The sequence below is a fragment of the Stenotrophomonas sp. S41 genome (assembly GCF_016624625.1).
In the GTDB taxonomy this organism is placed as follows: domain Bacteria; phylum Pseudomonadota; class Gammaproteobacteria; order Xanthomonadales; family Xanthomonadaceae; genus Stenotrophomonas.
Genome location: NZ_JACVTV010000005.1, coordinates 1 through 57,671 on the forward strand (window position 1 = coordinate 1; position 57,671 = coordinate 57,671).

A 57,671-nucleotide genomic window follows, 5' to 3' on the forward strand; every position below is an offset into this window, starting at 1 on the left:
TTAATTTCCCCGGGGGTCTTTATTTGGGGGCGCCCCCCCGCGGGGGCCCCCCCCCCAACCCCAGGGACCGTATGCCAACCACCGTTGGCATCTACCAGAGCCAGAGCGCGGGCCTTACTTGCCGATGCAGAAGCTGGAGAAGATCCTGCCCAGCAGGTCATCCGCACTCATCTGCCCGGTGATCTCGCCCAGCGCGTCGTGCGCCAGCCGCAGTTCCTCGGCGGCCAGTTCCAGATGCTCGTGCACCAGCTCGCCATCGGCGCGCTGCGCATGCTCCTGCGCGCGTTCGATCGCATCCACGTGGCGGGTGCGGGCGGAGAACTCGCCCTCCACCTGCTCCCCTGCCCCGGCCGAGGCAATCGAACGCAGGCGCGTGTGCAGGTCTTCCAGGCCGGCACCGGTGGTGGCCGAGACGAACACGCGGTCCGGATCGTCCAGCGCCGGCAACGCGTCCAGCAGGTCCGACTTGTTGTGGATGTAGACCTTGTGCGGCACGGCGGCCACGGCTTCGCCCAGCGCGGCTTCGCCGGCGGCCGGGTCGCGCGCGTCCAGCACGATCAGCGCCAGGTCGGTGCGTTCGATTTCCACGTGGGCGCGGCGCATGCCTTCGCGTTCGATGGCATCGCCGCCGTCGCGCAGGCCGGCGGTGTCGACCAGGGTCAGCTCCAGCCCATCCAGGCGGATGGTTTCGCGCAGGGTGTCGCGGGTAGTGCCGGCGATGTCGGTGACGATGGCGCGCTCGCTGCCGGCCAGGGCGTTCAGCAGTGAGCTCTTGCCGGCATTCGGCGGGCCGATCAGCACTGCATGCAGGCCATCGCGAAGGCGTCGGCCGCGCTCGGCATCACGACGCAGCAGGGCAAGATCAGCGCGCGCCTGTTCCAGCCCGCGCCGCACCTGCGCACCGCCGAGGGTGTCCAGCGGTTCGTCGGCGAAGTCGATGGCCGCTTCCACGTGGATGCGCAGCAGCACCAGCTGTTCGACCACGGCCTCGATGCGGCGCGAGAACACGCCGTCCAGCGAGCGACGTGCCGCGCGCGCGGCGCGGTTGTCGCCGGCGGCGATCAGGTCGGCGATGGCCTCGGCCTGGGCCAGGTCGAGCTTGCCGTTGAGGAAGGCCCGTTCGCTGAACTCACCCGGCCGCGCCTGGCGCGCGCCGAGTGCGATGCAGCGCGCGACCAGCTGCTGCAGCAGCACGGGGCTGCCGTGGCCCTGCAGTTCCACCACTTCCTCGCCGGTGAAGCTGTTCGGTGCCGGGAACCACAGCACGATGCCGTCGTCGATCACTTCACCGTCGGCATCGCGCAGCCGCGCGTAGTGCGCATGGCGCGGGCGCAGCGTGGGCGCGCCCAGCGCGTTGGCAATCGCCGCCGCACGCGGGCCGGACAGGCGCAGCAGGCCGACACCGCCCGCGCCGGGGGCACTGGCGATGGCGACGATGGTGTCGGTGCGGGTCACATCGTTCATGGCTCAGAGCTTCTCCAGCTGCGCGCGCGCCTGCGCGGCACCGCTGCCCTGCGGCTGCAGGGCGAGGTAGGTGGTGTAGGCCTGCTTCGCCTTGGCCTTGTCGCCGGCGTTGAAGTAGGCATCGCCCAGGTTGAGGTGGGCCACCGCGCGCGACGGGTCGATCTTCAGGGTGTTTTCCAGCCAGCGTGCGGCTTCGGCGTAGCGCTGCTGGCGGTAGTAGACGAAGCCGAGGTTGTTGGCCGCCTGGGCAAAATCAGGCCGCAGCTTCAATGCTTCGGTGAACTGCGCAACGGCTTCGTCGTACTGCTTCTCGCGATACAGCTGCAGGCCACGATCGTTGGCCTGCTGCGCGCGCTGGCGGTCCGAGGCCGGGCCGGCAGTGGGCACCACCAGCTTGGCCTTGCCGCCCTGCAGGTCGGCCACGGTCACCGGCGCCTGCGCGCCCTTGGCATCCTGCGCGGCGTCGACCTTGTTGTTCAGCGCGATGGCATCCGGGGTCAGCTGGCGCGTATCGGCGTTGAGGTATTCCTGGCTGTCCGGCACCTGGAACACGAACTCGCCGCCCTGCGAACCGGGCAGGCTGCCGAACGCCGGGGTCTGGTGCGAGACGGCCGACACCGCCGGCGCCACGTAGGCGGCCAGTTCGGTGCCGGTGATGAGGCGATCACCATTGAGGTCGCCCTTGCCGGCCAGCGCCTGCAGCAGCACCCAGGTGAACACCGAATGGCCGTTCGGGCCGGCATCGGCCACCTGCTGGTCGGCACCGCCGGCAGTCAGCATCTGCCGCGCGCTGCGGCGTGCGTTCTCGCGCAGGAACGACGACGAGGACGGACCACCGCGGGTCAGGCCCAGGCCGCTGTAGCAGGCATCCATCACGAACATCACGTGCTTGGCCTGCATGCTTTCGGCGATGTTCTGGATGTCGGTCATCGCGATGGCGTCGGTGGCGAATTCCTTCGGGTCCGAATCCACCGGGATGATGTAGCCGAGGTCGCGGCCTGAAGCGAGCTGGCGGGTGGCGCCGTGGCCGGCGAAGAACACGAACACGCGGTCGTTCTTTCCGGTGCGGTCGTCGGCCAGGCGGTCGTGGAAGGCCGCCAGGATGTTGTTGCGGGTGGCCTGCTCGTTCTTCAGCACGATCACCTGCGAGGACGGGAAGCCGAACTGCCCGGTCAGGGTGTCGGCCACCGCCTGCGCGTCGTGGCTGGCGTATTCCAGCTTCGGCCACTTGGCGTAGTTGTCGATGCCGACCACGATCGCCCACGACTTCTCGTAGCCGGTGGTGACGGTGGCATCGCTGCTGGCGCCCTTGCGCGCGCGGGCGACGGTGAACTCGCGGCCGTTCCAGCCGGCGAACTGGTAACCGTCGGCGATCAGCCGGTCGAGGATCTGCGGCAGCGCCTTCACCGCACGGTCGTGGATGTCATGGAACAGGATGATGCCGCGCTGTTCCTTGTTCACCTGGCCGAGCACGCGCTGCACGATCGATTCCGGCACCGGGTCGGCCCAGTCCATCGAATCGATGTTCCACATGATCGACTTCAGGCCGGCCTCGTTGAGCAGCTGCAGGCCTTCGGCGTTGCGCGCGCCATACGGGAAGCGGAACAGCGGCGCACGCTTGCTGTCGACATCCTTCAGCAGGGTGTCGGTGTCCAGCACCTGCTGGCGCAGTGCATCGCCGGTGGTGCGCGACAGCTGCGTGTGGGTCAGGCTGTGGTTGCCCACCGCATAGCCCTCTTCCATCAGGTTGCGGCTGATCTTCGCCATCGGGCCCAGGCTGACCTTGCCGTCGGCCTCGACCTTGCCCAGGTTGCGGCCCACTTCGAAGAACACGCCCGGCACGTCGTAGCGCTTGAGGATGGCCACCACTTCATCGGTGTAGGCCTTGTGCGGGCCGTCGTCGAAGGTCAGCACCACGGTCTTGGCCGGCAGGTCGCGGCCGAAGATCTCGCGGTCGCTGTCCTTCATCGACATCGGGTACGGCTCGATCACCCCGTAGTCGCGCAGGATCGCCTCGCGGCTGTAGTCCTTGTGCAGGTGGGCGATGTAGTCCTCCCACTTCTCGCGCTTCAGGTCGATGGCACGGGTGCGCTCGAAGCGGCTGAAGATGCGGGTCAGTTCCTGGTTGTAGTTGCGCTCGATCTCGTCCAGCGCGTCCAGGTCCTCGCCGATGCGCTGGTGCAGCTTCACCGCCGGCAGCGAGGAATCGGCACCGATGCGATCGTGCAGGTCGCGCAGCACCTCGCGGAAGGCCAGGCGATCGGCATCGAACAGCTCCGGGGCCGATTCGATGTAGTCCAGCACGGTGCCCAGCGTGGCGAAGCGCTGCGGGCTGCCACCACGCAGCAGAGTGTCGAACTGCGCGGCGATGGCGGTGCGCTGTTCCAGCCCGTCGTGGAACAGCTGCTGGCCGATGCGGGTGGAGGTACCGCGGTCGGCCGCGCTCTGCTGCTCCTCGTCGGCCAGCAGCACGATGATGCGGCGGTAGCCATCGAGCTGCTTCTGCAGCGCGGCCAGCAGCGGCGCGGCGGCCGGATCGGCGGCGGCAGCGGCCTGTGCGCTGGGCTGGGTGACGGCGGCGGCGGCGGGCGCCTTGCCCTCCTTGTCGCCGCAGCCGGCAACGGCCAGGGTCAACAGCAGCGAGGGCAGGAACAGGCGGAACGACAACGCACGCGGCATGGCAGGCTCGATGGATGGGGACACGGTGTGCGGGCGATTCTAACCCCGCATGCGAAAAGCCCGCCTTGCGGCGGGCTTTTGCGGGGATCAGCGTCGGTAGAGTCGACCGTTGGTCGACTGTTCCAGCGCCAGTCGACCAACGGTCGACTCTACCCGGGTTATTTCTTCTTGACCGGGGCCGGTGCGGTGGTCGCCGGCAGCGGCTCGCCGCCGTGGCGCTTGGTCATCCACCACTGCTGCAGCAGGCCCAGGCCGCCGTTGACCACCCAGTACAGGACCAGGCCGGACGGCATGAAGGCCATCATGAAGCCGAAGACCAGCGGCATGAACTGCATCATCTTCTGCTGCATCGGGTCCATGCCCGGTGCCGGGGTCAGCTTCTGCGTGGCCCACATCACCGCCATGTTGATGACCGGCAGGATGAAGTACGGGTCGCGCGCGGTCAGATCCTGGATCCAGCCCAGCCACGGCGCCTGGCGCAGTTCGACCGACTCGACCAGCACCCAGTACAGGGCGAAGAAGATCGGCATCTGGATGAGGATCGGCAGGCAGCCGCCCATCGGATTGATCTTTTCCTTCTTGTACAGCTCCATCATCGCGGTCTGGAACTTCTGGCGGTCATCGCCATAGCGTTCCTTCAGCTGCGCGATGCGCGGCTGGAAGCGACGCATCTTCGCACCGCTCTTGTACTGCACGGCCGACAGCGGGTAGAGCACCAGCTTCAGCAGGACCACCAGGCCGACGATGGCCCAGCCCCAGTTGCCGACCAGCTTGTGCACCTGGTTCAGCACCCAGAACAGGCCCTGGCCGATCACCGCCATCATCGAGAAGCGGCTGTAGTCGACCACGCGGTCCAGGCCCGGCACGTCTTCCTTGGCGATCTGGTTGACCAGCTTCGGGCCGACCCACAGGCGGGCTTCGGTGCTGGTGGACTGGCCCGGGGCCACGGTGAAGGCCGGGCCGCGCGCTTCGATCAGGTCACGACCGGCCACCTGCGACAGCACGTAGTGGGCGGTCTGGTCCTTCTGCGGGATCCAGGCGGTGAAGAAGTGATGCTGCAGCATCGCCAGCCAGCCGCCGGTGATGTTCTGGTTCAGCGCGCCATCGTCCAGGTAATCCTTGAACGCACGACGCTGGTACTTCTTGTCGTTGTCGTACCAGGTAGCACCGTTGAAGCTGAACGAGTCCGGGTTGGTCATGTTCCGCGACAGGATGGTCGGGGTACGGTCCAGGGTGCGGTAGACGTAGCCGTTCCACGGGGCGGCGCCGGTGTTGCTGACCTCGTCCTTGAAGCGCACGGCGTACTCGTTGCGCGAGACGGTCAGGGTGCGCTTGATGGTCACGCCGTTGTCGGCGGTCCACACGAACGGGATCTGCAGTTCGTTCTGGCCGTCGGCCAGCACGAAGTCGCGGACGTCACCGACCAGCTTGAAGCCATCGGCGCCCGGTACCGGGGTGTTCTTGTCTTCGCTGGCCCAGCCGCTGATCGCGCTGTACGGATGCGCGGGGTCTTCGGTCAGCAGGCGCACCGGGGCGCTGCCTTCTTCCTTGGACTGCGGGAACTGCAGCAGCTCGGCGTCGAGCACGCGGCCGCCGTCCACCACCAGGCGCAGCACGTCGGTGGTGATGGTCACGCGCTGGGCGGCCGGGGTGGCGCTGGCCTGGGCCTGCTGCGCCGCGGCCTGGCCCGGGGCACCGGGGACCTGCGCGCTGGGGATGCTGCCCGGGGTCGCACCTGGAACGCTCTGTGCGGCGGCCTGGGCCGAGGTGGTGGTCGGGGCCGGGGTCGGCGCGGCCTTTTCACGGCCCCACTCCATCCACAGGAACACGGCCACCATCAGCCAGGCAAAAATAAGGAATACGCGGGTCTGGTTCATCAGCGGACAGGCTCGGCGGGGCCGGGACGCGATGCCGGCTCGATCAAAGAGGGAGGTGCGATGCCATCTGGCGGCGGCATTGTGCCGTCCACGCCCGGCGCGGGCAATGCACGCAGGCGCCGCAGCAGGCGCAGAAAGGCCTGGCGGATGTCGTCGTTGCTGGCAGAACGCGCAGCACTACGAGCCACGACGACGAAGTCGCCTGGCTGGATATCGGTTCGTGTCTGACGCAAGATGTCGCGCAGGACGCGCTTGATCCGGTTACGCCCAACGGCGTTCGGATCAACCTTGCGGGAAACCGCCAGACCCAGCCTGGCCGGCCGGTCAGCCGGCAGCCAGTGCAGGGTCATCAGCGGATCGGACACACGGCGGGCGCCGTTGAAGACCGTTGAATATTCGGCACGCGTGCGAACCCGCGCAGAGCGAGGGAATCGCTTGCGCGGGTCTGCAGTATTCACTGTCGAAGGGATTGCGTCTGCCGCGATGTGCGGCATGGCAATCAGGCGCTCAGGACTTTGCGGCCCTTGGCGCGGCGACGCGACAGGATCTTGCGGCCGTCAGCGGTCTTCATACGGGCACGGAAGCCGTGGTCGCGCTTACGCTTGAGGTTGCTGGGCTGGTAGGTGCGCTTGGTGGCCATGTGGGCCTCTCGTATGAATGGGACGGGAAAGAACCGGAAATTCTAGAGAGGTCTCCCCCCCTACGTCAACCCCTTGTGACTACGCCAATTCACCGGGCTGTGCAATAGCTGTGGATCTTTTTGTGAATAAGTGGGGGACAAGCATTCCGAAGCCGGGCGCTCGGTGGTAGTCTGAGCCATCCATTTCCCCCCTTTCAGGCCTGTGTTTGGGCGCGTTGTCGCGCCTGTGCACAGGTCACCGGACGATTATTGCCGATGGATGCCTGGTCCCGAAGTCTCGAACGCCTCGAAGCGGAGTTCCCGCCCGAAGACGTTCACACCTGGTTGAAGCCGCTGCAGGCCGATCTGCGCGCGGACAGCCTGGTGCTGTATGCCCCGAACGCCTTCATCGTCGACCAGGTGCGCGAGCTGTACCTGGCCCGGATCCGCGAGCTGCTGACGCACTTCGCGGGTTTCGGCGACGTTTTTCTTGAAATCGGCTCGCGCCCGCGGCCCTCGGAGGCGCAGAACGCGCCGGTTTCGAGCGCGGCGACGGCGGTGGCAGCCGAACCGCAGGTGCCGTTCGCAGGCAACCTGGACAACCACTACACCTTCGCCAACTTCGTCGAAGGCCGCAGCAACCAGCTGGGCCTGGCCGCTGCCTTCCAGGCGGCGCAGAAGCCGGGCGACCGCGCGCACAATCCGCTGCTGCTGTACGGAGGCACCGGCCTGGGCAAGACCCACCTGATGTTCGCCGCCGGCAACGCCATGCGCCAGGCCAACCCGGGTGCGAAGGTGCTGTACCTGCGTTCGGAACAGTTCTTCAGCGCGATGATCCGGGCCCTGCAGGAAAAGACCATGGATCAGTTCAAGCGCCAGTTCCAGCAGGTGGACGCGCTGCTGATCGATGACATCCAGTTCTTCGCCGGCAAGGACCGCACCCAGGAAGAGTTCTTCCACACCTTCAACGCGCTGTTCGACGGCAAGCAGCAGATCATCCTGACCTGCGACCGGTACCCGCGCGAAGTCGAGGGCCTGGAAGCGCGCCTGAAGTCGCGGCTTGCCTGGGGCCTGTCGGTCGCGATCGAACCGCCGGACTTCGAGACCCGCGCCGCGATCGTGCTGGCGAAGGCCCGCGAACGCGGTGCCGAGATTCCCGATGACGTTGCGTTCCTGATCGCCAAGAAGATGCGCTCCAACGTGCGCGACCTCGAAGGCGCGCTCAATACCCTGACCGCCCGCGCCAATTTCACCGGCCGCGCGATCACCACCGAATTCGCCCAGGAAACCCTGCGCGACCTGCTGCGCGCCCAGCAGCAGGCGATCAGCATTCCCAACATCCAGAAAACCGTTGCCGACTACTACGGCCTGCAGATCAAGGATCTGCTGTCCAAGCGCCGGACCCGTTCGCTGGCCCGCCCGCGCCAGGTCGCCATGGCCCTGACCAAGGAGCTGACCGAGCACAGCCTGCCCGAGATCGGCGATGCCTTCGCCGGTCGCGATCACACCACGGTGCTGCATGCCTGCCGCCAGATCCGGACCCTGATGGAAACCGACGGCAAGCTCCGCGAGGACTGGGACAAGCTGATCCGGAAGCTGAGCGAATGATGCACGGACGCTGATGAGGCGTCATCGCACAAAACGGTGCAGAATCCGGTAGCAAGCGCGGGATGAGTTGTGGATAAAAAAGACGTCGGAAAACGCGTCGAATTTATCCACAGCTTTCCCCACCCCCTGGGGGGCGGTAATGCAGAGGGTTTCGAGGTTAGAAACCCTTTTGATTACAAAGACTTAGCATTGTTTTCCAGCGATTCTGTCTCTACCAGCACCACCAAGCTTTTGATTTATTCCACATTTTTTAAAGCATAGGGGCACGGAACCACATGCGTTTCACACTGCAGCGCGAAGCCTTTCTCAAGCCGTTGGCACAGGTCGTCAACGTGGTCGAACGCCGCCAGACCCTTCCGGTTCTGGCCAATTTCCTGGTCCAGGTGCAGAACGGCCAGCTGTCGCTGACCGGTACCGACCTGGAAGTGGAGATGGTGTCGCGGATCGCGGTTGAAGATGCCCAGGACGGCGAAACCACCATCCCCGCCCGCAAGCTGTTCGAGATCATCCGCGCCCTGCCCGATGGCAGCCGGATCACCGTCTCGCAGACCGGTGACAAGATCACCGTGCAAGCCGGTCGCAGCCGCTTCACGCTGGCAACGCTGCCGTCCAACGACTTCCCGTCGGTGGACGAAGTGGAAGCCACCGAGCGCGTGGCCATCGGCGAAGCGACCCTGAAGGAGCTGATCGAGCGCACGGCGTTCGCGATGGCCCAACAGGACGTGCGCTACTACCTCAACGGTCTGCTGTTCGACCTGCGCGGTGATGCCCTGCGTACCGTCGCCACCGACGGCCACCGCCTGGCCCTGTGTGAAACCGACCTGGCCAAGCCCAGCGGTTCCAAGCGCCAGATCATCGTGCCGCGCAAGGGCGTGACCGAACTGCAGCGCCTGCTGGAAAGCGGCGATCGCGAGATCGAGCTTGAAGTCGGCCGCAGCCACGTCCGCGTCAAGCGCGACGATGTCACCTTCACCTCGAAGCTGATCGACGGTCGCTTCCCGGATTATGAGGCCGTGATCCCGATCGGCGCCGACCGCGAAGTGAAGGTGGATCGCGAAGCCCTGCGTGCTTCGTTGCAGCGTGCCGCGATTCTGTCCAACGAGAAGTACCGCGGCATCCGCGTGGAAGTCTCGCCGGGCAACCTGAAGATCAGCGCGCACAACCCCGAGCAGGAAGAAGCCCAGGAAGAGATCGAGGCCGATACCACGGTCAGCGATCTGGCCATCGGCTTCAACGTGAACTACCTGCTGGATGCCCTGTCCGCCCTGCGCGACGAGGAAGTCATCATCCAGCTGCGCGATTCCAATTCCTCGGCGTTGGTGCGTGAGTCCAGCAGCGAGAAGTCGCGCCATGTGGTGATGCCGCTGCGTCTCTGACGTCTGCGTTGTTCCACGTGAAACAGAAGACGCCCGGGAGATCCGGGCGTTTTTTTTTTGGTTCCACGTGGAGCATTGAGGAGGATCCCGGGAACGGGAGTCCGCGTTGCCGGTTTGATCTCTGCTTCCTGGATCCCGATCGGTTCCTCGCTCGATGGATGCACGACGGTTTAGCGATTCTTGGAAGTTCTCAGCAGGCCGATCTGGGCTCTGCTGACGCTACTGTCCACAGCCCGGTTTTCTGGCCGAAAGGCGCTGCCCTAGCTTTTAAATCTGGGTATAAATCTAAAGCTTGGTGGTGATGGTAGGGCCAGATTTCGTGGAAAACAGGGTTATCTAATTGATTTCAAAGGTTTTTGTGCACCTGAAACCCCCTGTATATGGGCCCTTGGGGCTGGGGGGGAAGCTGTGGATAGTTTTTCAGGCGGCTGAAAAGGGCTTTTTTATCCACAGATTGCCCATACCTTGTGTATAAGTCATACAGAGCCGCTGTGGACAGCGTGGAACGAGTGGTCTGAATTCTTTGAAATCTGTGGAACGCTTTGCAGCCCTGCCCTGCAGATTTCAAGCAATTCGCGGCGACCTCGGCTGCTGCCCCGGCTGCGACGCACGGATACGGTTCCACGCTGGGCTGAAATTCGCTGGATTCTGAGGGCGAGGACCCTGCCCGGTGCCGCAGATTTCAAGAAATCCAGGCCTCGCCAGCGCCCCTGTCGCATGGATTCGTCGCAGCGTTTTCCACGTGGAACCGTTTGGACTGACGGGACCTGCCAACTCCACCCGCAAGGGGCTGCCCGCAACGGCGGTCTTGACCGATGCAGTAAGCTGATGGATTCCCTGCCTTGCTACCGCCCCGAGCGGATGGTCTCCCGCGTCCCATGCTGATCCGCCGCCTCGCCTTGAACCAACTGCGCCGCTTCAGTGCCGTGGAACTGTCACCCCAGCCGGGCTTGAACCTGCTGACCGGCGACAACGGTGCGGGCAAGACCAGTGTGCTTGAGGCCCTGCACCTGATGGCCTATGGCCGCAGCTTCCGTGGCCGGGTGCGCGATGGCTTGGTTCGCGAGGGCCAGGAAGCGCTGGAAATCTTCGTGGAATGGGACGAACAGCGCGCCGATCACCCGCCGCACCGCCGCAAGGCCGGTCTTCGCCATAGCGGGCAGGACTGGAAGGGCCGCCTGGACGGCGAAGACGTTGCCCAGCTCGGCAATCTCTGCGCGGCGTTGGCTGTGGTGACCTTTGAACCGGGCAGCCACGCCCTGGTCAGCGGTGGTGGCGAACCGCGTCGTCGTTTCCTCGATTGGGGCCTGTTCCACGTGGAACCAGACTTCCTTTCGCTGTGGCGCCGGTACTCCCGGGCACTCAAGCAACGCAATGCCCTGTTGAAGCAGGGCGGGCCGTCGCGGATGCTGGATACCTGGGACCACGAGCTGGCTGAAGCGGGTGAGCCGCTGACCAGCCGCCGCCAGCACTACCTGGAACGGCTGCAGGAACGGGCGATTGCCTTGGCAACCGCACTGGCACCGCAGTTGGGCATCCAGGGCCTGGATCTCAGCCCGGGCTGGCGCCGGCACGAACTGCCGCTGGCCGATGCGCTGCTGCTGGCCCGCGATCGCGACCGCCAGGCCGGTTACACCTCGGTGGGTCCGCACCGGGCCGACTGGAGCGTGGATTTCCACAGCATTCCCGGCCGGGATGCGCTCTCACGTGGCCAGGCCAAGCTCACTGCCCTCGCCTGCCTGCTGGCCCAGGCCGAGGATTACGCCGAACAGCGCGGGCAATGGCCGGTCATCGCCCTGGACGACCTGGCATCGGAGCTGGACCGCACCCATCAGGCCCGGGTACTCGAGCGTCTGCTGGCCGGTCCGGCACAGATCTTCGTAACGGCCACCGAGACCCCGGCGGCCCTGGTGGATCTCACCGACATCACCCGGTTCCACGTGGAACATGCGCAGATCGTGGCTGTGCCATAGTGGCTACATCAGGGCCTGCGGGGCCCGGCTGGTATAATTCAGGTTGCACCCCTTCTTACCCGGCGCATCGCACCTGTGCGGTGACCGACCTGCGGAGCCTACGGCAAGCGCAATGACCGACGAACAGAACACCCCGGCAAACAACGGCAACTACGACGCCAACAGCATCACCGCCCTGGAAGGGCTCGAGGCTGTCCGCAAGCGTCCTGGCATGTACATCGGCGACGTCCACGACGGCACCGGTCTGCACCACATGGTGTTCGAGGTCGTCGACAACTCGATCGACGAAGCCCTCGCCGGCCACGCCGACCACGTCGCGGTGACGATCCACGCTGACGGCTCGGTGTCGGTGTCCGACAACGGCCGTGGCATCCCGACCGGCAAGCACGAACAGATGAGCGCCAAGCTGGGCCGCGAGGTTTCGGCGGCCGAAGTCGTGATGACCGTGCTGCATGCGGGCGGCAAGTTCGACGACAACAGCTACAAGGTTTCCGGCGGCCTGCACGGCGTGGGCGTCAGCGTGGTCAACGCGCTGTCGCAGAAGCTGCTGGTGGACGTGTTCCAGAACGGCTCCCACTACCAGCAGGAATTCAGCAACGGCGCCGCGGTCACCGCGCTGGCCAAGCTGGAAGACACCACCAAGCGCGGCACCACCGTGCGCTTCTGGCCGTCGACCGTGGCCTTCCACGACAACGTGGAATTCCACTACGACATCCTGGCCCGTCGCCTGCGCGAACTGTCGTTCCTGAACTCCGGCGTCAAGATCGTGCTGGCCGACGAGCGCGGCGACGGCCGCCGCGATGACTTCCACTACGAGGGCGGCATCCGCAGCTTCGTGGAGCATCTGGCCCAGCTGAAGACCCCGCTGCACCCGAACGTCATCTCGGTCACCGGCGAACACAACAACATCGTGGTGGACGTGGCGCTGCAGTGGACCGACTCCTACCAGGAGACGATGTACTGCTTCACCAACAACATCCCGCAGAAGGATGGCGGTACCCACCTGGCCGGTTTCCGCGGCGCCCTGACCCGCGTGCTCAACAACTACATCGAGCAGAACGGCATCGCCAAGCAGGCCAAGATCAACCTGACCGGCGACGACATGCGCGAAGGCATGATCGCGGTGCTGTCGGTGAAGGTGCCGGACCCGAGCTTCTCCAGCCAGACCAAGGAAAAGCTGGTCAGCTCCGACGTGCGTCCGGCGGTGGAAAACGCCTTCGGCGCGCGCCTGGAAGAGTTCCTGCAGGAGAATCCGAACGAAGCCAAGGCCATCGCCGGCAAGATCGTCGATGCGGCGCGTGCCCGTGAAGCGGCGCGCAAGGCCCGCGACCTGACCCGCCGCAAGGGCGCGCTGGACATCGCCGGCCTGCCGGGCAAGCTGGCCGACTGCCAGGAAAAGGATCCGGCGCTGTCCGAACTGTTCATCGTCGAGGGTGACTCCGCAGGTGGCTCGGCCAAGCAGGGCCGCAACCGCAAGAACCAGGCGGTGCTGCCGCTGCGCGGCAAGATCCTCAACGTGGAACGTGCCCGCTTCGACCGCATGCTGGCCTCGGACCAGGTCGGTACGCTCATCACCGCATTGGGTACCGGCATCGGCCGCGACGAGTACAACCCGGACAAGCTGCGTTACCACAAGATCATCATCATGACCGACGCCGACGTCGACGGCGCCCACATCCGCACCCTGCTGCTGACGTTCTTCTACCGTCAGATGCCGGAGCTGATCGAGCGCGGTTACGTCTACATCGGCCTGCCGCCGCTGTACAAGATCAAGCAGGGCAAGCAGGAGCTGTACCTGAAGGACGACCCGGCGCTGGACAGCTATCTGGCCAGCAACGCAGTGGAAAACGCCGTGCTGGTGCCGGCCGCGGGTGAGCCGGGCATCGAAGGTGCCGCGCTCGAAAAGCTGTTGCTGACCTTTGCCGGCGCGCGCGACGCGATCGAACGCAATGCGCACCGCTACGACCGCAACCTGCTCGAAGCGCTGGTCGACTTCGTGCCGATGGACCTGGCCAACCTGCGCAATGCCGCTGAAGGCCAGGGCCTGGATGCACTGGCCAAGCGCCTCAACCAGGGCAGCCTGGGCAGTGCGCGTTTCAGCCTGGAACTGCAGGAGCCGAACGACGAGCGTCCGGCCGCCGTGCTGGTGACCCGCCGCCACATGGGCGAGGAACACGTGCAGGTGCTGCCGCTGGCCGCCTTCGAAGGTGGCGAACTGCGTGCCATCTATCAGGCCGCCAGCCTGCTGCACGGCCTGGTGCGCGAAGGCGCCACCATCGGCCGCGGTGCCAAGTCGGTCGAAGTGGACAGCTTCGCCAAGGCACAGAGCTGGCTGCTGGAGGAAGCAAAGCGCGGCCGCCAGATCCAGCGCTTCAAGGGCCTGGGTGAAATGAACCCGGAACAGCTGTGGGATACCACCGTCAATCCCGATACCCGCCGCCTGCTGCAGGTGCGCATCGAGGATGCTGTCGCGGCTGACCAGATCTTCAGCACCTTGATGGGCGATGTCGTCGAACCGCGTCGTGACTTCATCGAAGACAACGCGCTTAAGGTCGCCAACCTGGATATCTGACACGCTTCGACCATGGCCGGTGCGCGGGGATGCGCGCCGGCCTTCGCCCTCTGATCGCAGGTAATCGATGTCCGCTTCCGTCCCGGTCTCCGCCCCGCCGCCCGTCCCGCCAGCCTCGGCTGCGCCGCGCCGCGGTTCGCCCGTGGCAGGCTTCTTCATCGATCTGGGCATTGGCGCCGCCACGCTGTTCATTCTCAGCCTGGTCGCCGGACTGGCGTGGGGCCTGTATCGCGGCATCCAGGTCGGCTACGCCAACGCGAAGAACAACGGCGCGGGTATCGACCCGTCCAGCGTGACCGAAGCGCTGGGCACGCCCGGTGCCCTGGCACAGGTGCTGATGGCCCTGGTGTCGACCGGTGGCGCGGCGCTGCTGCTGTATTTCCAGCGGCGGCCGGCCAATGCGGCCGAACGGCAGGCCTCGACGCAGGCGCTGCGGCGCCCGTCCACCTGGGGCTGGACCCTGCTGGTGGCCACGCTGATCGTGATCGGCAGCAATGGCATCGCCTTCCTCGCCAAGCAGCTCGGCGTCGAACCGGTGCCCACCAACCTGGCGCTGATGCAGCACGCCATCGAGCGGTTCCCGCTGTTCCTGGTGCTGTTTGCGGTGGTGCTGGCGCCGGCCTACGAGGAGCTGCTGTTCCGCCGCGTGCTGTTCGGGCGGCTGTGGCAGGCCGGCAGGCCCTGGCTGGGCGTGCTGCTGAGCAGCCTGGCCTTTGCCCTGATCCATGAGATTCCCGGCACCAGCGCCAATGGCCCGGCCGAGATCGCCCAGCTGTGGCTGGTCTACGGCGGCATGGGCGCCGCGTTCTGCTGGCTGTACCGGCGCACCGGGACGCTGTGGGCGGCGATCATCGCGCACGGCTTGAACAACGCCGTGGCCTTGGCCGCGCTGGTGTTCTTCGGGGCAATGTAAGGCCGTGGCCGCTTGACGAAAAATTAAGCGGGCTCAGTCCACACTGCCTGCATGAACACGGGGGATTCCATGAAATCACTGCTGCTCGCCCTGCTCATCACCGTGCTGGTGGGTGCCTGTGCGACCACCACCTCACCGACCGGCCGCCGGCAGGTGGTCGGTGGCGTGTCGCAGCCCCAGCTCGACCAGATGGGCGCGCAGGCGTTTGCGGAAACCAAGCAGAAGCAGAAGGTCGGCACCGACGGCCGCCAGAATGCGTACGTGCAGTGCGTGGTCAATGCGCTGGTCGCACAGCTGCCTTCTCAGTACCGGGGCGTACGGTGGGAGACGGCGGTGTTCGTCGACAAGGAACCCAACGCCTTCGCCCTGCCCGGCGGCAAGGTCGGCGTGAACACCGGCATCTTCACTGTCGCCAAGAACCAGGATCAGCTGGCGGCGGTCATCGGCCATGAAATCGGCCACGTCATCGCCCGCCACCACGAAGAACGCATTACCCGGCAGATGGGCGCGCAGACGGGCCTGGCCATCGCCGGCATGATCGCGGGGGCCTATGGCGGCGAGGGCGCAGCCAGCACCGTCAACCAGCTGGGCGGCACGGCCGCGCAGACGATGATCGTTCTGCCCAACTCACGCACCCAGGAAACCGAGGCCGATGACATCGGCCAGCGCCTGATGGCCGATGCCGGTTTCAACCCGGCGCAGGCGGTCGACCTGTGGCAGAACATGATGGCCGCCAGTGGCGGACGCAGCCCGCAATGGCTGTCCACGCACCCTGATCCGGCCAACCGCATCCGCCAACTGCAGCGCGCTGCACCGTCCCTTGCACCCGCTTATCAGCAGGCCCAGGCCGCTGGTCGCAGGCCAAAGTGTGGCTGAGTGCGCAGATTCATGCTGTATTGCAGCACATAAAACGATTTCTCACGCCATCTGTTTCTGATACGTTTGGCGGCTCAGATTTTTCTGACAGTCCGACTTTGCCGCTGACGGCGGTTCGATCGAGGTGAACGATGATTTTCCGCAACCACAAAGCTGTGCTTTCCGTCCTCATCGCGACCGCCCTGACCGGCGCCGTGGTCACCGATGCCTTCGCGCAGTCCTCGCGTTCGTCCGAGCGCGGCAACCGCGGTGGCAAGCAGCAGGCCAAGGCCGAAGTCCTGTACCCGAATGCCACCCGTGAGGAGCCGAAGGAAAAAGCGTCCGCGAAGATGGGCAAGCAGCTGCAGAAGCTGATTGACAGCTACAACGATCAGAAGTTCCCTGAGACCCTGCAGATTGCAGGCGAGATCCTGGGCAACAGCGCGTCGAACAACTACGACAAGTCGCTGGCCGCGCAGCTGGCTTCGCAGGCTGCCTACCAGAGCGACGACACCGCCGGTGCCATCGGCTACCTGAAGCAGGCGCTGCAGCTGAACGGCCTGGACAACAACGGCCACTACCAGTCGATGCTGATGCTGGGCCAGCTGCAGCTGCAGGAAGACCAGACCGCCGAAGGCCTGGCCACGCTGGACAAGTACTTCGCCGAGAGCAAGTCGAACAAGCCGGAAGAGCTGATCGCCAAGGGCCAGGCCCTGTACCAGCTGGAGCGCTACCAGGAAGCCATCCCGGTGCTGCAGCAGGCCATCGCCGGCGCGACCGAGCCGAAGGACAACTGGAACCAGCTGCTGATGGCTGCCCTGTCCGAAGCCGGCCAGACCGGTGAAGCGGTCAAGACTGCTGAAGCCCTGGCGGCCAAGAACCCGAACGACAAGAAAGCGCAGCTGAACCTGGCCAACATGTACATGCAGGCCGATCAGATGCCGAAGGCCGCCGCGGTAATGGACAAGCTGCGCAGCAGCGGCCAGCTCACCGAAGAGCGCGAGTACAAGCAGCTGTACTCGATCTACGCCAACACCGAGAACAAGGAAAAGGACGTCATCGCGGTCATCAACGAAGGGTTGCAGAAGGGCATCCTGAAGCCGGACTACCAGGTTTACCTGGCGCTGGCCCAGTCCTACTACTACTCCGACCAGGTGCCGCAGGCGATCGAGGCGTGGCAGAAGGCTGCCCCGCTGTCCAAGGACGGTGAGACCTACCTGAACCTGGCACGCGTCCTGCATGCCGAAGGTCGCGTTCCCGAGGCCAAGAAGGCCGCCCAGGAAGCTCTGGCGAAGGGCGTGAAGAACCAGGCTGATGCCAAAAAAATCATCAACCTGAAGTAAGTAGGAATAACGCCTGAACGCCTGCACGGTTGATGCGCAGGCGCTCAGGATTGGTATAAGCTTGGAGGTTCCTGCGGTGTCATGCACCGCTGATCAGGGATCCCGCCCCCGGGATTCCGGCCCCACTATTGAGCTCTTGGCGCATGACGGAACAACTAGTCGTTCACCGGTACGAACAAACTGATGACAAGGGGCTGAGCTGGCCTCGCATCGTCGGCATCGCGTTTGTAATCGCCCTGCATCTGGCCGCCTTCATGATGCTCCTGATCCCCGCCGTGGCCCCCAAGGCCGTGGCTGAGAAGGAGCGCAACGTCATGGTGACCATCGTCGACGCGCCGCCGCCGCCTCCGCCGCCGCCGCCGCCGCCGCCTCCGCAGGACACCCCGCCGCCGCCGGTGAAGAACCTGTCGCCGCCGAAGCCCTCGCCCGTCCCGCCGCCGCCGCAGGCGCCGGTCGTCGACGTGCCGGAGCCGCGCCCGAACGACATCGTCACCCCGCCGTCGCCGCCTGCGCCGCCTGCCCCGCCGACCACCATCGAGGCAAGCGTCGACATCTCGTCGAAGGCAATGAATCCGCCGCGCTACCCGCCGGCCGCTTTCCGCGCTGGTATCCAGGGCGAAGTGATCCTGATCATTGATGTCGATGCCCAGGGCAACGTCACCAATGTCACGGTGGAAAAGTCCAGCCGTAACCGCGACCTGGACCGTGCTGCGATGGAAGCTGCCCGCAAGTGGCGTTTCAACGCCGCTGAATCTGGCGGTAAGAAGGCTGCTGGCCGCGTCCGCGTCCCGGTCAACTTTGCACTGAACTGATGCGAGCGGGTGGCCGCCGGCCACCCCTCCTCCGGTTCGATTGTCTAGCTTAGCTACACCCTTTATCACCACACACAACAAAGGTAAGCGTCATGCTGCAGGAACTTTTCATCGCCGCTGCTGCCGGGGGCAATCCGTCCAACGCCCTGTCGCAGATGGGCTTCGAGCACCTGATCCACGAAATGACCACCCAGCCGGGTGACTTCGCTGTCTCCTGGGTGGTGCTGCTGACCCTGATCGTCATGTCGGCCATGTCCTGGTACTGGACCGTCATCAACATCTTCCGTTCGGTCCGCCTGAAGAGCGCTGCCGATCGCGTCGTCAGCCTGTTCTGGGACACCCCGAACGCACAGGACGCCATCCGTGCGATGGAAGAACAGCCGGCTTCCGAGCCGTTCTCGAAGATCGCACTGGACGCTGCCCAGGCGGCTGCCCACCACCAGCGCGCTGAAGGCGGCGCCACCGGCGGTCTGGGTGAGAACCTGAGCCGTTCGGAGTTCGTCGACCGCGCCCTGCGTCAGGCCGTGACCCGCGAAAGCAACAAGCTGCAGTCGGGCATGACCCTGCTGGCCACCGTCGGTGCAACCGCTCCGTTCGTCGGTCTGCTGGGTACCGTGTGGGGCATCTACGGCGCGCTGATCAAGATCGGTGCCACCGGCTCCGCTTCGATCGACGCAGTCGCAGGCCCGGTGGGTGAAGCGCTGATCATGACCGCCATCGGTCTGTTCGTCGCAATCCCGGCCGTGTTCGCCTTCAACTTCTTCAGCAAGATCAACAGCGCGACCATCAGCAAGTTCGATACCTTCGCGCACGACCTGCACGACTTCTTCGCTACCGGCTCGCGCGTCCGCTAATTGCGGCGCGTGACCCTGCGACGAACGAAGTAGTCACCAAGATCTAGACGGAGCCCGTTATGGCTTTCAGTAGTGGTAACAGCGGCGGCCCCATGGCCGACATCAACGTGACGCCCCTCGTGGACGTGATGCTGGTGCTGCTGATCATCTTCATCATCACGGCGCCCCTGATGTCCCACAAGGTCAAGGTGGATCTGCCGGAGGCCAACCTGGTCCAGAAGCCGGACGACACCAACGATCGCAAGGGTCCCATCACCCTGGCGGTCAAGGAAGACGGCTCGATCTATTGGAACGACGAAGAAATCAACAAGCAGACTCTCGAGTCGCGCTTGGCGACCGCCGCCCAGCAGACCCCGCAGCCGCCGCTGAACCTGCGTGGTGACCGCACCACCAAGATGCGCGTCATCAACGACCTGACCAAGGTCGCGCAGGAACAGGGCATGCTGGACGTCGGCTTCGTCGCGACCAAAGAGAAGGGGCAATAAGCCATGGCATTCAGTAGTGGTGGTGGCAAGGGCCCCATGGCCGACATCAACGTCACGCCCCTCGTGGACGTGATGCTGGTTCTGCTGATCATCTTCATCGTGACCGCGCCGATCATGACGTACCCGATCGCCGTGGACCTGCCGCAGCGCGTGCTCAACCCACCGCCGCAGCTGGTCGAACCGCCGCCGCCGATCGAACTCAAGATCGACGCCAGCAACCAGGTCTCGTGGAACAACAGCCCGATCGGTACGCACGAGCTGCAGCAGCGGATGGAGCAGGAGGTCCAGCGTGACCCGACCAACCAGCCCGAGCTGCGCATCGACGCGAGCCCGGATTCCGAGTACGACGTGATGGCCAAGGTCCTGGCCGCCGCGAAGAATGCTCAGATGAAGAAGATCGGCTTCGTGCAGCAGTAATACGTACTACCGCAGCACAACAGTCATGACGCGACTGCAGACGCCCCTGGAGACAGGGGCGTCTTTTTTTTTTGCGCGGGGTCAGAGCCCTTCCCTGCGGGAAGGGATCCGACCCCAATCACGTGCAGCCGGCGGGGTCGGATCCCTTTCCGCAGGAAAGGGCTCTGACCCCATCACCGCTGACCCCATCACCACCCCCGCGCCCGCTATGATCGGCGCATGCTCGCCCTCTTCGATTCGCTGCGCCTCTGGCTTGATGGCATTGCCCACCTGGGAACGATCCTGGCGGTGGCCTATCTGCTTTACCTGCTCGCCCTGACCGGCTGGATCATCCTGCAGAAGCGCGAGCCGGTCGCCACGCTCAGCTGGATCCTGTCGCTGGCGTTGCTGCCCTATCTCGGGCTTTTCATCTACTACCTGCTGGGCCCGCAGAAGGTGAAGCGGCAGCGCCTGCGCCGCGGCCGCGCGCGCTCGGGCATGGAGCACTACAGCGACGTCTGCCCGCCCGATGCCGGCTGCACCGAGCTGGCCAAGGTCGCCCAGGCCACCACCGGCCTGGCGCCCAGCAGCGCCACCGAAGTCACCTGGTTGGTGGACGGCGCGACCACCTATGCCGCGCTCATCGAGGCCATCGGCCAGGCGCGCGACCACGTGCACCTGGAGTACTACATCTTCAATCCAGACCACGCCGGCACCGCCCTGCGCGACGCCCTGGTCGAGCGCGCGCGTGCCGGCGTGCAGGTGCGCCTGCTGCTGGATGCGGTGGGCTCCTCGTCGTTGCCGGCGCGTTTCCTGCGGCCGCTGCTGGATGCCGGTGGCGAAGCCGTGTGGTTCCACCCGCGGCAGCTGCTGAAACCCTTCAAGCGCCCGTGGTTGAACCTGCGCACGCACCGCAAGCTGGTGATCATCGACGGCCAGCTGGCCTTCACCGGCGGGATCAACATCACCGACGAAGAAGACGAGAGCCGCAACCCCAACGCCTACCGCGACCTGCACATGCGCCTGCGCGGACACGTGGTGCGCAGCCTGCAGCTGGTGTTCGCCGAGGACTGGCTGTACGCCAGCGGGCAGGAGCCGTCGCGCTTCGACATCGCCCGCCTGTGGCCGGCCGACATGCCACTGCGTGGCGATGGCAGCATCGATGCGCAGGTGCTGGTGTCCGGCCCCGATTCGGGCTGGGAAACCATCCATCGCCTGCACGTGGCGGCCATCCAGGAAGCCAACGAGCGGGTCTGGCTGGTGACGCCCTACTTCGTGCCCGGCGAGGCCGCGCGCATGGCCCTGACCTCGGCGGCGCTGGGTGGCCTGGACGTGCGCCTGCTGGTGCCGAAGATGAGCGATTCCTGGTTCGTCACCCAGGCCGCGCGCTCCTACTTCGACGAACTGCTGCATGCCGGCGTGAAGATCTACGAGTACGGCCCGCGCATGCTGCACACCAAGGCATTCATTGCCGACGATGACGTCTGCATCGTCGGCAGCGCCAACTTCGACCACCGCAGCTTCCGGCTGAACTTCGAGCTGTCGATGATGATCAGCGACCGCGACCGCGTGGCGGAACTGGCCACGCTGCTGCAGGCCGAGTTCGACAGCGCGACCCGCGTGCATGACGAGGCCGGGCGCTCGCTGTGGCTGCACCGCCTGCCCGAAGCCTTCGCCCGCCTGGCCTCGCCGCTGCTCTGACGCAGCGCTACACTGCGGTCGATGCCCGGGGAGGACTGGAACATGTACTGGTTGTACCTGCTGCTGGCGCTGGGCTGCTTCGCCTTCGCGCTGAAGACTCCGAACATGGGCCTGATGTCGCTGGCCCTGCTGGCCGCCCTCGGCTTCCTGCTGGCGTGGGTGCGTGGCCGCTACGTGGCCCGCTTCGGCGACCTGCAGCGCGATCCGTCCACCCTGGTCGATGCCGAGGAGCTGCGCCGCCTGCGTGAGCAGGCCCGCGCCCATGACGGCACGCCCCCACCCTCTTCCGCACCGTAGTTCCGTTCCATGACCCAGCTCAGCGTCAACGTCAACAAGATCGCCGTCCTGCGCAACTCGCGCGGCGGTACCGAACCCGATGTCGTGCGTGCGGCCCAGGCCTGCCTGGACGCCGGCGCCCACGGCATCACCGTGCACCCGCGGCCGGACCGTCGCCATATCACCGCCGAGGACGTGCTGGCGCTGTCGACCCTGACCCGCGCCCGCGGCGTCGAGTTCAACATCGAAGGCAACCCGTTCGCACCGCCGCGCGAGGGCTATCCGGGCCTGCTGCCGCTGTGCGCGCAGACCCGCCCGGCGCAGGCCACCCTGGTGCCCGATGGCGATGGCCAGATCACCTCGGACCACGGCTTCGATTTCGAGCGCGACGGCGAGCGCCTGCGCCCGCTGGTGGCCGGACTGAAGGCGATGGGCTGCCGCGTCAGCCTGTTCGTGGATGCCGGCAACCCGCTGCTGGAACAGGCCGCCGCGGTCGGCGCCGACCGCATCGAGCTGTACACCGGCCCGTATGCCGAAGCCCACGCGGCCGGTGATGCCGCCGCGATGCTGGACCTGTTCGCCACCGCCGCGCGCCGCGCGCAGGCCGTCGGCCTTGGCGTGAATGCCGGCCACGACCTTTCGCAGGACAACCTGCGCGACTTCCTGGCCGCGGTGCCGGAGGTGCTGGAGGTGTCGATCGGCCACGCGCTGATCGGCGAGGCGCTGTACGACGGGCTCGACACCACCGTGCGGGGCTACCTGGCCCTGCTGTAACGGCTGACGTCGGGCGTTGCCCGGCAGCCACCGCTGCCCATCGCAGCTGCTGAGACGTCCGTGGCCCATGCTTCCGGCCTGCTGCGGCGATGGCGCCTGCGCGACCACGTGAAACCTGTGGATAACACTGGGGTCAACGTGGCGTCGGATCGGCCCCAACGCCTACAGCTACGTGAATCCTGGCCGCTTGCGCCGCCTGTGGTTAGCAATAATACTAACGTCTCTGAAACGGCCGGAGGGCGCCATGCAATCCCACCCTCGCAACGCCCAGGCCGCCATCAAGGGCCGGGGCTCCTCCTCCCACCTGGCTGGCCGCTTCGAAAGTACGGTGAGCGAAGCGGTCGATGACGGATGGGCCATCGACGAAAGCGAAGAATTCCTCGCCCCGCGCCTGCGCACCGAGGTGCGTGCCGAGACCGCGCGCAGCATCATCAGCCGCAACAACTCCCCGGACGTGGGTTTCAGCCAGTCGGTGAATCCGTATCGCGGCTGCGAGCATGGCTGCTCGTACTGCTTCGCCCGTCCCTCGCACGCCTATCTGAACCTGTCGCCGGGGCTGGACTTCGAAACCAAGCTGTTCGCCAAGACCAATGCACCGCAGCTGCTGCGCAAGGAACTGTCGAAACCCGGTTACGTGCCGCAGCCCATCGCGCTGGGCATCAACACCGATGCCTACCAGCCGATCGAGCGCAAACTGAAACTCACCCGCCAGCTGATCGAAGTGATGCTGGAGACGAAGCATCCGTTTTCGCTGATCACCAAGAACGCGCTGGTGGAGCGCGATATCGATCTGCTGGCGCCGCTGGCGGCAGAGAACCTGGTCAGCGTGCACTTCTCCGTGACCTCGCTGGACCCGCACCTGTCGGCGAAGCTGGAACCGCGCGCGTCCGCGCCGCATGCGCGTCTGCGCGCGATGAAGCGCCTGCACGACGCCGGCATTCCGGTGGGCGTGATGGTGGCGCCGGTGATTCCGTGGATCAACGACAGCGAGCTGGAAGCCGTGCTGGAGGCCGCGCATGACGCAGGTGCCGGCACCGCCGGTTACGTGCTGCTGCGCCTGCCGCTGGAGGTAGCGCCGCTGTTCCGCGACTGGTTGGACACCCACCATCCTGATCGCGCCGCGCACGTGATGAGCACCATCCAGCAGCTGCGCGGTGGCAAGGACTACGACAGCCAGTTCGGCACGCGCATGCGCGGCCAGGGCGTCTATGCGGAACTGTTGAACAACCGCTTCAAGCTGGCGCGAAAGCGGCTGGGCTTCAACGCGCAGAACAGCCATTGGCCGAAGCTGGATTGCAGCCGGTTCCTGAAGCCGCTGCCGCCGCGGAAGGAATCACCGCAGGGGTCGTTGTTCTGATTTCCGTAGAGTCGAGCTTGCTCGACTGAGAGCAGGAAAGCAGTCGAGCAAGCTCGACTCTACGAAGCACGACGTTACCCGCCAAACAGCTTCTGCGCGCTCTGGAAGAGGATCCAGCTGGTGGCGATGAACTTGTCGCCGCCCTGCGGCCGGTTGCCGCGATGGGTGTGGGTGAACGCCGTGGGCGCGATCAACAGGCTGCCGGTGCGCGGTGCGATCTTGCGTCCCTGGAACAGGAACTCGGTCTCGCCCTCCTCGAAATCGTCGTTGAGGTACAGCGTCCACAACACATGCCGATGCAGCGTTTCCGCCTGCGCATCCTTCGGATAGAGCTCGCAATGCCAGTACGGGTAACCACCCTCGCCCGCCGCATACCACTGCAGGTTGATCGCACCCGGGCGCAGGCAGGTGCGGGCCAGCTCGGCCAGCTGTTCGGGCGCCATGTCGGGGAAATCCTCGGCTGACAGTCGGCGCGGCTGACCGTTGCTGTCCTGGATCTGCAACATCAACGGTGCGATCAATGCCTGTGGATAACGGCGTAGATAAGTCTGCAGCCCGGCGAAAACCGCCTGTTGCAGCAGGGTGTCCACGTCGCGCCAGGCATCCAGGCCGCTGATGCGCAGATCCTTGCTGTGCTTGAGTTCGGGGAACACACCACTGCCTACCGCACCGGGTTTCAGGCCCTGGCTGCTGCGCATGCGGGCGACGATGGCGGCGCACACGTCACTGGGGACGGCGTTGTGGATGACTTCGATGAAATCGACCGGGCCCGGCTCGTGCATGCATGCAATCCTTCGGCGGCAAGGGCTTGATGGTGCCGTTTGCCGCCGCTGCTGTCACCCCGCGGTCATGTCATCGCACTGCCATGACCGCTGTAGGGATGGCCGCCATCAAGCGGTCTTCGCGTCATGCTCCTGGTGATAACGCACCGCTTCGGCCACTTCCTCGCGCGAGCCGAGGAACACCGGCACGCGTTGGTGCAGGTGGTTGGGCTGCATGTCGAGGATGCGCTCGCGACCCGTCGATGCGGCGCCGCCGGCCTGTTCAACCAGCAGGCCCATCGGGTTGGCTTCGTACATCAGGCGCAGCTTGCCGGCCTTGTCCGGTTCCTTCTTGTCCCACGGGTAGATGAAGATGCCGCCGCGGGTGAGGATGCGATGTACGTCGGCGACCATGCTGGCGATCCAGCGCATGTTGAAGTTCTTGCCGCGCGCGCCTTCCTTGCCGGCCAGCAGGTCCTGCACGTAGCCCTGCATCGGTGCTTCCCAGTGGCGCTGGTTGGACATGTTGATGGCGAACTCCTGGGTGGCCGCCGGAATCTGCATGTTCTCGGTGGTCAGCACGAACTCGCCGGTCTCGCGGTCCAGGGTGAAGGCATGCGTGCCGTGGCCGACGCTGAGCACCAGCTGGGTGCTGGGCCCGTAGATGCAGTAGCCGGCGGCAATCTGCTTGCTGCCCGGCTGCAGGAAGGCTTCATCGCCCGGGAGTTCGACGTTGGTCGGGCAGCGCAGCACCGAGAAGATGGTGCCGACGGAGACGTTGACGTCGATGTTGGAGCTGCCATCGAGGGGATCGAACAGCAGCAGGAAATCGCCGCGCGGGTAGATGTCCGGCACCGGCTGGCTGTGGTCCATCTCTTCCGATGCGCAGGCGGCGAGGTGGCCGCCCCAGGCGTTGGCTTCCAGCAGGATCTCGTTGCTGATGACGTCCAGCTTCTTCTGCGCTTCGCCCTGCACGTTGCCGGTACCGGCTTCGCCGAGCACGCCGCCAAGGGCGCCCTTGCTGACGGCGATGGAGATGCTGGTGCAGGCGCGGGCGACCACGGCGATCAGCTGGCGCAGGTCGGCGTTGATGCGGCCGGCGTGCTGTTCCTGGATCAGGAAGCGGGTCAACGAAGTACGGGACATGAGCGGGCAGGTCTCGGCAGCGGGAAAACGCCTATTGTCGCTGCTGTGAGCGGCGCGTGCGTGATTGGTTTGAGGCGAAATCGTTTACAGGGGCGTTGCGCTGGTGGCGCCTTCCTATTGTCGAGGCGCGCGGGAGGGTCAGGCTGCGCGGGACACGCCGTGAACCCCCCTTCGGGGTCCGGCCCAGCCGCTGGCGGCTGCGCGTTCGGGCGCTTGCGAGGCATGCCTCGCAGGCAAAGCGCCCTCACCCATGGGGGCTCGTAGGCGCCATCCATGGCGCCTGCGGTCCCGCGCAGCCTGACCCTCCCGCGCGCTTCAGGGTTCGCCGCGAGCGCGGGGCGGGTGTCAAAGGCAGAGCAAAAACAAAGGCGCCTTTCGGCGCCTTTGTTTTAGTACTTTGCGGTGTTGCTTCAGCCCTTGGCGACGGTGGCCACGGCCTTGGCGACGTATTCCAGGTTGTTCTGGTTCAGCGCGGCCACGCAGATGCGGCCGGTGCCGACGGCGTAGATGCCGAACTCGTCGCGCAGGCGTTCGACCTGCTCACGGCTCAGGCCGGAGTAGGAGAACATGCCGGCCTGTTCGTTGATGAAGGCGAACTGCGGGGCACCGGCGGCGGCGAGCTTTTCGACCAGGCCCTGGCGCAGGGCGTGGATGCGCTCGCGCATCTCGGTCAGTTCCTGCTCCCACATCGCGCGCAGGTCCGGGTTGGTCAGCACGCCGGCCACCAGCGCGGCACCGTGGGTGGACGGGCTGGAGTAGATCGTGCGGATCACGCGCTTGACCTGCGACTGCACGGCCTTCGCGTCAGCGGCGGTCGGAGCGACCATCGACAGCGCACCCACGCGTTCGCCATACAGGGAGAACGACTTGGAGTACGAGTTGGCAACGATGAAGCTGTCGATGCCGGCTTCGGCGATGATGCGCACGGCGGCGCCATCCTGCTCGATGCCCTTGTCGAAGCCCTGGTAGGCCATGTCGATGAAGGGGAACAGCTGCTTGTCCTTCAGGACTTCGGCCACCTGCTTCCACTGGCTGACGGTGAGGTCGGCGCCGGTGGGGTTGTGGCAGCAGGCGTGCAGCAGCACCACGGTGCCGGCCTGCAGCTTCTGCAGATCGGCCAGCATGCCGTCGAAATCCACGCCATGGGTGGCGGCGTCGAAGTAGGTGTACTCGACCACGTCGAAGCCAGCGGCACCGAACACCGCGCGGTGGTTTTCCCAGCTCGGGTTGCTGATGGCGATGGTGGCGTGCGGCAGCAGCTTCTTCAGCACGTCGGCGCCGACGCGCAGCGCACCGCTGCCACCGACGGTCTGTGCGGTGGTGACGCGGCCGGCGGCCAGCAGCGGCGAGTCCTTGCCGAACACCAGTTCACGGGTCGCCTGCGTGTAGGCAGGCAGGCCGTCGATCGGCAGGTAGCCACGCGGTTTGGCTTCGGTGGCGAGCTGCTGCTCGATCTGCTTGACGGCGCGAAGCAGCGGAATGCGGCCGCTCTCGTCGTAGTAGATGCCCACACCCAGGTTGACCTTGGTCGGGCGGCTGTCGGCGTTGTACGCCTCGGTCAGGCCCAGGATCGGGTCGCCCGGGACCAGTTCCACGTTTGCAAAGAAGGACACGGCAGTACTCGTTCTATTTGAGGGGGAGAAGAAGCGCGGGTCGTGAAGCAGCGGCCGTCGGCCACAGCCATGCCATCGTAACAAAGCGTGCCACCCGCGCGGCGGCCATCGTCACGCCACAGCCCGTACCATGGCGTGTTGTTTCCCCGCCGTGCGTGTAGCTGAACGATGAACGATTCCCTGGCGCCCCGCCGCCTGCCCCTGCTGATTGCCCTGTTGCCGTTGCCGGTGCTGGCCCAGAACGCCGCCGACCCTGCCCCGCAGCAGCTGCCGACCGTGGAGGTGCAGGCCGCGCGCGTGCAGGGCATCGATCCGTTCGCGTTGCCGGCCAGCCAGGACACGGTGTGGGTGGGCGACGACCGCAGCGGGCCCGGGGTGCAGGTGTCCGAGGCGCTGGCCGGGGTGCCTGGGGTGCTGGCCCGTGATCGCCAGAACTATGCGCAGGACACCCAGCTGTCGATCCGCGGCTTCGGTGCGCGCTCCACCTTCGGCGTGCGCGGCGTGCGGGTGCTGATCGATGGCGTGCCGGCCACCATGCCTGATGGCCAGGGCCAGCTGTCGCACGCCAGCCTGCTTGGTGCCGAGCGCATCGAGGTGCTGCGCGGCCCGTTCTCCGCCCTGTACGGCAACTCCTCCGGCGGCGTGCTGCAGGTGTGGAGCGCGCAGGGCCAGGCCGGCGATCCGTGGCGGCTGCGGGTGAACGCCGGTGCCGACAACACCGTCAGCGTCGGCGCGCAGCTGCGCGGTGCCGGCCCGGTGATCGACTACAACATCGCCGCCAACCACTTCCACACCGACGGCTGGCGCGACCACAGCGAGGCGCGGCGTGAGTCGCTCAACGCACGGCTGGGCGCTGAAGTCGGCGGCGGCCGCCTGGAGCTGCTGCTCAACGCGCTGGATGCCCCCGATGCGCAGGACCCGTTGGGCCTGACCCGTGCCCAGGTGGCAGCCAACCCGCGCCAGGCCACGGCCGTGGCCGAGCAGTACAACACCCGCAAATCGGTGCGGCAGCAGCAGGCCGGCCTGCGCTGGACCCGCGAAAGCGGCGCCCAGCGCTGGCAGCTGATGGGCTACGCCGGGCAGCGCGCGGTGACCCAGTTCCTGCCGATTCCGCCCACCGCGCAGGCCAACCCGCTGCACGCCGGCGGCGTGATCGACCTGGACGGCGGCTATGGAGGCATGGACGCGCGCTGGGGCTGGAACGGCGACCTGGCCGGGCGCCCGCTGGACGTGGTGGCGGGCATCAGTGCCGACCGCCAGCGCCAGCACCGCACCGGCTACGAGAACTTCGTCGGCAGCACCCTGGGCGTGCGCGGCCGCCTGCGCCGCGACCAGATCGACACCGTGCAGAACGTCGACCAGTTCGCCCAGGCGTGGTGGCAGTGGAGCCCGCGCTGGTCGCTGCTGGCCGGTGTGCGCCACAGTGCCGTGCGCTTCGAGTCCGATGACCGCTACATCACCGGCAGCAACCCCGACGACAGTGGCCGCCGCCGCTACCAGGCGACCACGCCGGTGGCCGGGGTCAGCTTCGAGGCGACCCCGCAGTGGCGCCTGCACGCGGCGGTCGGACGCGGCTTCGAGACCCCCACCTTCAACGAACTGGGCTACCGCAGCGACGGCCAGGCCGGCCTGGCGCTGGACCTGTCGGCCGCGCGCAGCCGCAACATCGAGGTCGGCAGCAAGTGGCATGCGCAGAACGGAACCCAGCTCGATATCAGCGTGTTCCGCGCCGTTACCGACGACGAGCTGGCCGTTGCCAGCAATACCAATGGCCGCAGCACCTACCGCAACATCGGCCGTACCCGCCGCAAGGGCGTGGAACTGCAGTACCAGCGGCCGCTCGCCGAGCAGTGGGAACTGCAGCTGGCCTGGACCTGGCTGCAGGCACAGGTGCGTTCGCCGTACCTGACCTGCGGTGGCAGCGGTTGCCGCGTGCCCGACACGGTGGTGGCGGCCGGCAGCCGCCTGCCCGGCGTGCCGCGGCAGCAGGCCTTCGCCCGCCTGCAGTGGTCGCCCGGCGACTGGCAGTGGGCGCTGGAAGCCAATGCCAGCAGCGACACGGTGGTGAACGACCTGGCCACCGAGCGCGCGCCCGGCTACACCGTGCTGAACCTGGAAGCCGGGCGCCGCTGGACCCTGCCCGGCGGTGACCTGCGTGCCTTCGCGCGGCTGGACAACCTGCTCGACCAGGCCTACATCGGCTCGGTGATCGTCAACGATGGCAACGGCCGTTTCTACGAGCCGGGCCCGGACCGGCGCGCCAGCGTGGGCCTGCAGTGGTCGTGGCGCTGATGCGCCTGCTCGGCGGCGCCAGTGGAGCCAGCGCTACGCTGGCTCCACTGGCGCCAGCGGCCTCAATCCGGCGCCTTGGCCGGTACGAAGGGTGAGGTCGGGTCACTGGCCGGAAACGTCTCTTCCAGGGCCTGGTCCTGGTTGTCACTGGCATGCTGCTTGCGCTCGCGGCGCTTGAGCGGGCTCTCCTGGCCGCCGCGGTTCCGGTCGCCACAGTCCTTCCTGTCCAGTGCCGCCTGTTCAACCTCGCGTTTCACTGGCAGACGCGGGTCGTCCTGCTGCGCGGCCTGCGGACTACGCGGGTCGGGATGCACCGGGTGATTTCCGGCATCGACGAAGGGGGCGCCGGTGCCGCGGAAATCGGCTTCATCATTGTCGTGCTTGGCGCGCTGCTCGCCAGCCACGGGCGGTGTCGTTTCGCGCAGCGGGTCACGGGAGGTATCTCGGTTCATGGCGGTCATTTCTCGCTGGGCGGGACGTCCACTTAACTCTTGTGGAGGTAAAGCCACCGCGAACCCCGCGTCATGAACACCTCTGTCACCGGTGCATAACAGCGTGGCGCGTATCCCTGCCAGCCCAGACACTGATGCAGGACCCCGCCATGGCCCGCCTGGAACGACCCGCACCGACCGTCTTCAACGCGCTGCTGGACCCGTTGTTAGCGCGCAGCCCCAAACGGGGATCCCGCCGCCACCCGGATCCGCAAGCGGTGGCGCAGGACTATCTGCAATACATGCTGACTGACTATGAGGCGCGTCGCGGCCACGGCCAGCGCAACTGGCGTGACCTGTGCCCGGTCTACGCCTTCGCCCTGACTACCCATGCGGCCGACTGGCCCCGCGGAGGTGATGTGGATACGTGCGAGGAGCTGGCCGCGCACTGGGATCAGATGCGAGGGCAGTCACGCCTGGATTGGGCGCAGGCGTGGCCCGTGGTGGAGGATGCCTGGCGCGCCCTGGACCACATTCCAGCCACCGCCGTGAGGCCGTTGCTGCAGTAGTGGCGGCCATTCCGCCTCCACGCGCCCGACACGGTCGTTTCACGGCGGGCCACCGAAGCTGGGTGCCCATGCTGACTGCTCAGGTACGCCCATGGCCCGCCCGATCTGGACTGGTACCCTCTCCTTCGGCCTGCTGAACGTGCCGGTCTCGCTGATGTCCGGCGAACGCAAGGTCGACCTGCAGTTCCGCATGCTCGATTCGCGCGACCGCAAGCCGATCCGCTTCGAACGTGTCAACGCCGATACCGGCGAGGAAGTGCCGTGGAAGGACATTGTCAAAGCCTTCGAGTACGACAAGGGCAGCTACGTCGTGCTGGAAGAAGGCGACATCCGCTCGGCCGCGCCGGAGAGCCATGAGACGGTGGAGGTGGAATCGTTTGTCGACGCCGCGCAGATCGATCCCCGCTACTTCGAAAAGCCCTACCTGCTGGTGCCGGGCAAAAAGGCCGAGAAAGGTTACGTGCTGTTGCGCGAGACGCTGCGCAGCACAGGCAAAGTGGGTATCGCCCGGGTAGTCGTGCGCACGCGCGAATATCTCTGTGCAGTAATGCCCAATGAAGACGCACTGGTGTTGATGATCCTGCGCTACCCGCAGGAACTGGTCGATCCGGAGGACTACAAACTGCCTACCGGCAGTCTTTCCGATTACAGGATCACCAGCAAGGAAACCGCGATGGCCGAACAGTTGATCGAATCGATGGCCGGTGACTGGGATCCCACGCAATACCACGATGAATTCCGCGAGCGCCTGCAGCAGGTGTTGAACAAGCGCATCAAGACCAAGGGTGGCACCACCCAGGTGGAAGAGGAGCCGGTGGCGCGCGAGGATGCCAGCACCAACGTGGTGGACTTCATGGCGCTGCTGCAGAAGAGCCTGGATGCCAACAAGCGCACGCCGGCGAAGAAGACCGCGACGCGCAAGGCACCGGCGAAGAAGGCTGCGAAGAAAGCCACGAAGAAGACCGCCGGCAAGGCCGCCAAGGCGACGAAGAAGGCCGCACCGCGCCGCAAGGCAGGCTGAGCCATGTCGCTGCATCAGTACCGCCGCAAGCGCCGTCTTGGCGGTGGCAGCGGGCAGACGCCGGAGCCGGATGATGGCCCGGCCGCGGGCAACCCGAAGCGGCGCCCGCAGTTCGTCATCCAGCTGCACCATGCCAGCTCGCGGCACTACGATTTCCGCCTGGAAATGGACGGCGTGCTGAAGAGCTGGGCGGTCCCGAAGGGCCCGTCGCTGCGGGTGGGCGAGAAGCGCCTGGCGGTGGAAGTGGAGGACCATCCGCTGTCCTACGCCGGCTTCGAAGGAGATATTCCCGAAGGCCACTACGGCGCCGGCCACGTGCAGGTGTTCGACCATGGCAGCTGGGCCTGCGAAGGCGACCCGTTGCAGGCGCTGGCCGATGGCAAGCTCGACTTCGTGCTGCATGGGCAGCGCTTGAGTGGCGGCTGGAAGCTGGTGCGCACGGCCATGAAAGGGCGGCAGGTGCAGTGGCTGCTGATCAAGCGTGACGATGCCGACGCGCGCGACGCCGAAGCGGATGATCTTGTGGGGAGAGCCATGCCTGCACCCAGGGCCGCAGCAAAGAAGGCGAAGAAGGCAACGCACGCGGCACCCCGCAAGGCAGACGCACGCTGGCACGCCCGCGCGTTGAAGCTGGCCGGCGCACGCGACCATCCGTATCCGCGCGGCTTCAAGCCGCAGCTGACCGATCACCGCGACACCGCACCCGATGGCGAACGCTGGCTGCATGAGATCAAGTGGGATGGCTATCGCCTGCTGGCCGACCTGCACGACGGTGAGCTGAAACTGCGCTCGCGCAATGGCCTGGACTGGACCGACGACTTCCCCGAAGTCGCCCAGGCCGTGCGCGCGCTGCCGGTGCGTGATGCGCGCCTGGACGGCGAGCTGGTCGTGCTCGACAAGCAGGGTCGCAGCGACTTCGCGGCCCTGCAGCGTGTCATCGATGGCAGCTCGAAACAGCCGCTGCGCTACATCGTGTTCGATCTGCCCGGCGTTGCCGGCGTTGACATCAGCCGCGCGCCGCTGCTGGAACGCAAGGCCCTGCTCAAGGACCTGATCGGACCGGAGCCGGGCACGCTGGCCTACAGCGAACATGTGCTCGACCATGGCCCTGCGGTATTCGCCGCCAGCGGCGAGGCCGGCTTCGAAGGCATCGTCAGCAAGCAGGTCGATGCGCCCTACGTGAACGCCCGCGCGCGCAGCTGGGTGAAGGTGAAGCACGAGGACACCGACGAATTCGTCATCGTCGGCCACACCGCGCCCAAGGGCAGCCGGGTCGGCTTCGGTTCGCTGCTGCTGGCCACGCCCGACGCCGGCGGCCTGCGCTATGTGGGTCGGGTTGGCACCGGCTTCGACGATGCGGCGTTGAAGGCACTGAGCAGCGCGCTGGCACCGCTGGCGGTGAAGAAAGCGGTGCTGGAGCTGCCGGCGCATGTTCCCTTCCGCGCGGCCAGCGTGCGCTGGGTGAAACCGGTGGTGGTGGCCGAAGTGGCATTCCGTGGCTGGGGCAAGGAAGGGCTGCTGCGCCAGGCCAGCTTCAAGCGCCTGCGCAGCGATAAACAGACGCAGGATCTGGGCGCGGCGCAGGCCACGGGTGGCGACGATGCAGCGGTGGCCATCAGCCATCCGCAACGGGTGGTGTACCCGCAGCGCAGGCTCAGCAAGGGCGACGTGGCCGACTACTACCGGCAGATGGCGCGCTGGATCCTGCGGGAGATCGCCGGCCGCCCGCTGTCGCTGCTGCGCTGCCCGGATGGCGTCGGCAAGGCCTGCTTCTTCCAGAAGCATCATGGCGCCGGTCTGGGCGACGCCGTGCATGCGGTGCCGCTGAAACAGAAGAGCGGCCGCGAGGACTACGTCTACATCGATGACGCGCGCGGCCTGCTGCAGCTGGTGCAGATGAACACTCTGGAGCTTCACCCGTGGGGCGCGACGATCGAGGATCCCGAGCATCCGGACCGCCTGGTGTTCGATCTGGACCCCGGCGACGGCGTGAGCTGGGCGCAGGTGAAATCGGGCGCGCGCGATGTGCGCGACCGCCTGCTGCAGGTCGGCCTGCAGAGCTTCGTGCGGCTGTCCGGCGGCAAGGGCGTGCACGTGGTGGTGCCGCTGCAGCCGAAGGCCGGCTGGGAGCAGGTCAAGGCGTTCTGCGAAGCCTTCGCCCAGGCGATGGCCCTGGAACAGCCCGACCGCTACGTGGCGACGATGAGCAAGGCCAGGCGCGGGGGCGTGATCTTCATCGACTGGCTGCGCAATACGCGCGGCGCCACCAGCGTGTGTTCGTGGTCGCTGCGTGCGCGGGAGAGCGCAGGCGTGGCGGTGCCGCTGCGCTGGGAAGAGCTGGCGAGAGTGGGCGCCGCCGATGCGTTCCCGATGGACAAGGCGTTGGCCCGCGCTAAGCGCCTGAAGGACGACCCGTGGCGCGGGATGGAGCGGTTGCAGCAGGTGTTGCCGACCGGTAATCGGTAGCGCCGGGCCACGCCCGGCGAGCGCGCAGCGCGGATACGTTGCCTTTCGCCGGGCACGGCCCGGCGCTACCAGATCAATGCGGCGTGGCTCAGAAGTCCGCGCGGATGCCGAAGGTGACGCGGCGGCCGGAGAACTCGTACTGGGTCGGGAACGCCTTGTCGATCGTGTAACCGCTGGTCTTCTCGTCCAGCAGGTTGATCGCTTCCAGGTTCAGCTTCCAGGTGTCATTGAGGCGGAAGCCGATCGAGGCATCCAGCTGGCCATAGGCATCGCGGTAGACCGGATACATGTTCAGGTGGATGTACTCGACGTACTTGTCCTTGTAGTTGTACGAGGCGCGTGCGCTGAAGCGGTCGTTCTCGTAGTACAGGGTGAAGTTGTACGCCTTCTCGGCCAGGCCTTCCGGCGGGGTCGGGATGTCCAGGTCCGACGCACCGGTCAGCGAGTTGTCCAGCTGGGTGTAGTTGGCGTTGATGCCCCAGCCTTCCAGTGCCGGATGCAGCATCGACAGCGGCAGCTGCGCGACCAGCTCGACGCCGGTGACCTTGTAGGAACCGTCGGCGTTGACCGGCTGGTAGACCTCGAAGTCGTAGTAGCCGTCCAGCGAACCGTTGGCGTTGAGCTTCTCGACGTTCGGCACGATGCCGGTCAGCGACTGCCGCACCACGCCGTCGATCTTCTTGGAGAAGTACGACGCGGCCAGCAGGCCACCGTTCTGCAGGTACTTCTCCAGGCCCACTTCCCACTGCTTGGTGGTGGTCGGCTTCAGCGCCGGGTTGCCGTCCATGAAGCGGAAGCTGCTCCAGCTGACGGTGCGGCGGTAGGCGATGTCGGTCAGCGACGGACGCATCAGCGTTTCCGAGGCGGCACCGCGCAGCACCAGGCCGTCGGCGATCTCGGCGGTCATGTTGAAGCTGGGCAGGATCTTGCTGTAGTCGCCGCTGCTGGAAATCGGCGTCGGCGTGTAGCCGTTGCTGCCATCGGCGTTCTGCACCGGGTGGAAGCCGGCCGAGTCGACATCGGTGTCGATCGAGCGCACGCCCAGGTTGGCGTACACCGGTACGGTGCCGATGTCGAAGTAGAAGTCGGCCATGGCATACAGCGCCAGGGTCTTCTCCTTCACCTCGTAGTACTGGCCCGGATCGATCGGGGTTTCATAGCCCGGGTAGCGGAACGTGGCGCGCGCATAGGCGTTGGACACCTGCTGCCAGTCCAGGTCGCTGGGGCGATACGCACCACCCGGTGCCAGCTGGCTGATCCACACCGGGTTGCTGTCGGCTAGCGTGCGCGTGTTGACCCACGCGGCGCTGCCGGCGGTCGGGCCCTGGATCTTGCCGCTGCCGAACTCGCGTTCCTTGGTCTTGTCGGTGTAGCGCGCGCCGAACTGCACGCCGCTCAGTGCCGGGAAGAAGGCCAGGTTCATCTGCCGGCGCAGGTCGAGCTGCGCGGCGTACTTGTCATCCTTCACCTTCTCCAGCTCGGTTTCGTACGCTTCGAACAGGTACTTGTCCGCGGCGTTGTACATGTCGAAACCGCCGGTGGTGCTCGGCACGGTCGCGCCGCCGTCGCTGGTCCAGCGCGTGCGCGACGGCGCGTAGGCCACGTGCTTGAGGTTGGCGTAGTCCGAATCCTTGCGTGCGCCGGAATAGCCGATCAGCGCGTCGATGTCCCAGCCACCCACCTTCCAGTCCAGCTTGCTGCTGAACTGACGGTAGTCGGTGTTGGCGTTGCGTTCCTTGCTGAGGATCTCGTGCTGGGTGGCGGTGTAGGACACGTCCTTCAGCACGGTGATGCCGTAGGCCGACAGCGTGTCGCTGTCGTAGTCGTGGATGGTGTCCAGCGTGCTGCGGCTGGACGCCGAGTACGCCGCGGCATCGTACTCGTCCTCGTGCGTGTCATAGCCGCCGAGCATCGCATCGAAGCTGAGCGAGAACGTGTCGCTGGGCTTGAACTGCAGCGACGCGGTGGCGCCCCACTGGTCCTGCTCGTTGAGGTAGACGCGGTCGCCGACCTTGTCCTGGAAGATGATGCGGCTGGTCTCGTCCTTGTCCATGCGGTCCTGCACGACGATGCCGGCATCACGCGCCAGCACGGCGGCAGCCTGCGAACCACGCGTGCCCGACGCTTCCAGGAAGCGGCCCATGGGACGGAAGTTGATGCCCGAGTTGGAGTCGGTGCGGTTGGTGCGCTTGGCCTTGGAGAACGACACCAGGCCGCCCCAGTCACCCCAGGTGTCACTGGCGAGGAAGGAGATCTTCGGGTCGATCTTGCCGTTGATCGAGTTGTGCGAGGCTTCGGCCGAGGCACTGAACCTCGGCTCGGGGAAGTCGAACGGCTTGGCCGTTTCGATGTAGACCGAACCGGCGATGCCACCTTCCTCGTCGGCGGCGGTCGGCGACTTCTGCACGGTGACCGTCTGCACCACGTCGGCGGCGAAGATGTCGAACTGCACGTCGCGCCCGCCACTACCCGAAGCGGTGGCCAGGTTGTTGATCGAGACCAGGGTGAACTCGCTGGGCAGGCCGCGCACGCTGACCTTGCTGCCCAGGCCCTTGTTGCGCTCGATGGTCACGCCCGGCATGCGCTGCAGCGCTTCGGCGAGGTTCTGTTCCGGGAAATCGGCGACGTCGGTGGCGACGATCGAATCGGAGAAGCCAATGTTGGCGCGCTTGAGGTCGACCGCGCGTTCCAGGCTCTTGGCATAGCTGCCGGAGACAGTGACGGTGTCCAGCTGCTGCAGCTGTTCGCGGGTATCGCCATCGGCGGCTTCTTCAGCCATTGCATCGATGGGCAGTACGGCGAGGCCGCCGATCAGCACCGCATGCACGGCGCGGGACAAAAGCTTCGCATGGGGGGCCGCAGCGGCGGCCTCCCGGTTCTGGTAACGCATCGGATGATTTCCCGGTTCCCTGTGGTGACTTACGCCGCGCCTGCCCGTGTTCCGTGGGTGCAGGCCCCTGCGCCGCGTTGCCGACGTTCGGCGGGCACCGAGCCTAGGGGGGAATTGTTAAGCCTGTGTTGCGCTGCGGGACGGACGACGACCAAACCACCAGCCACCGAGCAGCTGCACCGGCAGCGACACCAGCAGCGCGATGGCGAACCAGCGCGGGAAATCGCCGCCCATCACCCACAGGCCGTAGCCGCTGCCGAGTACCAGCAGGGTCCAGATCGAGGTGCCGTGCGCACGCGGCCAGCACGGTGCGTAGTAGGTGGCAAAGGCGATGCCGGCGATGCCGCCGAGCACGGTGAAGGCCAGGTCCCAGCCCAGTTGCGCTTCGCTGCCGGGGTGCAGGCCGAACAACGACGGCAGCCAGCCGCCGGCGCTGCTGACCAGGGCCAGCGCGAGCAGCGCGCCGACCAGGGCGACGACGGACAGGAAAACGGTCTTGAGCATCCCGGGCATGCCGTCATTGTACGGCGCTCCGGGCTGCGCAGAGTCGAGCTTGCTCGACTGCTCTGTTCCGTGCGGCTGCAGTCGAGCAAGCTCGACTCTACAGGGGCTCAGGCCTTGCCGGCGGTCTGCAGCGCGGCGAATTCCTCGTCGCTGAACAGCCGCGAGCGCACCAGGAAGCGCACGCCTTCGCCGTTCTCCAGCGAGAACATGCCGCCGCGCCCGGGCACCACGTCGATGATCAGCTGGGTGTGCTTCCAGTATTCGAACTGCGAGGGACTGATATGGAACGGCGCGCCGCCGATCTCGCCCAGGCAGACATCGCGATCACCGACGATGAAGTCGTCCTGCGCGAAGCACATCGGCGAGGAGCCATCGCAGCAGCCGCCGGACTGGTGGAACATCAGCGGGCCATGGCGCGCGCGCAGCCTGTCGATCAGCTGCAGCGCCGCGAGGGTGGCGATGACCTGGTGCGGAAGTTCGTTCATGAGTGCCTCGTCCGGGGTCAGAGCCCTCCACTCCTGGCGGAGTGGGAGGGAACCGACCCCTTGCAGGGTACCGTTGCACGGCCGCCGCGTCCGCGGGAGAGGGGGACGGGCGCGGCAGCCATGCGCGGGATGATCAGGCGGCGAAGTCCAGCACCACGCGGCCCTCGATGGTGCCGGCGTGCATGCGCGCGAACACCTCGTTGATGTTTTCCAGGCGGTCCGTGCTGACCGTCGCCGCGACCTTGCCTTCGGCAGCGAACTGCAGCGATTCCTGCAGGTCCAGGCGGGTGCCGACGATCGAGCCGCGCACGGTCACGCCGTTCAGCACCATGCCGAAGATGTCCAGCGGGAAGTTGCCCGGCGGCAGGCCGTTCAACGACACCGTGCCGCCGCGGCGGACCATGCCAAGCGCCTGTTCAAAGGCCTTGGGCGATACCGCGGTGACCAGCGCACCATGCGCGCCGCCGATCTCCTTCTTCAGGAACGCGGCCGGATCGGTGGTGCGCGCGTTGACGGTGACCTGCGCGCCCAGCCGCCGGGCCAGGGCCAGCTTGCCGTCGTCGACATCGATGGCCGCCACGTTCAGGCCCATTGCACGTGCGTACTGCACCGCCATGTGGCCCAGGCCGCCGATGCCGGAGATCGCCACCCAGTCACCGGGCTTGGTATCGGTGACCTTCAGGCCCTTGTAGACGGTCACGCCGGCGCACAACACCGGCGCGATCTCCACGAAGCCCACTTCCTTCGGAAGCAGGCCGACATAGTTGGCATCGGCCAGTGCGTACTCGGCGAAGCCGCCGTTGACCGAGTAGCCGGTGTTGCGCTGCGTTTCGCACAGCGTTTCCCAGCCACCCAGGCAGTGTTCGCAATGGCCACACGCCGAGTACAACCAGGGGATGCCGACCCTGTCGCCTTCCTTGACGTGCCCTACCCCGCCTCCCACGGCCACGACGTGCCCCACGCCCTCGTGGCCGGGGATGAATGGCGGGTTCGGTTTCACCGGCCAGTCGCCCTCGGCGGCGTGCAGGTCGGTGTGGCAGACGCCACAGGCCTCGATTCTGACCAGGACCTCGCCCGCCCCCGGGCGCGGTACCACGACTTCCTCGATGACCAGCGGCTTGCCGAACTCACGGACGACGGCAGCCTTCATGGTTCTATTCATGCGGGTTACTCCGTAGTGCGCTTGCAGACAGGATGGCGCGGGCCCCATGCCCGCGCCTTGATCCCGATCAATCCATCAGAAGAAGCCCAGCTTCTTCGGCGAGTAGCTGACCAGCAGGTTCTTGGTCTGCTGGTAATGGTCGAGCATCATCTTGTGGTTCTCGCGGCCGATGCCCGACTGCTTGTAGCCACCGAACGCCGCGTGCGCCGGGTAGGCGTGGTAGCAGTTGGTCCACACGCGCCCGGCCTGGATGGCGCGGCCCATGCGGTACAGGCGCGAGGCATCGCGGCTCCACACGCCGGCACCGAGGCCGTACAACGTGTCGTTGGCAATCTGCAGCGCTTCTTCCTCGGTCTTGAAGGTGGTCACCGCCACCACCGGCCCGAAGATTTCCTCCTGGAAAATGCGCATGCGGTTGTGGCCCTTGAACACGGTGGGCTTCACGTAATAGCCGCCGGCCAGCTCGCCGCCGAGCGTGTTCTGCTCGCCCCCGATCAACACTTCGGCGCCTTCCTGCTTGCCGATGTCGATGTAGGAAAGAATCTTCTCCAGCTGCTCGGACGACGCCTGCGCGCCGATCATGGTGTCCGGATCGAGCGGGTCGCCCTGCCTGATCGCGGCCACGCGCTTGAGCACGCGTTCCATGAAGCGCTCGTAGATCGATTCCTGCACCAGCGCACGCGACGGGCAGGTACACACCTCGCCCTGGTTCAGCGCGAACAGCACGAAGCCTTCCACCGCCTTGTCGAGGAAATCATCGTCCTCGGCCATCACGTCGGCGAAGAAGATGTTGGGTGACTTGCCGCCCAGTTCCAGCGTCACCGGGATCAGGTTCTGGCTGGCGTACTGCATGATCAGGCGGCCGGTGGTGGTTTCACCGGTGAAGGCGATCTTGGCGATGCGCGGGTTGCTGGCCAGCGGCTTGCCCGCTTCCAGGCCGAAGCCGTTGACGATGTTGAGCACGCCCGGCGGCAGCAGGTCGCCGATGATCTCCATCAACACCAGGATCGAGGCCGGGGTCTGTTCGGCCGGCTTGAGCACCACGCAGTTGCCGGCGGCCAGTGCCGGGGCCAGCTTCCATGCGGCCATCAGCAGCGGGAAGTTCCACGGAATGATCTGCCCGACCACGCCCAGCGGCTCGTGGAAGTGGTAGGCCACGGTGTCCTTGTCGATCTCCGAGAGGCTGCCTTCCTGCGCGCGTACGGCGCCGGCGAAGTAGCGGAAGTGGTCGACCATCAGCGGGATGTCGGCGTTGAGCGTCTCGCGGATCGGCTTGCCGTTGTCCCAGGTCTCGGCGCGCGCGATCAGCTCCAGGTTCTGCTCGATGCGGTCTGCGATGCGGTTGAGGATGTTGGCGCGCTCGGTGGTGGAGCGCTTGCCCCAGTCATCCTTGGCGGCGTGCGCGGCATCCAGCGCGGCCTCGATGTCTTCGGCATTCGAGCGCGCCACCGAGGTGAGCACCTTGCCGGTGATGGGCGTGGTGTTGTCGAAGTACTGGCCGCTGCGCGGGGCCACCCACTGGCCGCCGATGTAGTTGTCGTAGCGGGGCTTGAACAGGGCGCTGGGGTCGGCCGGGTCGGTCGAGGGCGAGGCAACGGCATTCATCGTGGGCACTCCTTGGATGGCCCGGACAACCCGGGGCCTGCCTCCCCTACCGCAACGAGCGTGCCAACCGCGCGCGTGCTGCGGCGCGTCACGGGCTGCGGCAGCGCAGTTGCTGGCGGCCCCCGCGTGGAATGCGGCGGCGCACCAGCAGTCGTCATCGCAACTGAAGCGCGGATGTGCTTTTAATCGGAACAGTGCCCGCAACAACTGTCGCAGAATGCGACACAGGAGCGTCAGGGTGTCCCAGCCGATTCTTCCCGAGCGCGTAGGTGGCGCGCGTCGTGCCTTCTTCGAGCGCGGCGCATCGCCGGCCGGGGCGGTGCCCGATGCCATCCTGCAGTCATGGCGGCGCTGCCAGCGCCAGGGCCTGTCGGTGGACGCGCGTCCCGACGTGGCCCCGGTACCCGAGCTGTCGCTGCGTGAACTGCGCCAGCGCCGCGAGCGCCTGTGGCGGCTGGCCCGTCCCGAGCTGGAAGGGCTGGCAAGCTCGCTGGCCAGCAGCGATGGCATCGTGCTGCTCACCGACGAGGAAGGCTGGGTACTGGACGCCGAGGGCAGCAACAGCTTCCTCGACCGCGCCGGACAGGTCGCGCTGATGCCGGGGGTGCGCTGGGACGAAGGTACGGTCGGTACCAATGCCATCGGCACGGCCATCGTCGAAGGCCGTGCCCTGCAGGTGCGCGGCGGCGAACACTTCTTCGCCCCGCACGGCATCCTGACCTGCTCGGCCACGCCGATCTTCGATCCGTTCGGGCAGCGCGTCGGCGTGCTGGATATTTCCGGCGATGCGCGCCACGCCCACCTGCATGCGCTGGCGCTGGGCCGCCACGCGGTGGACCAGATCGAGCACCGCTATTTCGCCGACGGGCTGGATGACTGCGAGCTGCTGCACCTGCATGCGCAGCCGCTGTTGCTGGGCAGCCCGCGCGAAGCCCTGCTCGGCTTCCGCAACGGCCGGCTGGTGGCCGCCAACCGGGTCGGCCTGGGATTGTTCGGGCTGGACCGCCACGACATCGGCCACGCGTCCTACGAGGCCCTGTTCGACCAGCCGCTGTCGCGCCTGCATGACGACGGCATGCTGCTGGACCGGCAGGGGCGTGCGCTGTACGGCCACAGCGACGGCAGGCGGCACACGCGTGCCGCTGGCGCCGTGGTTGCGCGCACGCCCCGCGTGGCCCCTGCCGCCGCCGCGCCCGCGCTGCTGGCGGCACCCGGCACGGTGCTGGCGGCGCCGGTGCAGCAGCAGCTGCGCCAGGCGGTGCGGGTGCTGGATGCGGGGCTGCCGGTACTGGTGCAGGGCGAAACCGGCACCGGCAAGGAAGTCTTCGCGCGCGAGCTGCATCGCCGCTGCGCGCGTGCCGGCCAACCGCTGGTGGCGGTGAACTGCGCGGCACTGCCTGAAGGCCTGATCGAAGCCGAACTGTTCGGCTACGAGGAAGGCGCGTTCACCGGCGCGCGCCGGCAGGGCAGTACCGGCCTGCTGCGGCAGGCGCAGGGCGGCGTGCTGTTCCTGGATGAGATCGGCGACATGCCGTTGGCCCTGCAACCGCGCCTGCTGCGCGTGCTGCAGGAACGCGAGCTGTCACCGCTGGGCGGTGGCCGCCCGGTGAAACTGGACTTCGCCCTGGTCTGTGCCAGCCACTGCGACCTGCAGCAGGCCGTGGCCGAGGGGCGCTTCCGGGCTGATCTCTACTACCGCGTTGCCGATCATGTCGTGCATCTGCCGGCCCTGCGTGAGCTGGACGAACGCGGTGCCCTGCTGCAGGCGCTGTGGTCACCGATGGCGCAGGGTCGCGTGCTGCAGGCCGAGGTGCTGCAGGTGCTGCAGCGGCAGCGCTGGCCAGGCAACCTGCGCCAGCTGCAGGCCTGCCTGCGCACGCTGGTGGCGTTGAGCGACCCGGGTGAGCAGATCACGCCTGCGCACTTGCCTGCCGAACTGCTGAAGGTGCCGATGGTACAGGCGGCCAACGCCAGCACTGCATCGGGCGGGCTGCGTGACATCGCCGAGGACGCGATGCGGCAGGCCCTGCAGGACGCCGACGGCAATGTCACCGCCGCAGCCAGGCAGCTGGGCATCAGCCGCAGCACCCTGTACCGGCGCCTGGGCCAACCCGCCGCGCGCTGAGCACGCGCGGCGGGCCTGGTAGAGTGGGGGGGGGGGGGGGGGGGGGGGGGGGGGGGGGCCCCGCGGCGCGGGCCCCCCCCCCCCGCCCCCCGCGCGGGCCCCCCCCGCCCCGGGCCTGGTAGAGTCGAGCTTGCTCGACTGCTGTTCGCCAGAAGCCAGTCGAGCAAGCTCGACTCTACGACGCGACGGCCGTCGCGCAGGGGCGACGGCCACCCGCGCGCCGGTCAGCCGGCCAGCACCGCTGCTTCGCGGGCCAGGCGCTCGATGCTGTCCCAGTCGCGCGACTGCATCAGGGCCGCGGTGGTCAGCCACGAACCGCCCACGCACAGCACGTTGGGCAGGTGCAGGAACTGCGGCGCGGTCTGCGCGCTGATGCCACCGGTCGGGCAGAAGCGCACATCGGCGAACGGGCCGTGCCATGCCGACAGCAGCGGCGCGCCGCCGGACTGTACCGCCGGGAAGAACTTGAACGTATCCAGGCCGGCCTCGAGGCCGAGGATCAGTTCCGAACCGGTGGCCACGCCAGGCAGGTAAGGCAGGTCGGCATCGCGCGCGGCCGCGTACAGCGTCGGCGTCGCACCGGGCGACACCGCGAAGCGCGCGCCGGCGGCCTTGGCCGCGTCCATCTGCGCCGGGGTCAGCACCGTGCCGGCACCTACCACCGCATCGGGTACCGCTTCGACCATCGCCTTGATCGCGTCCAGCGCACGCGGCGTGCGCAGGGTCACTTCGATCACCGGCAGGCCACCGCGGAACAGCGCCTGTGCCACCTGCACCGCATCGTCCACGTCATCGGGGGTGAACACCGGGATCACAGGTGCAAGTTTCAGTACCGCACGTACGCGCGGATCAGCGCCGGACATCGAATCGCTCCTCGCCCACCAGGGCCAGTACGTCAGCTTCGCTGACGGGGTTGAAATCGCCGGGGATCGAGTGCTTCAGTCCACCGGCGGCCAGGCCGAAACGCACGGTGGCGTCGGCATCGAAGCCGGACAGGATGCCATGCAGGATGCCCGCGGCGAATGCATCGCCACCGCCGATGCGGTCGACGATGCCCTGCAGCTGGCGCACCGGTGCCTGGGCGCGGGTGCCATCGCGGCCCAGCAGCAGCGCGCCCAGCGCATGGTGGTCGACGCTGAGGGCCTGGCGCTGGGTGCACGCCATCCACTGCAGCTGCGGGAAAGCGGCAAACGCCGCAGCGGCCGCGGCCTCGACCTTGGCCACCACGTCGGCCTGCTCGAAGCGCTGGCCGAGGATGACTTCGATGTCGCGGTAGTCGGCGAAGACGATGTCGGCCTGGGCGAACAGCTCGTGCAGGATCGCCTGCGCATCGCCACCCCAGCGCTGCCACAGCTTGGGCCGGAAGTTGCCATCGAAGGACACGCGCACGCCCAGCGCACGCGCCGCGCGCGCCGCCGCCAGGGTGGCCTGGGCCACGTCGGGGCCGAGCGCCGGGCTGACCCCGGACAGGTGCAGCCACTGCGCGCCCTGCAGCAGCACCGGCCAGTCGTAGTCGGCCGCGGTGCTGCGCGCGAAGGCGGAGTCGGCGCGGTCATAGACCACTTCGCTGGCGCGCTGCACCGCGCCGGTGGTCAGGAAGTACAGGCCCATGCGCCCGTCCGGGTCCTGCCGCACGCTGCGCGTGTCGACTCCGTGCCGGCGCAGTTCACCCAGCACGTGGGCGCCCAGTGCGTTGCCGGCCACGGTGCTGACCATGGCGACCTCATGTCCAAAGCGGGACAGCGAGACACCCACGTTCGCTTCCGCCCCGCCCACGTGCACCTGCAGCTGCGGCGACTGCATCAGCAGTTCGTTACCCGGTGCGCCCAGGCGCAGCAGCAATTCCCCGAAACATACGACACGACCCATTTCCGCTCCCTTACGCTGGCCGCCAGCAGCAACTGCTGGGCGGCGTGGAATCGCGCCACGCACCCGCGTGGCGGTTGACCATCGGTGTCATCAAGAAACCGACCGGCCGTGGGCACAGCCTATCAAACTGTCGGAACCATTGTCCCGCAAGCGTCTTGGAGACATTACAGGTCTGTTGCGGTGCAAGATGCCGCCGAGGGAACGTGCTGTTACCGTCGGCTCTGACCAGCGGTGTCATTCCGCTGAAACACTCGCGAGACCAGACCTTTGGGAGAGGGGAAAGGCATGCATTCTCGGAACCACGCAAAAAAGACACCGGTTACCTTGCTCGCCATGGCGGTCAGCCTGGCCCTGTCGGCAGGCGCCGCTGCCCAGCAGCAGAGCGAGGCGCCCAGCGCCACCAACCTGGATACGGTGAACGTCACCGGCTACCGCGCCAGCGTGGAGAAGGCGCTGGACATCAAGCGCAGTGAATCCGGCGTGGTCGATGCCATCGTGGCCGAAGACATCGGCAAGTTCCCCGACCTCAACCTGGCCGAGTCGCTGCAGCGCATCCCGGGCGTGGTCATCACCCGCGAGGCCGGTGAAGGCCGCAACATCTCGGTACGTGGCCTTGGCCCCGATTTCACCCGCGTGCGCATCAACGGCATGGAAGCGCTGACCACGGTCGGCGCCGGTGACCAGAGCGGCGGCACCAACCGCGGCCGCGGCTTCGACTTCAATGTGTTCGCCTCGGACCTGTTCTCGCAGCTGATCGTGCGCAAGACCGCCTCGGCCGACATCGAGGAAGGCTCGCTGGGTGCCACGGTCGACCTGCGCACGGCGCGGCCGTTCGACTACGACGGCTTCACCTTCGCCGCCAGCGGCCAGGCCAGCTACAACGGCATGGCCGAAAAGGCCGACCCGCGGCTGTCCGCGCTGATCTCCAACACCTTCGCCGATGGCACCTTCGGCGCACTGCTGTCGGTGGCCTACTCCGAGCGCCAGGCGCTGGAAGAAGGCTCCAACACCGGGCGCTGGGCCAACGGCCCGAGCAACGGCAACTTCTCCGCCGCCTCGCCGTTCGCCGCTGCACGCGCGGCCGATGTCTTCCACCCGCGCTTCCCGCGCTACGTGCAGATGGAACACGAACAGAAGCGCCTGGGCGTGACCGGCTCGCTGCAGTGGAAGCCGAGCGATGCCACCGAGATCTCGCTGGACGCCCTGTACTCCAAGATCGACGCCACCCGTGACGAGCAGTACATCGAAGCGATCTCCTTCAGCCGCGGCACCAGCACCACGCCGCGCCTGGTGGGCAAGCCGAGCACCATCGTCAAGAACGGCGAGATTCGCGACAACGCGCTGCTGTACGGCGAATTCGACAACGTCGACATCCGTACCGAGAACCGCCACGACGAGTGGAGCACCGAGTTCAAGCAGCTCAGCCTGAACGGCCAGCACCGCTTCGGCGATGACTTCACCCTGTCCGGCAAGATCGGCATCTCGCGCTCCAAGCACGAGAACCCGGTGCAGACCACGGTCATCATGGACAAGTACGACGTCAAGGGTTACAGCTACGACTACCGTGGCAACAGCCGTTTCCCGGTCATCAACTACGGCATCAATCCGACCGATCCCAGTGGCTGGGAACTGGCCGAGATCCGCCTGCGTCCGCAGTACGTGGACAACGATTTCGACACCGGCCAGCTGGACTTCAACTGGAACATCAGCCCCGGTTTCCGCCTGAAGGGCGGCGTGCTGGCCAAGGACTACACCTTCAAGACCACCGAGCTGCGCCGCGCCAGCGAACTGGCCGTGCCCACCTTCGCCGATGGCACGAAGATCGTGCCGGTGGACCTGACCAGTCAGGCCGGCCTGAAGGGCATCCAGGGCAGCCCGTCGAACTGGGTGGTGCCGGACCTGGATGCGATCGCCGAGCAGTTCGACATCTACAGCAACAGCGGCACCTTCGCCGTCGCGCCGCGCGCCAACAACGTGCGCAGCGTGGAAGAGAAGGACCGCGGCGCGTGGTTGATGGGCGAGTTCTCCACCGAGCTGGGCTCGCTGCCGCTGTCGGGCAACTTCGGCGTGCGCTACGTGCGCACCAAGCAGTCGTCCACCGGCCTGTCCACGCTGTCCACCGGCACCGCGCAGACCACCGTCAGCCGCAGCTACGACGACACCCTGCCCTCGTTCAACCTGGTGGCCGAAGTCACCCCGGACTTCCTGATCCGCCTCGGCGCGGCCAAGGTGATGAGCCGCCCGGGCCTGGGCAGCCTGACCCCGGGCGCGACCGTGGCAGTGGCCGGCGGTGCGCGCACCATCTCCAGCGGCAACCCGACGCTGGACCCGATCCGCGCCACCAACGTCGACCTCGGCTTCGAGTGGTACTTCACCGAAGGCGCGATGGCCGGCATCGGCCTGTTCTACAAGGACATCGAGAGCTTCGTGCAGACCACCCGCGAAGTCCGTCCCTTCAGCGACAGCGGCCTGCCCGAATCGCTGCTGGCCGGCACCGGCGCGTCGGCCAGCGATGACTTCACCTATACCCGTCCGGTCAACACCCCCGGTGGCGAACTGCATGGCGTGGAAGCCAACTACACCCAGCCCTTCAGCTTCCTGCCGGGCAAGTGGTCGAACCTGGGCGTGCAGCTGAACTACACCTGGGTGGAATCGAAGATCCAGTACCTGAACTCCGCTGGCCAGCCGGTGATGAAGACCGACCTGACCGGTCTGTCCAAGTCGTCCTGGAACGCGACGCTGTTCTACGAAGGCGAAACCTTCGCCGGCCGCGTCTCGGCCACCAACCGCGATGACTACCTGACCCAGGCACCGGGCCAGGAAACCGGCTTCAACCTGGATGGCTACCACGGCATGACCGGCACCACGGTCATCGATGCGTCCATCCGCTACAAGATCAGCGAGCAGCTGGAACTGAGCCTGGAAGGCATCAACCTGACCAACGAAGCGTCGGACGAGTGGGTGTACTCGCCGCTCACCGGTCGCCTGCCGCTGCAGTACACCGAAACCGGCCGCCAGTTCCTGCTGGGCGTGCGCTACAAGTTCTGACCGCTGACGCGGGGGGGGGGGGGGCCCCCCCCCCCCCCCCACTTCGAGTGCAACGAAGAAACGCCGCTGCAGCTGCTGCGGCGCAAGATGCCGCGCGCCCTGTGCTTTGTTACGTTCACGCGTGACCAGCGGTGTCAGCAAGTCGTTGCACCTGCGTCGTACCGGAGGAGGCCGGTACGAACGCTAGAACGCCTTCGCAACGCTTGAGGACACCCTGGGAGGGGATTTCAGATGGATTCGTCGCTCGCGCTTCACCGCGGCCGCGCGCCGCTCACCGTGCTTGCCCTGTCGATCGGACTGGTGCTGAGCCACACCGCGCATGCACAGCAGACCCCGGAAGCGGCTGCTGCCGCCCCCGATGCGGTCGACCTGGACAAGGTGGAGGTCAAGGCTACCTACCGCGAAAGCCTGCAGCAGTCGCTGGATGAAAAGCGCTACAGCGTCGAGCAGGTCGATGCGATCTACGCCGAGGACATCGGCAAGTTTCCCGATCTGAACCTGGCCGAATCGATGCAACGCATCGCCGGTGTCTCCATCGACCGCGAAGGCGGCGAAGGCCAGCAGATCTCGGTGCGCGGCCTGGGTTCGGACTTCACCCGCGTGCGCATCAACGGCCTGGAAGCGCTGTCCACCGCCGGCAGCGGCACCACCGGCGTCAACCGCAGCCGCGGCTTCGACTTCAACACCTTCGCCTCCGAACTTTTCAGCCGGGTCAAGGTCAACAAGACCCAGTCGGCGCAGATGGACGAAGGCTCGCTCGGCGCCACCGTCGACCTGCGTGCATCGCGGCCGTTCGATTTCGAAGGCTTCCAGGCCTCGCTCAACGGCCAGTACGGCTACAACGAACTGTCGCGCTCGAAGGACCCGCGCGTGTCGGCGCTGCTGAGCAACACCTGGGCCGATGGACGCTTCGGTGCGCTGATGTCGGTGGCGTGGAGCAAGCGCACGATCTTCGAGGAAGGCTACAACCCGGTGCGCTGGGAGCACGGCAACTACCGCAACTCCAATCAGGCCACCGCGGCCAACAACGGCACCTACGGCTTCTGCAGCCCGGCCGGCTACGACCCGCAGACGCCGCGCAACCCGGCCGCGAATGAAACCGCGCAGGGCGTCGGCAGCGCCGCCAACCAGGCGCGCAGCAACGGCTGGGGCAGCTACGGCATCGATGCCACCCACTGCGGCACCGGCATCGACCGCCCGGAGGCGACCGCCGGGAACATCGCCGCCTACGAGACGGCCACCAATGCGTGGATCCCGCGCTACCCGCGCTACATCCGCACCGAGCATGAGATCGAACGGCTGGGTGTCACCGGCGCGCTGCAGTTCCGCTTCAGCCCGGACAGCCTGCTCAACCTCGACCTGATGTATTCGAAGCTGGACAAGGACCAGCGCGAGGATTCGATCGGCGCCAACCTGCACCGCACCGCGCAGTACGGCGGCAAGACCCAGATCGTGGTGCGCGAGGCGCAGGTGGATGCGCAGAACCGGCTGGTCTACGGCGTGTTCGACAACGTCGACTTCCGCACCGAGTCGACCGCCATCGAAGAGAGCACCGAGTTCAAGCAGGCCAGCCTGAACTTCGAGCACCGCTTCAACGATGCGCTGCGCCTGGATGCGCTGGTCGGCCATTCCTCGTCCAGCTTCGAGCGGCCGGTGTTCTCCATGGTCAGCTTCGACAACAGCAACCTGGATGGCTTCGTGCTGGACATGCGCAACGGCGCCAGCATGCCGTCGATGACCTTCCCCTTCGCGCTGGGCGATGCGGCGTCGTGGCAGTGGCTGGGCTACGGCACCGCGCCGGTGAATGCCAACGGGACCGCACGTGGCGGCAACATCAGCGAAGTGCGCCTGAACCCGCAGTACGTCGACAACAGCTTCGACACCGCCAAGGTCGACCTGACCTTCAACGTGTCGCCCACCTTCACCCTGCGCGGCGGCCTGGCCTACAAGGACTACGGCATGCGCACGCAGGAGTACCGCAACATCAGCTATGGCCGCATGTCGCAGGCGCTGCCCGGCGGCGTCGGCGTGGGTGACCTGTCCACCACGCTCGATGGCTTCGGCAAGGGCCTGGACGGCAGCACGCCGGGCAGCTGGCTGATCCCCGACTTCAACCGCATCGCCGAGCTGCTGGACATCTACTGCAACTGCAACACCGGCACCCTTGGCGGTGACTACCGCCTGGCCGGCGTCGGCCACTTCGGTGCATCGAACAACAACTTCGACGTGACCGAAAAGAGCTACGCCAGCTACCTGCAGCTGGACTTCAACACCGAGCTGTGGGACCGCCCGTTCCGCGGCAACCTCGGCCTGCGCTACGTGCGCACCGAGATCGACGCCAGCGGCTACGCGCCGTGCCAGGCGGCCAGCAGCAGCGATCTGTCGGCAGCCTGCGAACCGTTCCTGGGCGTGGCCAGTGCCACCGCCGATGCCGGCGAGCGCCTGCTGGTGGCCACCACCGTCGGCCACCGCTACGACGACTGGCTGCCCTCGCTGAACCTGGCCTGGGACCTGACCGACAGCGTCGTGCTGCGCTTCGGTGCGGCCAAGACGATGGCCCGGCCGACCCTGTCCAACCTGTCGCCCAGCGTCAGCGGTGGCCCGACCAGCTTCCTCGACGAGGACCGCTACTACTCGATCAACCTGGGCAACCCGAAGCTGGATCCGTTCCGCTCCACCAACTACGACCTGAGCGCGGAGTGGTACTTCAAGGAAGGCGCCCTGCTGTCGGCGGCGGTGTTCTACAAGGACATCGAAACCTACGTGCAGCGCACCCGCCTGCTGACCACCTGGGGTGACATGGGCTATTCGCTGGACCTGCTGCCGGCCGGCTTCAGCCCGAACACGCTGTTCAACGTGCAGAGCTACTTCAACACCCCGGGCGGTCCGTTGAAGGGCTATGAGCTGACCTACCAGCAGCCCTTCAGCTTCCTGCCCGGCTTCTGGAAGAACTTCGGCGTGCAGCTGAACTACACCCACGTCGATTCGAAGATCAAATATCTCTTCAGCTCCGGCAGTGGCGACACCATCGTCACCACCTACACCGAGAACGACCTGCTGAACCTGTCGCCCAACTCGTACAACGCCACCGTGTACTACGACGACGGCCGCTTCAGCGCACGCGTGTCCACCAGCTACCGCGATGCCTACATCAACCAGATCCTGACCCAGGAAAACGTCTGGGACCTGGACGGCAACCAGTACGCCACCGCCGACGTCACCGGTAAGTACAGCGTCAAGAACGTGGATTTCAACATGTCCTGGAAGTTCAACAAACAGCTGACCGTCAGCTTCGAGGCGATCAACCTGCTGGACAGTGCCGACGAACGTTACGTCGATTCGGCGCTGTCACTGCCCGACCGCTACACCCACACCGGGCGCCAGTACTACCTGGGGCTGCGCTACAAGTTCTGAGCGCACGCCCTGCCCCGCCGTACCGCACCGCCGCCATGCCGCTGCACCGTCGAATGCTGCTGAAAGGAAGGTTCCATGCACCGTACCGCTTCTGTCCTGCCCCGCCCGCGCCGTCGCCTGCTGGTGGCCGCGCTGTCGCTGGCCACCGCGCTGCCCGCGCTGGCCGCACCGTCGCCGACGCTGCTGTTCCACGTCGACGCCAACCAGGGGCTGACTGCCGTGACGGCGCAGGGCGAAGCGGTGCCGAACTTCCGCGACAAGGCGGCGGTGGTCGATGACGGGGCACGCGGCAAGGCCATCCAGTGGGAGGACGATGGCGTGCTGGCCTGGGATGCGCCGGGCAACATCCAGGCCCAGCGCGGCACCCTGGCCTTCGACTGGCGCCCGCGCTACGCGGTGGGCGAAGCGCCGTTCGTGATCTTCCGCGTCGGCTATGCCGACCACAGCAGCTGGGACATGGCCTGGCTGCGCATCGACTGGAACGGGCACGGCTTCGATGCCTTCGTCACCGATGCCAACCTCGCACGCAGCCGCGTGTCGTTCCTCATGGATACGCCGCCGCGGCCGGAGCAGTGGCTGCACCTGGCCTTCGCCTGGGACGAGGACCAGGGCGTGCGCCTGTTCGTCGATGGCCGCGAAGTGGCGCGTGCACAGGCGACCGGTGACTACGATGCTGCGCTGGACCAGCTGGGGCTGGCCGGGCGGGTGATGGCGCCCTACCAGGTGCAGAGCCGCTACAACTTCCTGCGTGGCAGCGATTTCCAGCACATCCGCGTGTACGACCGCATGCTCGACGCCCCCGCCGTGCAGGCCCTGGCAGGCGGCAAGGCGCCGGCCAGCGCGGTGGCGCCGGCCAGCGACGAGCGCGCGTGGCGCCATCGCTTCGGCTGGGAAGGTGCGGCACCGCCGGCGCTGGCGTCGGCCGGCACGCGCATCCGCAAGATCGAATTCGCCGATACGCGCGACCACAAGGCATGGATGTGGAAGGCCACCGACGGCATCGCCGAAACCACATGGCCGGGCGTCTACAACCGCTCGCGCCTGCCCGGCCGCAACGACTACTTCCAGCTGCCGGACTGGAACACCTACGTGGAAAGCGGCCAGCACCTGGACCTGACCCTGCCGGCCGGCGAGACGGTGAACCGCATGGAGATCCGCGGTGCGGCCTTCGGCAGCCTGGCGCATGGGCCCGATGCCGAGCATGCCACCGAGGTGCTGGCCACGCGGCCGCGCGGCGTGGTGCGCAGCGTGCAGGACATTCCCGCGCAGCAGGGCGGCGTGCTGCGTTTCAGCAACGTCGAACAGGAAACCCCGATCCAGGAAGTCTGGGCCTACAACGTGAGCGAGGGCGCCGAGCCGGAAGGCACGGTCAAGCAGACCTACGTGATCGACAGCCAGGCCCTGCCCGACTACACCAACCTCGATGCGCTGCGGCACTACATCGATGGCCGCTTCCCGGCCGCCGAGCGCAGCACGGTGATGGCCCTGCCCAAGGGCGCAGGCTCGCGCCGCCGTGGTGCCGACAGCCTGCCGACGCAGCCGCGGCCGATCGTGCACGTGCTGATCCCCTCGGGGGTCGGCGATGCTCCGGCCAACCAGCCGTTGATCCGCAGCTGGGCCTACAGCTGGGAAAACATGCATGACGGCCTGGACGGCGTGGCCATCGACCTTCCCGCGCTGGACCTGCCGGCTACCCACGACGGCCTGATTCCGCTGAACCTCCGCATCAAGGATCCGATCTGGCCGGCGCGCGACATGATCGATGTCTCGGTGTCGGTGCAGCCGGGGCAGAAGCGCACGCTGTGGCTGGACCTGCGCGACCGCATCCTCACCCCCGACAGCCTGTGGCTGAGCATCGCCTCGGCCGCGCCGGGCTTCGATGCCGCCGCGCTGGACGGCGCGCAGATCCGCCTGGTGTTCAAGCCGCGCGCCGAAGCGCTGAAGGAACACGTGGCCGACCGCTTCAACCAGGTGCGCGACAACTGGGGCTTCCTGGTCGAGGAGCACACCACCTCCAAGCGCCAGCGCTTGTATGCGCGCGTGTACGCCGACCTCAGCGACCTGCTGCGGGTGGACCCGGACCACGAGCTCGGCCGCCTGTACTGGAACTACATCAGCTACAACAGCCAGGGCCGCCCGCCCTACACCGCACCGGCCGTGCCCAAGGGCGTGCCGGCGTGGGCGTTCAACCAGGTGCAGGACCTGGCCCAGGTACGCCAGTTCGTCAACTGGTGGATCGACGAGCGGCAGGTGGCTTACGGCGATTTCGGCGGCGGCATCTCCGATGATTCCGACCTGACCCAGCAGTGGCCCGGCCTGGCGCTGATGGGCGTGCAGCCGGATCGGCTGAACGCCTCGCTGACCGCGCTGTCCGATGCGGTGTACCGCAATGGCATGTTCAGCAATGGCCTGAGCACCATCGAGACCGACGAACTGCATTCCTACGAGGAAGGCATCAACACCAACAGCGCCATGCTCTACCTCAACTGGGGCGACCCGTTGACCGTGGAGCGCCTGATGGAAACGGTGAAGGCCTTCGACGAGCGCATCATCCTTCGTAATCCGCAGGGCAATCTGCTGTTCTCCAGCAACTGGTTTGGTGGCAACAAGGTCTACCGCGAGCCGAACTGGCAGTGGCAGAAGCCCTATTCCTTCCCGGTGCTGCACCCGGCGTTCCTGCTCGGCCAGTACAACGCCGACCCGACCGGCCGCAAGCTGGTGATCGGCCTGGCCGATGGCTACCTGGCCCACGCGGGCACCGACGAGAAGGGCCGCTTCACCCTGCCCAACGAGATCAACTGGGCCACCGGTGCCACCCGTGGCGGCGAGTTGAACAACGGCTCCGGCGGCGGCGACACCATGCACACGTTCTGGGCCGCGTGGCGCTGGACCGGCGATGCGAAGTACCTGCAGGCGCTGGACTACCGCGTGGCCCGGGGCGGGCCGGGCGCGCTGGCCAACCTCGGCGAGAACTACGTCGACGTGCTGGGCAGGCAGCAGGACTGGTACCCGAAGCTCACCGCCGAGGCCGATGCCGGCAAGACCGGCTTCGCCAGCCTGATGGCCTGGCAGGCCAGCGGCGATACGAAGTACATCGACGCGCTGCACGCCGACGGCCTGCAGGCCAAGGTGCAGCGCGCCTACATGAACACCGAGGGCCACTGGTGGTCCGACCGGGTGGAAGCGCCCAGCGAGTTCCTGCAGCGCGCGCGCCTGGGTGGCATCGCACTGAAGCGCAACCAGAGCTGGCCCGGCCACACGGTCAGCTGGCGCTTCGACCGCGACGGTGCTGCCGAGCAGGTTGCGCTGCTGGTGCACGCGCCCTCGCGCGAACGCTTCACCGTGACCAGCCATAACCTGGGCACGCGCACCATCGCCGCCGACATGACCGGCTGGAACGTAGCCAGTGGCACCTGGCGCGTGCGCAGCGGCGTGGACGCCGATGGTGATGGCCGCATCGACGGCACCGCCGCCGAACGCAGCGTGCAGCTGGAAACCAGCGCCTCGGTACCGATGCAGTTCCGCCCGGGCCGCACCGAGGTGTTCGAGTTCGAGCGGATCAGTGCCGGCACGCCGGTGGAGACCCGCGCGGACCTGGGCATCGGCCGTGGCGACGTGCGCGTGGATGGCCGTCAGGTGCACGTGACCGTGCACAGCCTGGGCCATGCCGGCAGCGGCGTGGGTGTGGCGGTGCTGGAGGATGCGCGTGGCCGCGAGATCGCACGTACCGAGGTGCCGGCCATGGCCGCACCGGTGGATCTGCAGCCGAAGACGGTGGTGGTGTCGCTGCCGCTGCCGGCGGGTGACCGCAGTGCCCTGCGGGTGCGCGTGGCGCTGGCCGATGGTGGCGAGGAAGTGACCCGGTTGAACAACGTGGCCGACGTACTGCGTTGAGGAGGCGCACGGATGCGGCAACGCCCGGCGTTCGTAGAGTCGAGCTTGCTCGACTGCTCTTCGCATGGCACCAACAGCAGTCGAGCAAGCTCGACTCTACGAAGCGGCGCAGCGCCCAGCCGGTTGAACAACGTGGCCGACGTGCCGCGTTGATGGGAAGCGGTGCCGCCGGGCATGGCCCGGCGCTACCTGGGGCCTTACGCGGTCAGGCCGCGTCGGTCTCCATCATCTTCACCCGGCGCTGGTACCAGCCATCGTCGAGTGGATCGAACACGGCGCTGCGTTCCATCACCCCCTGGTACACATGCACCGACACTGCCACGTCGGTATCGCTGGCGTTGCGCAGCGTGTGGTACTCGTGCGGCGGGATCAGGCTGCCGGCGCTGCCGCGGTAGCCGTACAGGGCTTCCTGCGCGGCGAAGCGGTGGCGGTCGCCCTGCCGTTCCAGCAGCGCATACGGGGTGACAATCAGCTCGCCCTGCCAGACGCCTTCCACGCACCACATCGCATCGTGGTCGTGCAGCGGCGTGCCCTGCCCCGGGCCCCAGCACATGGCGATGACGCTGTAGCCCAGGGTGGGGCTGCGGTGCAGTTCGCGACGTGCGTAGTGGCCGTCCACCGGGCGGCGCACGCACGGCGGCAGTTCGATGAGCGGATCGATGATGGCCTCGCGCAGCACCTTCTGCAGGGCGTGGGTGATCAGCGCCGGATCCGCCAGGCAGACCGCGCCGTCGATGGCCGCCAGCAGGCGATCCCGTCCCGTGAACGGCAGTGGTGTGAACGTCGCTCCCATGTCGGCCAGTCTAGGCGAGCCGGGTTAACAGAATGTTTTCAGACCTTCATCTTTTCTAGATAATGTGAATTGCGACAACGTTAGGCGCAATTAGACGCAATTAAGCGATATTGCCGCCATCATGGCAGCAGCAGTGCGCGCAGCTCCGGCACCTCGCGCGCCAGTTCCGTGGCCACCAGGGTGGCGAACACCCGCGCGCCCTCGTCGCCCAGATGGGTGTAATCGAAGGCCTGCTTGGCCTGCCCCATCGGTTCCAGCGCGGCGTTCTGCACCGAAGCTGGCGCGCCGGCCAGGGCCGGGCTGGCGCCGACCGTGCTGCCGCCCAGGGCGCTGGCCACCTGCGCCTGCGTGGCGGGTGCCTGCGCAAGCCGCATCGCCGCTACCGGCCCCAGCGCCTGCACCAGGGCGCGGCTGCGGCCATGCAGGTCGACCAGCGGCACCTGCAGTTCGCGCGCCACCGCACGCACGCTGTCGGCCCACGGTGCCAGGTCGTCCACCAGCACACCATCGGCGAACTGGCGTCGGGTCAGGGGGGTCAGCAGCACCGGTTTGGCGCCGGCCGCGCGTACCTGCTGCACATAGCGGCGCAGGTTGTCGGGGAACTCATGCTGCAGGTCGGTCGAGCGCCCCGGCTTGCCGGGCTGGTCGTTGTGGCCGAACTGGATCAGCACCCAGGTGGCGGCGTAGCCCGGCGTGCGCATCTCCGCCTCGACCAGCGCCCACGAACCCTCGGCGCGATAGTTGTAGGTGCTGCGGCCACCGCGCGCCAGGTTCAGGCAGGCGGCGAACGAGGTCACGTGGTCGGCGCAGAAGGCCGGGCCCCAGCCGCCCTGCACGGCGGTGGTGGAATCGCCGACCAGTACGATCTTGCTGGCGCGGATCGGCGTGGGTGCCGGGCGGTCGCTGATCGACGGGTCGACCGCGGCGTGGGCCGCGCCGGCCACGGCCAGGGCAAACAGGACAGGCAGCAGGCGCATCTCAGGCAGTACCTCGTTGCAGGAAGGGGACGCGCTGGTAGAGCTCGCGCTCGCCACCGCGTGGGTCATCGGCGCCGCGGCTGCGCACGTCGAACAGCATCGTGCGCCGCTGCGGCAGGGTGTACGGGGCCCAGTCCGCCAGCCCGGCGTGGTTGGGGTCGCCGTGGCGGGCGAAGGCGATCAGCGCGTCGCTCATGGTCGCCGCCAGTGCACGTGCGTCTTCGCCACCGCCGGTGCGCGCCGTGGGCAGGCCGGCGTTGTCGAACACCAGCGGGATGTCCAGGGTGTGGAAGGCGCGCAGGCGTCCCTCTTCCACCGGCGAGGGCCAGTCGAGCTGGTAGGACCAGGTCGGCGCCGCCGCGGCCGGCTGCCGCGCACGCGCTTCCAGTTCTTCCAGCGCACCGCGCCAGGAGCGCCCGGCGGTGGTGGCGGCGAAGAACACCTCCGACGCCGTGTAGTGCGGATAGAGGCGGCGGTAGTGCTCGATCACCACCGACGGCAGCAGGTCGACGAACTGCTGCTTTTCCAGCTGCGCCGGCAGGGTGTTCCAGTCCAGCGCGAAGTTGCCCGGGTCGTTGCCGAGGAAGGCGCGGGTTTCATCGTGGGTGTTGCCGATCACCATCGGGATGGCGGCCGACTGTGCCGGTGCCTGTGGCCAGAATGGATGCACCG

The 57,671-nt window shown here is 66.9% G+C and carries 42 protein-coding genes (1 of these 42 running past the window's edge); 23 read left to right on the forward strand and 19 right to left on the reverse strand.

Annotated features, from left to right (window positions below; all coding sequences use genetic code 11):
• Nucleotides 1-114 precede the first annotated feature (114 nt).
• From mnmE to rpmH, 5 genes are all read right to left on the reverse strand, one after another.
• Entirely contained in the window at nucleotides 115-1,464 is a 1,350-nt protein-coding gene (gene mnmE, locus IAE56_RS02115; protein WP_164073015.1) for a tRNA uridine-5-carboxymethylaminomethyl(34) synthesis GTPase MnmE, read from the reverse strand.
• Between the two features lie 3 nt (nucleotides 1,465-1,467).
• On the reverse strand, nucleotides 1,468-4,143 hold the full coding sequence (locus IAE56_RS02120; RefSeq protein WP_200751292.1) for a polysaccharide deacetylase family protein: 2,676 nt from the start codon (nucleotides 4,141-4,143) through the stop codon (nucleotides 1,468-1,470).
• Nucleotides 4,144-4,301: 158 nt separating this feature from the next.
• Nucleotides 4,302-6,020: a membrane protein insertase YidC gene (gene yidC / locus IAE56_RS02125; protein ID WP_108770559.1), complete on the reverse strand. Its 1,719-nt coding sequence runs from the start codon at nucleotides 6,018-6,020 to the stop codon at nucleotides 4,302-4,304.
• A complete protein-coding gene (gene rnpA / locus IAE56_RS02130; protein ID WP_108770560.1) occupies nucleotides 6,020-6,514 on the reverse strand; it encodes a ribonuclease P protein component in 495 nt (164 codons plus the stop codon). The genes yidC and rnpA overlap by 1 nt, the downstream gene beginning before the upstream one ends.
• 5 nt (nucleotides 6,515-6,519) lie before the next feature.
• Nucleotides 6,520-6,660: a 50S ribosomal protein L34 gene (rpmH, locus tag IAE56_RS02135; RefSeq protein WP_005411729.1), complete on the reverse strand. Its 141-nt coding sequence runs from the start codon at nucleotides 6,658-6,660 to the stop codon at nucleotides 6,520-6,522.
• 255 nt (nucleotides 6,661-6,915) lie between these two features.
• On the opposite strand from rpmH, the gene dnaA reads away from it, so the two are divergent.
• The 15 genes from dnaA (at nucleotide 6,916) to IAE56_RS02210 (ending at nucleotide 23,934) form a co-directional block, all read left to right on the forward strand.
• Nucleotides 6,916-8,247 (forward strand): chromosomal replication initiator protein DnaA, encoded by a 1,332-nt coding sequence (gene dnaA / locus IAE56_RS02140; RefSeq protein WP_108767139.1) that lies wholly within the window; start codon nucleotides 6,916-6,918, stop codon nucleotides 8,245-8,247.
• A 275-nt stretch (nucleotides 8,248-8,522) separates the two neighbouring features.
• A complete protein-coding gene (gene dnaN / locus IAE56_RS02145; protein WP_005411731.1) occupies nucleotides 8,523-9,623 on the forward strand; it encodes a DNA polymerase III subunit beta in 1,101 nt (366 codons plus the stop codon).
• 878 nt (nucleotides 9,624-10,501) lie between these two features.
• Nucleotides 10,502-11,596 carry a DNA replication/repair protein RecF gene (recF, locus tag IAE56_RS02150; protein ID WP_200751293.1) on the forward strand — a complete coding sequence of 365 codons (1,095 nt, stop codon included), beginning with the start codon at nucleotides 10,502-10,504 and terminating at the stop codon, nucleotides 11,594-11,596.
• 112 nt (nucleotides 11,597-11,708) lie between these two features.
• Nucleotides 11,709-14,168, forward strand: a complete 2,460-nt coding sequence (gene gyrB, locus IAE56_RS02155) for a DNA topoisomerase (ATP-hydrolyzing) subunit B (RefSeq protein WP_200751294.1) — start codon at nucleotides 11,709-11,711, stop codon at nucleotides 14,166-14,168.
• Nucleotides 14,169-14,235: 67 nt separating this feature from the next.
• A complete protein-coding gene (locus IAE56_RS02160) occupies nucleotides 14,236-15,081 on the forward strand; it encodes a CPBP family intramembrane glutamic endopeptidase (protein ID WP_200751295.1) in 846 nt (281 codons plus the stop codon).
• 69 nt (nucleotides 15,082-15,150) lie between these two features.
• On the forward strand, nucleotides 15,151-15,957 hold the full coding sequence (locus tag IAE56_RS02165; RefSeq protein WP_200751296.1) for a M48 family metallopeptidase: 807 nt from the start codon (nucleotides 15,151-15,153) through the stop codon (nucleotides 15,955-15,957).
• 131 nt (nucleotides 15,958-16,088) lie between these two features.
• The gene (locus IAE56_RS02170; protein WP_200751297.1) at nucleotides 16,089-17,279 is read left to right on the forward strand and encodes a DUF4032 domain-containing protein; all 1,191 of its coding nucleotides are present in this window, start codon (nucleotides 16,089-16,091) and stop codon (nucleotides 17,277-17,279) included.
• 254 nt (nucleotides 17,280-17,533) lie between these two features.
• The gene (locus IAE56_RS02175) at nucleotides 17,534-18,091 is read left to right on the forward strand and encodes an energy transducer TonB (protein ID WP_174213526.1); all 558 of its coding nucleotides are present in this window, start codon (nucleotides 17,534-17,536) and stop codon (nucleotides 18,089-18,091) included.
• 92 nt (nucleotides 18,092-18,183) lie between these two features.
• On the forward strand, nucleotides 18,184-18,945 hold the full coding sequence (gene exbB, locus IAE56_RS02180) for a TonB-system energizer ExbB (protein WP_108767146.1): 762 nt from the start codon (nucleotides 18,184-18,186) through the stop codon (nucleotides 18,943-18,945).
• A 59-nt stretch (nucleotides 18,946-19,004) separates the two neighbouring features.
• Nucleotides 19,005-19,430, forward strand: a complete 426-nt coding sequence (locus IAE56_RS02185; RefSeq protein ID WP_079224462.1) for a biopolymer transporter ExbD — start codon at nucleotides 19,005-19,007, stop codon at nucleotides 19,428-19,430.
• Between the two features lie 3 nt (nucleotides 19,431-19,433).
• Nucleotides 19,434-19,847 carry a biopolymer transporter ExbD gene (locus tag IAE56_RS02190; protein ID WP_025875547.1) on the forward strand — a complete coding sequence of 138 codons (414 nt, stop codon included), beginning with the start codon at nucleotides 19,434-19,436 and terminating at the stop codon, nucleotides 19,845-19,847.
• A gap of 219 nt (nucleotides 19,848-20,066) precedes the next feature.
• Nucleotides 20,067-21,527, forward strand: a complete 1,461-nt coding sequence (gene cls / locus IAE56_RS02195) for a cardiolipin synthase (protein ID WP_200751298.1) — start codon at nucleotides 20,067-20,069, stop codon at nucleotides 21,525-21,527.
• Between the two features lie 42 nt (nucleotides 21,528-21,569).
• The gene (locus tag IAE56_RS02200) at nucleotides 21,570-21,824 is read left to right on the forward strand and encodes a hypothetical protein (RefSeq protein WP_108767148.1); all 255 of its coding nucleotides are present in this window, start codon (nucleotides 21,570-21,572) and stop codon (nucleotides 21,822-21,824) included.
• A 9-nt stretch (nucleotides 21,825-21,833) separates the two neighbouring features.
• A complete protein-coding gene (locus IAE56_RS02205) occupies nucleotides 21,834-22,577 on the forward strand; it encodes a pyridoxine 5'-phosphate synthase (protein WP_200751299.1) in 744 nt (247 codons plus the stop codon).
• Between the two features lie 244 nt (nucleotides 22,578-22,821).
• The gene (locus IAE56_RS02210; RefSeq protein WP_200751300.1) at nucleotides 22,822-23,934 is read left to right on the forward strand and encodes a PA0069 family radical SAM protein; all 1,113 of its coding nucleotides are present in this window, start codon (nucleotides 22,822-22,824) and stop codon (nucleotides 23,932-23,934) included.
• A gap of 74 nt (nucleotides 23,935-24,008) precedes the next feature.
• Here the strand turns inward: IAE56_RS02210 and IAE56_RS02215 are convergent, their stop codons facing one another.
• From IAE56_RS02215 to IAE56_RS02225, 3 genes are all read right to left on the reverse strand, one after another.
• A complete protein-coding gene (locus tag IAE56_RS02215) occupies nucleotides 24,009-24,716 on the reverse strand; it encodes a 2OG-Fe(II) oxygenase (RefSeq protein WP_108767151.1) in 708 nt (235 codons plus the stop codon).
• Nucleotides 24,717-24,824: 108 nt separating this feature from the next.
• Nucleotides 24,825-25,841 carry a class 1 fructose-bisphosphatase gene (locus IAE56_RS02220; RefSeq protein ID WP_164073003.1) on the reverse strand — a complete coding sequence of 339 codons (1,017 nt, stop codon included), beginning with the start codon at nucleotides 25,839-25,841 and terminating at the stop codon, nucleotides 24,825-24,827.
• Nucleotides 25,842-26,251: 410 nt separating this feature from the next.
• Nucleotides 26,252-27,454 carry an amino acid aminotransferase gene (locus tag IAE56_RS02225; protein ID WP_116863655.1) on the reverse strand — a complete coding sequence of 401 codons (1,203 nt, stop codon included), beginning with the start codon at nucleotides 27,452-27,454 and terminating at the stop codon, nucleotides 26,252-26,254.
• 168 nt (nucleotides 27,455-27,622) lie between these two features.
• Between IAE56_RS02225 and IAE56_RS02230 the strand changes: the two genes are divergently transcribed.
• Nucleotides 27,623-29,746 carry a TonB-dependent receptor gene (locus IAE56_RS02230; protein ID WP_200751301.1) on the forward strand — a complete coding sequence of 708 codons (2,124 nt, stop codon included), beginning with the start codon at nucleotides 27,623-27,625 and terminating at the stop codon, nucleotides 29,744-29,746.
• Between the two features lie 62 nt (nucleotides 29,747-29,808).
• Here the strand turns inward: IAE56_RS02230 and IAE56_RS02235 are convergent, their stop codons facing one another.
• The gene (locus tag IAE56_RS02235; RefSeq protein WP_164073001.1) at nucleotides 29,809-30,198 is read right to left on the reverse strand and encodes a hypothetical protein; all 390 of its coding nucleotides are present in this window, start codon (nucleotides 30,196-30,198) and stop codon (nucleotides 29,809-29,811) included.
• A 149-nt stretch (nucleotides 30,199-30,347) separates the two neighbouring features.
• On the opposite strand from IAE56_RS02235, the gene IAE56_RS02240 reads away from it, so the two are divergent.
• The 3 genes from IAE56_RS02240 (at nucleotide 30,348) to ligD (ending at nucleotide 34,233) form a co-directional block, all read left to right on the forward strand.
• Nucleotides 30,348-30,746 carry a hypothetical protein gene (locus IAE56_RS02240; RefSeq protein WP_200751302.1) on the forward strand — a complete coding sequence of 133 codons (399 nt, stop codon included), beginning with the start codon at nucleotides 30,348-30,350 and terminating at the stop codon, nucleotides 30,744-30,746.
• Between the two features lie 91 nt (nucleotides 30,747-30,837).
• Entirely contained in the window at nucleotides 30,838-31,767 is a 930-nt protein-coding gene (locus tag IAE56_RS02245) for a Ku protein (RefSeq protein ID WP_164072999.1), read from the forward strand.
• A gap of 3 nt (nucleotides 31,768-31,770) precedes the next feature.
• Entirely contained in the window at nucleotides 31,771-34,233 is a 2,463-nt protein-coding gene (gene ligD, locus IAE56_RS02250) for a DNA ligase D (protein ID WP_200751303.1), read from the forward strand.
• 88 nt (nucleotides 34,234-34,321) lie between these two features.
• On the opposite strand, the gene IAE56_RS02255 is transcribed toward ligD, so the two are convergent.
• From IAE56_RS02255 to adh, 5 genes are all read right to left on the reverse strand, one after another.
• The gene (locus IAE56_RS02255) at nucleotides 34,322-37,123 is read right to left on the reverse strand and encodes a TonB-dependent receptor (protein WP_200751304.1); all 2,802 of its coding nucleotides are present in this window, start codon (nucleotides 37,121-37,123) and stop codon (nucleotides 34,322-34,324) included.
• A gap of 117 nt (nucleotides 37,124-37,240) precedes the next feature.
• Entirely contained in the window at nucleotides 37,241-37,636 is a 396-nt protein-coding gene (locus IAE56_RS02260; RefSeq protein WP_200751305.1) for a hypothetical protein, read from the reverse strand.
• A gap of 98 nt (nucleotides 37,637-37,734) precedes the next feature.
• Nucleotides 37,735-38,112, reverse strand: a complete 378-nt coding sequence (locus IAE56_RS02265; RefSeq protein WP_200751306.1) for a DUF779 domain-containing protein — start codon at nucleotides 38,110-38,112, stop codon at nucleotides 37,735-37,737.
• 133 nt (nucleotides 38,113-38,245) lie between these two features.
• On the reverse strand, nucleotides 38,246-39,274 hold the full coding sequence (gene adhP / locus IAE56_RS02270; RefSeq protein ID WP_116863663.1) for an alcohol dehydrogenase AdhP: 1,029 nt from the start codon (nucleotides 39,272-39,274) through the stop codon (nucleotides 38,246-38,248).
• Between the two features lie 75 nt (nucleotides 39,275-39,349).
• Nucleotides 39,350-40,879 (reverse strand): aldehyde dehydrogenase, encoded by a 1,530-nt coding sequence (gene adh / locus IAE56_RS02275; RefSeq protein ID WP_200751307.1) that lies wholly within the window; start codon nucleotides 40,877-40,879, stop codon nucleotides 39,350-39,352.
• Between the two features lie 238 nt (nucleotides 40,880-41,117).
• Between adh and IAE56_RS02280 the strand changes: the two genes are divergently transcribed.
• Complete coding sequence (locus tag IAE56_RS02280) at nucleotides 41,118-43,004, forward strand: sigma-54-dependent Fis family transcriptional regulator (RefSeq protein WP_313051746.1); 1,887 nt, start codon at nucleotides 41,118-41,120, stop codon at nucleotides 43,002-43,004.
• Nucleotides 43,005-43,228: 224 nt separating this feature from the next.
• Here the strand turns inward: IAE56_RS02280 and eda are convergent, their stop codons facing one another.
• Both eda and IAE56_RS02290 read right to left on the reverse strand, forming a co-directional pair.
• Nucleotides 43,229-43,867, reverse strand: coding sequence for a bifunctional 4-hydroxy-2-oxoglutarate aldolase/2-dehydro-3-deoxy-phosphogluconate aldolase (eda, locus tag IAE56_RS02285; protein WP_108767183.1), 639 nt, complete (start codon nucleotides 43,865-43,867; stop codon nucleotides 43,229-43,231).
• Nucleotides 43,854-44,873, reverse strand: a complete 1,020-nt coding sequence (locus tag IAE56_RS02290) for a sugar kinase (protein ID WP_200751309.1) — start codon at nucleotides 44,871-44,873, stop codon at nucleotides 43,854-43,856. Before IAE56_RS02290 ends, eda begins: the two co-directional genes overlap by 14 nt.
• A gap of 285 nt (nucleotides 44,874-45,158) precedes the next feature.
• Here IAE56_RS02290 and IAE56_RS02295 point away from each other — a divergent pair, with 285 nt between their 5' ends.
• The 3 genes from IAE56_RS02295 (at nucleotide 45,159) to IAE56_RS02305 (ending at nucleotide 55,229) form a co-directional block, all read left to right on the forward strand.
• On the forward strand, nucleotides 45,159-47,921 hold the full coding sequence (locus IAE56_RS02295) for a TonB-dependent receptor (RefSeq protein WP_200751310.1): 2,763 nt from the start codon (nucleotides 45,159-45,161) through the stop codon (nucleotides 47,919-47,921).
• 231 nt (nucleotides 47,922-48,152) lie between these two features.
• Nucleotides 48,153-51,335, forward strand: coding sequence for a TonB-dependent receptor (locus IAE56_RS02300; RefSeq protein ID WP_200751311.1), 3,183 nt, complete (start codon nucleotides 48,153-48,155; stop codon nucleotides 51,333-51,335).
• Between the two features lie 75 nt (nucleotides 51,336-51,410).
• The gene (locus IAE56_RS02305) at nucleotides 51,411-55,229 is read left to right on the forward strand and encodes a LamG-like jellyroll fold domain-containing protein (RefSeq protein WP_200751312.1); all 3,819 of its coding nucleotides are present in this window, start codon (nucleotides 51,411-51,413) and stop codon (nucleotides 55,227-55,229) included.
• A gap of 205 nt (nucleotides 55,230-55,434) precedes the next feature.
• On the opposite strand, the gene IAE56_RS02310 is transcribed toward IAE56_RS02305, so the two are convergent.
• From IAE56_RS02310 to IAE56_RS02320, 3 genes are all read right to left on the reverse strand, one after another.
• Nucleotides 55,435-56,022: a cysteine dioxygenase family protein gene (locus IAE56_RS02310; protein ID WP_200751313.1), complete on the reverse strand. Its 588-nt coding sequence runs from the start codon at nucleotides 56,020-56,022 to the stop codon at nucleotides 55,435-55,437.
• A gap of 119 nt (nucleotides 56,023-56,141) precedes the next feature.
• Nucleotides 56,142-56,999: a rhamnogalacturonan acetylesterase gene (locus tag IAE56_RS02315; RefSeq protein ID WP_200751314.1), complete on the reverse strand. Its 858-nt coding sequence runs from the start codon at nucleotides 56,997-56,999 to the stop codon at nucleotides 56,142-56,144.
• Nucleotide 57,000: 1 nt separating this feature from the next.
• On the reverse strand, nucleotides 57,001-57,671 hold the 3' portion of the coding sequence (locus IAE56_RS02320; protein ID WP_200751315.1) for a carboxylesterase family protein. It continues 955 nt past the right edge of the window; 671 of the gene's 1,626 nt are visible here — the last part of the coding sequence; its start codon lies off the right edge, out of view; it ends in the stop codon at nucleotides 57,001-57,003.

Excerpts from the sequence above, each read along its gene's own strand:
- mnmE (WP_164073015.1), bottom strand. The coding sequence starts at position 1,464 with ATGAACGATGTGACCCGCACCGACACCATCGTCGCCATCGCCAGTGCC.
- IAE56_RS02120 (WP_200751292.1), bottom strand. The coding sequence starts at position 4,143 with ATGCCGCGTGCGTTGTCGTTCCGCCTGTTCCTGCCCTCGCTGCTGTTG.
- yidC (WP_108770559.1), bottom strand. The coding sequence starts at position 6,020 with ATGAACCAGACCCGCGTATTCCTTATTTTTGCCTGGCTGATGGTGGCC.
- rnpA (WP_108770560.1), bottom strand. The coding sequence starts at position 6,514 with ATGCCGCACATCGCGGCAGACGCAATCCCTTCGACAGTGAATACTGCA.
- rpmH (WP_005411729.1), bottom strand. The coding sequence starts at position 6,660 with ATGGCCACCAAGCGCACCTACCAGCCCAGCAACCTCAAGCGTAAGCGC.
- dnaA (WP_108767139.1), top strand. The coding sequence starts at position 6,916 with ATGGATGCCTGGTCCCGAAGTCTCGAACGCCTCGAAGCGGAGTTCCCG.
- dnaN (WP_005411731.1), top strand. The coding sequence starts at position 8,523 with ATGCGTTTCACACTGCAGCGCGAAGCCTTTCTCAAGCCGTTGGCACAG.
- recF (WP_200751293.1), top strand. The coding sequence starts at position 10,502 with ATGCTGATCCGCCGCCTCGCCTTGAACCAACTGCGCCGCTTCAGTGCC.
- gyrB (WP_200751294.1), top strand. The coding sequence starts at position 11,709 with ATGACCGACGAACAGAACACCCCGGCAAACAACGGCAACTACGACGCC.
- IAE56_RS02160 (WP_200751295.1), top strand. The coding sequence starts at position 14,236 with ATGTCCGCTTCCGTCCCGGTCTCCGCCCCGCCGCCCGTCCCGCCAGCC.
- IAE56_RS02165 (WP_200751296.1), top strand. The coding sequence starts at position 15,151 with ATGAAATCACTGCTGCTCGCCCTGCTCATCACCGTGCTGGTGGGTGCC.
- IAE56_RS02170 (WP_200751297.1), top strand. The coding sequence starts at position 16,089 with ATGATTTTCCGCAACCACAAAGCTGTGCTTTCCGTCCTCATCGCGACC.
- IAE56_RS02175 (WP_174213526.1), top strand. The coding sequence starts at position 17,534 with ATGATGCTCCTGATCCCCGCCGTGGCCCCCAAGGCCGTGGCTGAGAAG.
- exbB (WP_108767146.1), top strand. The coding sequence starts at position 18,184 with ATGCTGCAGGAACTTTTCATCGCCGCTGCTGCCGGGGGCAATCCGTCC.
- IAE56_RS02185 (WP_079224462.1), top strand. The coding sequence starts at position 19,005 with ATGGCTTTCAGTAGTGGTAACAGCGGCGGCCCCATGGCCGACATCAAC.
- IAE56_RS02190 (WP_025875547.1), top strand. The coding sequence starts at position 19,434 with ATGGCATTCAGTAGTGGTGGTGGCAAGGGCCCCATGGCCGACATCAAC.
- cls (WP_200751298.1), top strand. The coding sequence starts at position 20,067 with ATGCTCGCCCTCTTCGATTCGCTGCGCCTCTGGCTTGATGGCATTGCC.
- IAE56_RS02200 (WP_108767148.1), top strand. The coding sequence starts at position 21,570 with ATGTACTGGTTGTACCTGCTGCTGGCGCTGGGCTGCTTCGCCTTCGCG.
- IAE56_RS02205 (WP_200751299.1), top strand. The coding sequence starts at position 21,834 with ATGACCCAGCTCAGCGTCAACGTCAACAAGATCGCCGTCCTGCGCAAC.
- IAE56_RS02210 (WP_200751300.1), top strand. The coding sequence starts at position 22,822 with ATGCAATCCCACCCTCGCAACGCCCAGGCCGCCATCAAGGGCCGGGGC.
- IAE56_RS02215 (WP_108767151.1), bottom strand. The coding sequence starts at position 24,716 with ATGCACGAGCCGGGCCCGGTCGATTTCATCGAAGTCATCCACAACGCC.
- IAE56_RS02220 (WP_164073003.1), bottom strand. The coding sequence starts at position 25,841 with ATGTCCCGTACTTCGTTGACCCGCTTCCTGATCCAGGAACAGCACGCC.
- IAE56_RS02230 (WP_200751301.1), top strand. The coding sequence starts at position 27,623 with ATGAACGATTCCCTGGCGCCCCGCCGCCTGCCCCTGCTGATTGCCCTG.
- IAE56_RS02235 (WP_164073001.1), bottom strand. The coding sequence starts at position 30,198 with ATGAACCGAGATACCTCCCGTGACCCGCTGCGCGAAACGACACCGCCC.
- IAE56_RS02240 (WP_200751302.1), top strand. The coding sequence starts at position 30,348 with ATGGCCCGCCTGGAACGACCCGCACCGACCGTCTTCAACGCGCTGCTG.
- IAE56_RS02245 (WP_164072999.1), top strand. The coding sequence starts at position 30,838 with ATGGCCCGCCCGATCTGGACTGGTACCCTCTCCTTCGGCCTGCTGAAC.
- ligD (WP_200751303.1), top strand. The coding sequence starts at position 31,771 with ATGTCGCTGCATCAGTACCGCCGCAAGCGCCGTCTTGGCGGTGGCAGC.
- IAE56_RS02255 (WP_200751304.1), bottom strand. The coding sequence starts at position 37,123 with ATGCGTTACCAGAACCGGGAGGCCGCCGCTGCGGCCCCCCATGCGAAG.
- IAE56_RS02260 (WP_200751305.1), bottom strand. The coding sequence starts at position 37,636 with ATGCCCGGGATGCTCAAGACCGTTTTCCTGTCCGTCGTCGCCCTGGTC.
- IAE56_RS02265 (WP_200751306.1), bottom strand. The coding sequence starts at position 38,112 with ATGAACGAACTTCCGCACCAGGTCATCGCCACCCTCGCGGCGCTGCAG.
- adhP (WP_116863663.1), bottom strand. The coding sequence starts at position 39,274 with ATGAATAGAACCATGAAGGCTGCCGTCGTCCGTGAGTTCGGCAAGCCG.
- adh (WP_200751307.1), bottom strand. The coding sequence starts at position 40,879 with ATGAATGCCGTTGCCTCGCCCTCGACCGACCCGGCCGACCCCAGCGCC.
- eda (WP_108767183.1), bottom strand. The coding sequence starts at position 43,867 with ATGTCCGGCGCTGATCCGCGCGTACGTGCGGTACTGAAACTTGCACCT.
- IAE56_RS02290 (WP_200751309.1), bottom strand. The coding sequence starts at position 44,873 with ATGGGTCGTGTCGTATGTTTCGGGGAATTGCTGCTGCGCCTGGGCGCA.
- IAE56_RS02295 (WP_200751310.1), top strand. The coding sequence starts at position 45,159 with ATGCATTCTCGGAACCACGCAAAAAAGACACCGGTTACCTTGCTCGCC.
- IAE56_RS02300 (WP_200751311.1), top strand. The coding sequence starts at position 48,153 with ATGGATTCGTCGCTCGCGCTTCACCGCGGCCGCGCGCCGCTCACCGTG.
- IAE56_RS02305 (WP_200751312.1), top strand. The coding sequence starts at position 51,411 with ATGCACCGTACCGCTTCTGTCCTGCCCCGCCCGCGCCGTCGCCTGCTG.
- IAE56_RS02310 (WP_200751313.1), bottom strand. The coding sequence starts at position 56,022 with ATGGGAGCGACGTTCACACCACTGCCGTTCACGGGACGGGATCGCCTG.
- IAE56_RS02315 (WP_200751314.1), bottom strand. The coding sequence starts at position 56,999 with ATGCGCCTGCTGCCTGTCCTGTTTGCCCTGGCCGTGGCCGGCGCGGCC.